Below are 55,661 nucleotides of genomic sequence, written 5' to 3' on the forward strand. Positions count from 1 at the left end.
GCGCATCCGCCTGGCCGACACCCTGGGCGTCATGACGCCCCTGCGCATCGCCGAGCTGGTGCGCTTCTTCGTCGGCGGCGTGGACATGGAAATCGCCATCCACTGCCACAACGACTTCGGCATGGCCACGGCCAACGCCGTCACGGCCCTGGAGTCCGGAGCCCACTGGGCGGATGTTTCGGTGCTGGGTATCGGCGAGCGCTCGGGCATCTCGGCCCTGGAGGAGGTGGCGGCCCACCTGCGCCTCGTGCAGCGCTACGAGATCTACGACATGAACGCCGTGCGCGGCCTGTGCGACCTGGTGGCCGAACACGCGCGCATCCCCGTGGCCCGCAACCGCCCCGTGGCCGGGAAGGACATCTTCGCGGCCGAGTCGGGGCTGCACGTGGACGGCATTTTAAAGAACCCGGACATCTTCGAGCCTTACGACCCCAGCCACACGGGCGCCAACCGCGTCCTGGACCTGGGAGCCAAGGCCGGGCGCGGGGCCGTCGGGACCATGCTCCGGCAGATGGGCCTCAATAAGCCCTTGCATTCCATCGGCGGCCTGGTGAACGCCATCCGCGAGAAGGCCGGACACGCAGGACGCCCCCTGCGGGCCGAGGAACTGCGGGCCCTGGCCGCGAGCCGGGAATGCCTGGACAGCGGGAGTTGCTGACGCGGTTCCGGCGAAGAATCCAAACAGACCTCCAAGGCTTGACCTGAAACCGTATCTTGGGCCATGATTTTGCGCATTGCTTGTCCAGACCCAATCTTTTCAGGAGGCTGCATCATGGTCCATCACAAATGGTATTTCGACCCCCGGCTCTGCTGGGCGGTTCTGTTCTCCTACTTCTTCCTCGCCCTGATCCCCACCGACGCGGCGGCCTTCCTGGCTCAGAGCCGACTATCCACGGGTCAGTCCATTGAGCAGCGGACGGCCGACATCGCGTCCATCAAGACCGCCCTGGAGCAGAAGGTCGTGGCCCAGCGCCTGGCCGACTACGGCCTGACCCCCGAAGAGGTGGGAGCCAAGCTCGGGTCCCTGAGCGACGACCAGCTCCACCAGCTGGCCAGCCTCTCGGACGACGTGGGCGGCGGCGTGATCGGAGTGGTCATCGGCGTGCTGCTGATCGTCCTTCTGGTGGTGCTCATCCTCAAGATCAGCGACAGACGCATTGTCGTCCAATAACCTTTGCCGGGCCACGTATCTGGCCCTGCTTCTGCTCTGCGCGGGATGCGGGCTCGGCTCCGCATTCCGCGCAGCCTCGTTCGCGGCACCGGAAGCCGTGCGCCTCGACGTGCCGTTCGTGCAGCAGACCGGCAGGACGGACTGCGGCCCGGCGGCCCTGGCTTCGGTCCTGGCCTTCCGCGGACGGCACATCCCCCTGGACGAAGTCACGAGGCGCGTCCACACCCCGGCCATGCAGCGCACCCTGCTGCCCGACATGGAGAACTACGCGCGCTCCCTGGGCTTCTCGACGCGCTCGGGCAGCGGCGACACGGCCGTCCTGCGGGAGGCCGTGAACGCCGGCTCCCCGGTCATCGTCCTGGCGAACATGGGCGGCCCCTTTTTCAGCCAGGGCCACTACCTCGTGGTCTACGGCCACGACGAGAGGGGTTTCCTGCTGCACGCCGGGACACGGGGCAGCCTCTACGTCCGCGACGACGAACTGTTGCAGGGCTGGAACCGCATGAACAGACTGTACCTCGTGGTGGAGTGACCCGTGAACATCGCCGTGCGCGCCATCCTTTTCCTGACCCTGCTCCTGGCCGGCTGCGCGACGCCCAGAATCGTCGTGCTCTCGGACCCCCTCGACGCCAGGGAACGCAACGACCTCGGCGCGTCCTACGAATCGGCCGGGGAACTGGACCTGGCCCTGCAGGCCTACGCCGAAGCCGCCGACAAGGACCCCTCCTGGGACCAGCCGCTCATCAACCTCGGCAACGTCCACGCGGCCCGGGGCCAGTGGCCCGAGGCCGAGGGAGCCTACCGCAAGGCCCTCCGGCGCAACAACGCCAACCCCGAGGCCATGAACAACCTGGCCTACAGCCTGGCGCGACAACGCCGAACGGCCGAGGCCCTGGAATGGTCCGGCACGGCCCTGGCCCTGGACTCCGGCAACCCCCTCTTCATGAGCACACGGGCCCTGGCCCTGCTGCAAAGCGGACGGCGCGACGAAGCCGTCGCCCTTCTCGACCAGGCCCTGTCCGCCCTGCCCTCGGGCGACCCGCTGCGGCAGGAAGCCGCCGCCCTGCGGGATCGCGCCCTGCGGGCTGCCCCCGGTCAGAACGTCGACATGTGGCCCTGAATCGATGTATCCTCCCCGAAGATTCCACACGGCAGCCTGACGCCCCCTTTCCCCGGGGCGCAGCCGCCGAGCACGGCCGTCACCGCCTTCAAACATCTACACAGAGCGTACACCCATGCGCCAGAACCTCCCCGCCCCCTTTTACGACATCCTCGGCGCGCGCGTCCTCAGGCTTCAGGACCGGCTCGCCGACCTGGCCGAGAACGACCCGCGGCGCGAGGTGCTCATCGCCATCCTGACGGAACTCGATGAACTCAAGCGCGACCTCGTCGATGCCGGCTTCGGCGACGACTGAGCGCAACCCGAGCGCGGCGTCCGGAACGTCCTTTCAGCTACCCCTCCACCACCAACGGCAGCGGCAGAAGCCAGCCCGGCCGAACAGAACGACAACCGCCAAAGTTGTCTAGACCACTCGCTCCGGAATTGTCTTTTTCCCAACACAATCCCATCACAGACGTTTCCTAGTGAAGACAAAACGCGAAGAAACGCCATGATACAGATCAAGCAGCTGACCAAGACCTTCAGGAACACCAAAGGCCTCGACAACGTGAACGCGGAGATCGGAAGCGGCGAAATGGTCGCCCTCATCGGCTCTTCCGGCTCGGGCAAGTCGACCCTCATGCGCCACATCTCGGGCCGGATGTGCTGCGACCCGGGGACTTCGAAGGCGACTATCTCCTGCCCGGCCTGGTCGAAATCCACACCGACAACATCGAAAACACTTCCTGCCCCGCTCCGGCGTGCGTTGGCCCACAAGCCTCACCGCCATCATGGCCCACGACGCGCACATGGCCGCCGCCGGCGTGACCACGGTCCTCGACGCCGTCAGCGCCGGCGAGTTCAGCGCCAAGCGCATGCGCCGCGAAATCTTCGCCGCCACGCTGGAAGCCCTCGCGCAGGCCCTGGCCACCGTCACTGCCAACCCGGCCCGCGCCCTGGGCCTGTTCGACCGCGGCGAACTCGTCCATGGCAAACGCGCCGACCTCTTGCGCGTGCGCATGGTGGACGACGTGCCCGTGGTTGTCGCAGTATGGCGTCAAGGGCGGAAGGTGATGTGACGGGGGATTGGGATGGAGAGGAGGAATGCCTCCGGGGTGCAGGGGGCACGCCCCCTGCACCCCGATCATAGGGGGGACGATGCGGCGTGATACGGGTGAGGTGAGCGTGTTCGATGCGCGGTATGGCGTGTATTTTGCGCCGGGTGCGGGGTCTGGGCTGGAGCGCGTCTGCGCTTCGGTTCTCGGGCGTTGCGCCCGGACGGGAAAGGAGTTGGCGCAGCCCGTGCTTCCGGGCGTGGAGCCGCGGCGAAGCCGTCAGTTCGGCCAACCGCCGCGGCTCCACGGCCTCCATGGCACCCTCAAGCCACCCATCTTCCTGGCCGAAGGAATGACGGAGGCCGGTCTGCTGGACGCCGTGGCCCTGCTGGCCACGGGCAGGCCCGCCTTCGAGCTTCCGCGCCTACGCCTGGAAAGCCTCGGTTCCTTCCTGGCCCTGACTCCCTCGGCCCCCTGCCCTGAACTGGACGCCCTGGCCCGGGCCTGCGTCACGGAACTGGACCCCTTCCGGCGTCCGCCTTCGGCAGAGGAACTGGCCCGCCGCCGCGCCGGGGGACTGACAGCCGGCCAGGACCGGCTGCTGGAACGCTGGGGCTACCCCCATGTGCTGGAGGAGTTCAGGTTCCACCTGACCCTGACGGACAAAATCCACGATCCCGATGAACGGCGCACGGTCCAATCAGGGTTGGGGGCCCTGCTCGAAACCGTCGTTCAAAGCCCTGTCCACGTGGATGAAATCAACGTCTTCAGACAGCCGGCCCCGAATGCCCCGTTCGCGATGCTGGCCGCCCTGCCCCTCGCGCCGCGACCCTAATCTTCCATATTCCTGCAGACCGCCCGCCGGATTTCGACCAAAAAAAAGCCCGTCAGGGACGGGCTTTCAGAGTGCTTTTTGCAGAGGCTTAGTAGCGGCTGCGGCTCTCGCGGGGCTGAGCTTCGTTGACCTTCAGGTTGCGTCCCTGAAAATCGGTGCCGTTCAGAGCCTGGATGGCCTTGCGAGCGCCGTCTTCGTCCATTTCGACGAAACCGAAACCGCGCGAACGGCCGGTATCACGATCTTCGATCACGTTCGCGGAAGTGACCTGACCATACTGGGAAAACATGGCGTTAAGATCGGAATTGGAGGTCGACCAGGACAGATTACCAACATAGATGTTCTTAGACAAAAGAATAACTCCAGAGAAAAAAAAGGAATAAAATGCTTCAATTTCGATGAAAACAGATATCATCAAAAATTCAGATTCATCTTTCAAGTCACAAAGAATGAAAACACGAAATCCTGCGAAGCCAGAGACAAATATGGGTGTGAATAGACATTGTCAATAAATAATATGAATTTATTTTTGCGATAATCTTATATTTATATTCAATCATCTTTATTTTATCATTTAAATGAATATAAATTCCTCGTAAAAAATTTCCGAATCATCATTACGTAGACACCGTCCCCTTTCACGAGTCGTTTTCATCCGTGTTTCTCCACGAACGCTTCAGCGCTCATCTCCCGAAAGTCCCGCATCGCCGCCGCCAGCCTGGCGTGTTCCCAATCCCACCAGGCCAAGACGAGGAGGTTTTCCCGCAACTCGGTCGGGAAGCGGTATTTGATGACCCTGGCCGGGACGCCGGCGACAATGGCGTAGTCCGGGACGTCCTTGGTGACCACGGCTCCCGAGGCGACCACCGCGCCCGTGCCTTCGGTCACGCCGGGCATGACGAGGGCGCCGTGGCCGATCCAGACGTCGTGGCCGAGGGTGACGGGATGTTCCCTGCGCCAGGCGAAGAAGGCGTCGTCGTCGGGCCCCAGGCCGAACGTGGCGCTTCTGTAGGTGAAGTGGTGCTGGGTGGCGCGCCGGGTCGGGTGGTTGCTCGGGTTCAGGCGGGCGTGGTTGGCAACGGAGCAGAATTTGCCGACGGCCGTGTACATGGCGTGGCAGCGGTCGCAGAAGTATGAGTAGTCCCCGATGGTCGAGGAGATGATCTCGGTCTGCTCGCCGAACTCGGTCCAGGCGCCGAGGCTGCTGTCGGTGACCACCGCCGAGGGGTGGATGGTCGGTTCCGGTGAAAGCACTGTCATTCCCTTCTGTCGTCAAGTGTTTCAAGGATGAGGTCGGCCAGGGCCCGGCCGCGCTCCGCCAGCGGGCCGGAGTTGTCGAAGCGCACGAGTCCCGGGACTTCCGGGACGATCATCCGGGCCCGGTCGAGGCGGCGCTCCATCTCCGTCCCATCCTCGCGCCCCCTGCCTCCGAGGCGCCGGCGCAACTCGTCCTCGGGCACGCTGACGAGCACGGGCAGCAGGTCCGGGTACGCCCGCAACGCCGCAGGCAGCGCTTCGCGAGAACCGTTGAGCACAACCGTCAGCCCCCTCCCCAGCCAGAGATCGATTTCCCGTCCGACACCGTAGGCGAAGCCGTGGCTTTCCCAGGAAAGGGCGAAGAGCCCCCTGGCCAGCCGCAGCCCGAACTCCGCCCGCGACAGGGCCACATGGTTCTCACCGCCCGCGTCGGCGGGCCGGGAGATGTAGCGGTGGGCGAAGCCCACTGGCGCACCGGCCGGCAACAACATGCGCGCCGCGGACATGAGGCTGTCCTTGCCGGCCCCCGAGGGGCCCATGATGTAGATCAGACGAGCCATGGATAACCTCCGTGACACAGGAAACGCTTCGCCCCCCTGCACCCCGGAGGCCTCTCTTCTCTCCCCCTCTAATACACCCTCACCCCATCCCGCCAGACCCGGCGCACGACCGGCAGGTCGCGGTCGACGTGGACGCGGACGAGGTCGGCCTTGAGTCCGGGCTCGATGCGTCCGCGGTCGGACAGGCCCAGGGCGCGGACGGGGTTGGCGGTGACGAGGGCCACGGCGTCCCAGAGGGGCAGGGAGACGTCGGCGTGCAGGATCCAGGCGGCGTGCAGGAGGCTCGCGGGCACGTAGTCCGAGGACAGACCGCCCAGGAACCCGGCGGCGGCGACCTCGCGCACGGAGACGTTGCCTGAGTGGGAGCCGCCACGCACGACGTTGGGCGAGCCCATGAGGGTCAGCAGGCCGAGTTCGCAGGCGCGGCGGGCGGCGTCCATGGTGGTCGGGAACTCGCTGATGGCCATTCCCTGGGAATGGGCCCAGACCACGTGGTCGGAGGTGGCGTCGTCGTGGCTGGCGGCGGGCACGCCGCGTTCACGGCACCTGGCCAGGATGTCCGCGGCGTGGGGTCCGGCGAAACGGGCCTGGGCATCACGCATGCGGACCATTTCGGTTTCGAACTCCTCGTCGGTCCACTGCCGGTCCTTGCTGTAGTAGGTGCGGTAGGCGCCGAGATCTGCGAACTGCCGCTGCCCGGGGGTGTGGTCCATGAGGGAGACGAGGTGGACTTCGTCCATGTCGAGGAAGGGCTCGAAGAGCCGCGGCAGATCGGGGTCGGAGATTTCGCAGCGCACGTGCCGGAGGTGGTCGGCGCGCAGGTGCCCGGCGGGCCGCAGGTCGCGCAGGGCGTCGAGGGCCAGGGTCAGCATGGTCCGGCGGTCGCTCTTTTCGTAGTACTGGCCGCAGGACAGGGCGTCGTGGACGGTGGTGATGCCGGCGGCCACGAGCTGTGCGTCGTGGGCCAGCAGGGCCGCGCGGGCCGAGGGCCAGAGGGCGCCGGGGCGCGGCAGGAGCTGCTTTTCGAGGTTGTCGGTGTGCAGTTCGACGAGGCCGGGGACGATGAAGTCCCCTTCCATGTCCAGGGTGCCTGGGCGGAGATGCGCCGGCGCATGTGCATGCCGGAGGTGTCCACGGGTTGGCTGTGGCCGAAGCGCGGCAAGGTCGTGCGGTAGGCGCGCAGGAGGAAGGCGGCCTCCACGAGGTCGCCGCGGGCCTGCTTGACGGCCAGGGCGACGCAGTCCTCGTCGTAGAGGGACCCTTCGCTCATGGCCCTGTCCACGGACAGGGAGAGCTGTTCGCGGATCTGGTCCAGGTACAGTTCTGGCACGGCCGGGTCGCCCCGCCGCTCTCGGGCCAGCAGCGAGTGGGCTTCGGCGATGGCCTTTTCTCCGCCTTTGACGGCAACGTACATGATCAACCCTCCATGGTGACGGTGCGAGGCAGGCCGACGACGGCTTCGGGTCCGACGAGGATCACGTCCACGCCGCAGGGGAAAAGTCCGGCGTTGGCCCGCCATTGCTCGGCGAAACCCTCGGGCAGCCAGTGCAGGGGCAGTTCGCCGCGGCCGTCGATGCCGGGACCCTTAATGTTAGGCTCCCGTGGGACGGAGCCGGCATGGCCGAGGTTTGCAGACCAGAGCAGCACCGTGGACGAGCGTTCCGGGAATTCGGACGTCCCGGGCGCGAAGGCGCGGAGCGCGGGCATGTCCTTCGGTTCCAGGACCACGGCGAAAGCGGCCTCATGCGGTGCGGACGCCTGCGGGCTGCCGCAATGGAAACGCACGAAGCGAAGCGCCTCGGGTCTGGCGGCCGTAGGGTCGAGTCAGATAGGCGTATCCATGTCTCACAGGGTCAGGACCAGTGTGGCCATGGTCCCGGACCATCCCTGCGGCCCTTGGGCCGCGACCGGCATGGAGACTGTCCGGCCGGGGTTGGCCATGGCCTGCAGCACAGCGCGGAAGGTGCTCTGGCTTTCGAAGACGGGCCGGGAGAAACCGGCGGGGATAGGCTGCAGCATCAGTCCTCCCCTCGCACGAGCGTGAAGAAATCGACCTTGCTGGGCCACACCTCGCCGGTCCGGCGGGCCAGATGCTCGCTGCGGTCGCGCAGCAGCGGTTCGATCAGGGTGACGCCGATCTCTTCCGAACGGTGAGGAATCTGCATGAGCGCGTCGAACAGCGCCGCCAGCTTGGCGTGTTCAGGCCTGATCCCAGCGATCCAGGCATGGCCCATGATGCCGCCGGTCAGGCCGACGGTGCACCGCGTGACCGTCATCTCTCCGAGATTGAAGCGCCGACCTGTGTTGCCCGCCCTGGCCCGGACCATGACCAGACCCGTCTCGGGCCCACGGATGACGCGGTATTCGGGCGCTGAGGCCAGCCCTTCCCAGGCTTCCCGCAGCCTGGTTCCGTCGGACAGGGCAGGGCGCCCATCCACTGCCTGCGTCGCGATTCGGTTGTTGACATGAAAGAAACTCCACAATAGGAAAATTTGTCTAGATGTCTATGTATTTTTGACAAGCACTTTATGGCATCGGATTGTGACAGCTTACATTCGGGGAGGCGGCGATGGAGTTACAGCGCAGAAGCGGCGTAGCCTTGTGGAGGCAGATTCAGGACTGGCTGGAATACCGGATCAAGGAAGGAGAACTGAAGCCCGGAAGCAGGCTTCCCACTGAGCAGGAGCTGGCCGCGCAGTTCGGGGTCAACCGCCACACGGTGCGCAGGGCCCTGTCCCTGCTCACCGAAAAGGACCTCGTGCGCACGGAACAGGGTAGCGGGAGCTTCGTGCGCGAACAGCTCATCGACTACGCCGTGGGGACGCGCACGCGCTTCCACGAGAACCTCTTGCGGCAGGAGCGCAAGCCGCGCGGCGAGCTCATCTCGTCCAGCGTCATCCCGGCCACGACCGTGGTGGCGCGGGCCCTGGAGCTGGAAAAGGGTGATCCGGTCCTGGTTCTCGAAACCCTCGGCGAAGCCGACGGAGTGCGCATCTGCCTGGCCAGCGCGCACTTTCCGCAGTCCCGCTTCCCCGGCCTCGACGACCTGTACCGCCAGACGGGCTCGGTCACGCAGGCCCTGCGCCACTTCGGCGTCAAGGACTACCGCCGCAGGCGGACGCAGATCTCCGGGCGGCTGCCCACGGCCCGAGAGGCCCGCATTCTGGCCCAGCCCCGGACCCGCCCCATCCTGGTCACGGAGAGCGTCAACGTCGACACCCGCGACTGGCCCATCGAATACTGCGAATCCCGCTTCTGCGCCGACCGGGTGCAGTTCGTCATCGAGACCTGATAGCACTGGCACGGGTCATGTCATAACCGACAGAATGCAGTGCGGTCGCTCCGTGAAGCATGGAGCGTCGCAACCCCAGCCTTACGGCCGCTTCGATACTTGAGGCTCGCCAACACCAATCCAAGATACTCAATGAACACTGTCACCAGCTGAATACACATCAAGACTGACTACAAAATGGTACACACCGATGAGCGCATTGAGACTCATTATTTATGTTGTATGACAACATAAATAATGCATTACCCTTGCACGCAGCCATTTCATATCGTATAAGCATTTGAAAAGCGTTCGGATCGCGTTACGGAATTACAACGCAATCAAATTGCATCCAACCGGAATAACGAGAGAAATGGCATGAAACGCCTCTTATTCGTCGGCCTCTGCATCCTGGCCGCGGGGTGCGCCACAACGGCTCCGCAGCGTGACGCGACCGAGGCCTTCGGTCTGGCGACGGAACGCATCGGCCGCTTGGGCGAAGACGAGTTCACCGCGGTCCGCTCCGGCATCATCCGGCTGAACACGCACCAGGCCATTCTCGACGGCAGGGTGAAATCCACGGATCTGCAGTATGACGGCCCCGCAACGGCCGCGGCCACGGCCGAGCGCATCTCGGCCTGCAAGACCCTGCGCATGTATGGCGACCTGCTCATGAGGCTGGCTTCCGACGATCGGTCCCAATTCGTCCGCAGATCCGCCATCACCTTCGCCGACAGCGCCGCCGAAACCATGGGGGCGAGCCTGAACCCACGCCAACAGGCGGCCATCGACGGCATCATCGACGGGCTTACCCGCATCTGGACCGAAAGGCGCAAGGAAAATTCCATTCGCGAGGTCGTCCTGGCCTTCGAGAACGTGGTCAACACCCTGGCCGACCGCATCCTGGCCGACTTCATCCTCGACGGCCGGCCCACGAGCTTTTTGGCTGTCTACGAAGCCGAGGCGCGCCAGCTCCAGAGCATGGCCGATTCCATGCTCGACACGGGCAGATTTGCGGACATGGGGGAGCGCAGGCGGATCGTCCTCGCTGCCTACATGGCAAGAAACATCAGAATCAGGGCTGTGGAGATCGGCCTGCGCATGCAGACCGCCATCGAGACCCTGAAGAAAGCCAACGCCGAGATCGTCTCCGGCGTGCGGAACAACACCTGCAATGCCGAGCGGATCAACGAGTACGGGCGGCTCATCCAACAACTCGGCAACCTGAAGCAGGTCCTGCCGCGATAGCCGAAGGACGCCCCCATCAACGCAAAAACGCCCTTTTACGGGCGTTTTTGCATTGATGGGCAGAAAGGTCGAAATCCGGATCAGGCACCGCCGCCAAAGGGAACGGGCACCAACAGGCTGACCCGTTCGCGGTAGACCTGGTACGCCTCGCCGAACTCGTCCTCCAGGGCCGTCTCCTCGGCGCCGACGGTGCTGAAGAAGGAATACGCCGCCAGGGCGATGCCCAGGATGCCGATGTTGGTGTTCAGGATCAGGCACAGCCCGGGCATGACGCCCAGCAGGTTGGCGGCCATGATGGGATTGCGGCTCACGGCGTAGAGGCCGGTCTCGACCAGCATGTAGCCCTCGCCCTTGCGCAGTTCGCGCAGGGCGAAAAAGAGCGCGGCCAGCCCAACCGCCATCCACAGCAGACCAATGACCGAACCGAGCTTGAACCACTGCGTGCGGATAATGAAGTTCTCCACCACGCAGCCGGCCACGATGACGCCATATCCGGGACCAAGAATCTTGGAAGAAACGCTTTTGGAACTCATCGCTCTCTCCTCGTCGGAAAATGGGAATTCACAGGAAAGAAGAAACTAGCACCGCAGGGCGGGATTGAAAAGAACCCGGCGGGAAAAAAATCCGGCCGGGTTCCATTTCGTCGTCCCTAACGCGTCAACTGACGGTAGCGGATGCGGTGCGGAACCGCGAGGGTGGAGCCCGTACGGCGCTTGTAGTCCGCCTCGTACTCCGAGTAGTTGCCCTCGAACCAGACCACCTGGCTGTCGCCCTCGAAGGCCAGGATGTGCGTGGCGATGCGGTCCAGGAACCAGCGGTCGTGGGAGATGACCACGGCGCAACCGGCGAAGTTCTCCAGGGCCTCCTCCAGGGCGCGCATGGTGTTCACGTCCAGGTCGTTGGTCGGTTCGTCGAGAAGGAGCACGTTGGCCTCTTTTTTCAGCATCAGTGCCAGGTGCAGCCTGTTGCGCTCGCCGCCCGAGAGCATGCCGACGAGCTTCTGCTGGTCGGCGCCGGTGAAGTTGAACTTGCCGACGTAGGCCCGCGAGTTGATCTCGCGGCCGCCCAGGTTGATCATGTCGTAGCCGTTCGAGACCATCTCCCACACGCTCTTCTTGGGGTCCAGCACGCCGCGGTCCTGGTCCACGTGGGCCAGCTTCACGGTCTGGCCGAGGCGGATGGAACCCGCGTCGGGCTGCTCCTGGCCGGTGATCATGCGGAATAGCGTGGTCTTGCCGGCGCCGTTGGGGCCGATGACTCCGACGATGCCGCCGGGGGGCAGGGCGAAGCTCATGTCCTCGATGAGAAGCTTGTCGCCGTAGGCCTTCTTCACGTGGTCGGCCTCGATGACCACGTCGCCCAGGCGCGGGCCCGAGGGGATGAAGAGCTCCAGCGTCTTGATCTTGTCCCTGGTCTCCTGGTTCAGCATGGTCTCGTAGGCCGAGATTCTGGCCTTGGACTTGGCGTGGCGCCCCTTGGGGGACATCCTGATCCACTCCAGCTCGTGCTTGAGAGTGCGCTGGCGGGCGCTCTCCTCCTTCTCCTCCTGGGCCAGGCGGTTCTGCTTCTGGTCCAGCCAGGAGGAGTAGTTGCCCTTCCACGGGATGCCCACGCCGCGGTCAAGCTCCAGAATCCAGCCGGCCACGTTGTCCAGAAAGTAGCGGTCGTGGGTCACGGCGATGATGGTGCCCTGGTACTGCTGCAGGTGGTGCTCCAGCCAGGCGATGGTCTCGGCGTCGAGGTGGTTGGTGGGCTCGTCCAGAAGCAGGATGTCGGGCTTCTGGAGCAGCAGGCGGCAGAGGGCCACGCGGCGCTTCTCGCCGCCCGAGAGGACGGCGACCTTCGTCTCGGGCTCGGGGCAGCGCAGGGCGTCCATGGCCATGTCGAGCTTGGAGTCCAAGTCCCAGGCGTCGGCGGCGTCGAGCTTCTCCTGCACCTCAGCCTGGCGGGCGATGAGGGCGTCCATCTCGTCGTCGCTCATGGGTTCGGCGAACTTGGCGTTGATCTCCTCGAACTGCTGCAGCAGGTCGACGGTCTCCTGCACGGCTTCCTGCACGACCTCGCGCACGGTCTTCTCGGGATCGAGACTCGGCTCCTGCTCCAGGTAGCCCACGGAATAGCCGGGCGAGATGACGATCTGGCCGTTGTACTCCTTGTCCACGCCGGCCATGATCTTCAGTAGCGAGCTCTTGCCCGAGCCGTTCAGGCCCAGGACGCCGATCTTGGCGCCGTAGAAGAAGGACAGGGAGATATCCTTGATGACCGGCTTCTTGTCGTAGAAGCGGGACACTTTCAGCATGGAATAGATGATCTTATTTGGTTCGTCGCTCATGGCATAACCTCGTGTTCTTTGGGATGATGGCCCGGCCGGACGGCCGGGGATGCGGGCGGACTGGCGAACAGGCCGGCGCGCCGCTGAAATCTAATGGCCGAAGCCCGGAATTTCCAGCCTCTTTTCCAGCCGGCGCAGACCCCAGGAGGCCACGGTGACCAGGGCCAGGTAGTACACGCCCACGACCATGAAGACCTCGCTGAAGCGGAAGGTCTCGCTGGCCACGATCTTGGCCTGGCCCGTCAGCTCGAAGCAGGTCACGACATAGGCCAGGGACGAGTACTTGATCAGGTAGACGATCTCGTTGCCGCACCCGGGCAGGGCACGCCGGAAGGCCTGGGGAATGATGATCCAGACCAGGGTCCTGAAGGTCGAGAAACCCAGGGCCTGGGCCGCCAGGACCTGGCCGCGACGAATGGAAAGCAGCCCCCCGCGGATGTACTCCGAGTGGTAGGCCGCGCTGCACATGATGAAGCCGAGCACCGCCGCCGTGTAGGGCTTGAAGTAGATGCCCACGTTCGGCAGCCCGAAATAGAGGATGAAGAGCTGGATGACCAGCGGCGTGCCCCGGAAGAGCGCGGCGTAGCCGTTGGCCAGGGGCGAGAAAAAGCGCCCGCCGTAGGCCCGCAGGCTCCCGACGACCACGCCCAAGGCCAGGCCCAGCACGGCCGAGGGGATGATGAGCTTTATGCTCATCAGCACGCCCTCGTTCAGGGCCGGGATGAGCTTCTGCAGCAGGAAGGCCAGTTCCCCGCTGATCACGGCGTGCAGCCCTCGACTTCGAGGATCTGGGAGCAGAAATCGAGCGTCCGCGTGCCCGAGCCCTCGGCCAGCAGTTCCCTGGGACTGCCCTGCTCGATGATGCACCCGTCCTGCATGAACAGAACCTCGTCGGCCAGGGCGCGGGTGAAGCCCATCTGGTGGGTGGCCATGACCATGGTCATGCCATTCTGGGCCAGGCTGCGGATGACGGTCAGGACCTCGCTGACCAGCTCCGGGTCCAGGGCCGAGGTGGGCTCGTCCAGGAGCATGACCTTGGGGTCCATGGCCAGGGCGCGGGCGATGGACACGCGCTGCTTCTGGCCGCCCGACAGCTCCGCCGGATAGAGGCGGGCCTTGTCGGACAGCCCCACTCGCGAAAGCTCGGCCATGGCCCGGTCCCGGGCCTCGGCCTTGCCCATGCCGCGCACCTTGCGCAGGGCGATGCTGACGTTGTCGATGGCGGTCAGGTGATCAAACAGGTTGAAATCCTGGAAGATCATGCCCACCTGCTGACGAAAGCCGCACAGGGCGCCGGCGTTGTGCGGGTCCACGTGGCGGCCTTCCAGCTCGATCTCGCCGCGGTCGGGCAGGATGAGGTAGTTCATGCACTGCAACAGCGTGCTCTTGCCTCCGCCCGAAGGGCCGATGAGCACCTTCATCTCCCCCTCGTACAGGTCGAGGCTCACGGACTTGAGAATCTCGCGGCCGCCCAGCCTGACGGAAAGGCCCTGCACCCGCATCAGCGGCGTCTTGTCGTTGGTCTTCATGGTCTAGTGCACATACCCTTTTATTCTGACACGTTTCTCCAGGACCCGCAGGGCGGCCACGCCGGCCCAGGTCAGGAGGAAATAGAGCACCGCCGCGCTAATGTAGAGGGGCAGGTGCTGGTAGGTCCGGGAGGCCACGAAATGCGTGCGGGCCATGATCTCGCTGGCCCCGAGCACGAAGGCCAGGGCCGAGTCCTTGAGGATGATGGAGTACTCGTTGGACCAGCCGGGGATGGACAGGCGCAGGGCCTGGGGCAGGATGATGGCCCGGATGGCCAGGGCGTCGGACATGCCCAGGGCGCGGGCGGCCTTGAGCTGCCCCTTGGGCAGGGACAGGATGGACCCGCGGAAAATTTGCGATTGGTAGGCCCCGCTGGTCATGCCGAGTACGATGGTCGCGGCGGCCACGGCGTTCAGGTTCAGGCCGATGAAGTTGAACAGGCCGAAATAGAAGAGAAAAAGGAGCACCAGAATGGGCACGCCGCGGAAAAACCAGACGTAGGTGTCGCAGACGAAGCGCACGAACCTGCCGCCGTACACCTGCCCCACGGCCAGGGGCACGCCGATGAAAAGACCCAGGAACATGGCGCCGACCACCGCGGTGACGGTGACGGCGGCGCCCTGCAGCACAAAGGGCAGGGCGTCGAGGAGGACGGTCAGGGTTTCGTTCATGTCCGGGATGGTTCCTTCAGGGTCTGGAGGCGGCAAAAAAACGGGAAGGCCGGGACGATTCCGGGCCTTCCCATGGATTCACGCGGCGAGGGGCCTACTTGTTGAGGTGCTTGGCGATGAGCTCTTCCCAGTAGGGGTCGGCCTTGAGCAGTTCGAAGCCCTTGTTCAGCTTGTCGAGCAGTTCCTTGTCTTCCTTGCGCACGGCGGCGCCGAATTCCTCGACTTCGCCGAAGATGCCGATGATCTGCACGGGCTTCTTCTTCTCGGCGTCGCGGGCCGGCGGATAGTTCATGGCAGCGGCTTCGATGCGGCCGTTGACCAGGTCTTCGATGGCCATGGGGGCGGAATCATAGTACTTGATGGTGAACTTCCAGCCCTGCTTCTCCTTTTCCTCGGCCATCCACTTGGCCTCGGAGGTGCCGGCCTGCATGCCCACGGTCACGTCCTTGCCGTAGATCTCCTCAGCTGTGAGCTTGGAATCCTTCTTGGTCACGAAGACGTTCTTCACTTCCCAGTAGGGAGTGGTGAAGTTGACCTTTTCGGCGCGTTCCGGGGTGATGGTCATGCCGGAGCAGATGAAGTCGATCTTCTTGGCCAGCAGGTTGGGGATGATGCCGTCCCAGTCCACGGGCACGTGTTTTACCTTGAAGCCCATCTTGGCCGCGATCCAGTCCACGGCGTCAACGTCGAAGCCGCTGGGCTTGCCGCTCTGGTCCACGAAGGCGAACGGCGGATAGTTGGCGTCGATGCCGTTGATGAAGACCTTTTCCTCGGCCACGGCCGGGCCGGCAACCATGCACAGCAGACAGGCGATCACGAAAGCAGCACGTTTCAGCATGTTCTCCATCCTCATGAAAAGGTTTGACAAAAAATGGGCTTCCCCCACAAGTACGTCGAAACCGGACCGGCGGCCTTAAAACCTTTCTGGTCGTCGGCACAGTTCAATCTGCGGTGCCGTGCGGGCAAAACCGAATGATTTGCAGCCTCACTCCGCAACAGAGTCGGTAACTTCATTTTTCGAAAACCGCAACTCGGACACGGCCATGGAAAAGCGGACCAACCAGAAGAAAGCCTACGCCCTCGGCCTCGCGGCGGTCTGCCTGTGGTCCACGGCAGCCACGGCTTTCAAGCTGTCCCTGCGCCACCTGGGGCCCGAGCCCATGGTCTTCTGGGCCAGCCTGACCTCCGTCGTCGTCCTGGCCATGGTGCTGGCCGTCCAGGGCCGCCTCGGTGAACTCAGGACCCTGTCCTGGACCCGGGCGCGTTTCTCCCTGGTTCTCGGCGCCCTGAACCCATTCCTCTACTACCTCGTCCTCATCCGCGCCTACGACCTGCTGCGCGCCCAGGAGGCCCAGGCCATCAACTACACCTGGGCCATCACCATGAGCCTCTTGTCCATCCCGCTCCTCGGGCAGCGCATCCGCGGCCTGCAGTTCCTGGCCATCGGCCTGAGCTACCTCGGGGCACTCGTCATTTCCACCCACGGCGACCTGCTGGGATTCCGCATGGAGAGCCCCACGGGCTTCGCCCTGGCCATGGGCAGTACCGTCATCTGGGCCCTGTTCTGGATCTTCGGCGTCCGCGACAACCTGGACCCGACCCTGCGCCTCTTCCTCAACTTCTGCTGCGGAACGATCTACACCGGCGCCTGGGCCCTGCTGGCCGGCTTCCCCCTGACGCCGAACCTCCCGGGCCTGCTGGGCGCGGCCTACATCGGCACCTTCGAAATGGGCGTGACCTTCGTGCTCTGGATCTCCGCCCTGCGCCTCTCGCGCACAACGGCCCAGGTCAGCAACCTCATCTACCTGGCCCCCTTTCTGTCCCTCTTCATCATCCACTTCCTGGTCGGCGAAGCCATCCTGCCCTCGACCCTCGTCGGTCTGGCCTTCATCCTGGCCGGCACCACCGTCCAGAAACTGGCCGACCGCCAGACCGGCCCATGACCCGCCGCCGCTTCCTGCTCCTCGCCGCCCTGACCCTGCTGCACAGCGCCCTGCTCGCCTGCACCCCACCCCCCAAACGCCGCCAGATCGTCTGCCCCCACCCTCTCTAGAAGCTGCGAAGAATGCCTCCGGCGGGCAGGGGACACGTCCCCTGCACCCCATTCATGTCTTTCTCTCTTCATACCTCCGCAACGCGACTCCCATTAAGAATGCCTCCGGCGGGCAGGGGGCTCGCCCCCTGCACCCCATTTACGTCTTTCTATCCTCACACCCCTCCGCACCGCCTCAAGCGTTGCGTCGTGGGCCGGGCAAGGGCTGTCGGCTGTCCGACCGAGCCAGGCATCGTTTGCTTCCCGGCCGTCAAACAGTCAACACGCCGCCCCCTGCCCGAAGCTCAAGGCCGGGAAGCATTACGAGGCCCGCGAGGAAGTTCCGGCAGCCCTTGCCCGGCCCGCGACGCAACGCGACTCCCGGAAAAAATACCCCCACCCTGTACATGGTCTTCGCCTTCCTCTTCTTCTCCATCTCGACACCACCGTCCCGCACGATTGACGCCGCCCGCCTCAGGACACTACAGGGCCCCGACAATCACCACCGCACCCTCAAGGAGAATCGGATGCGCCGCCGGACCAACGCAACACTCATATTGCTGACCCTGACCTTCCTGGCCCTGACCGCCTGTTCCAAAACCGCGCCCGGACCGGCGCAACCCGCGGCCCCCGCCCCGACGGCCGCCGCACAGGAAGCTCCTGTTCTTCCGCAGAACGCTACAAACCCCTCTGAACCGCAAACGGACAGCCAACCCGGCCTGCAACAGCCAGCAACGGACGGGACATGCCTGGAGTGCGAGTCCGTGACGCCGGACAAGGACCGCGCAGGTTGCTTCAAGCTGCGGCCTGGGAAGGCCGTCAAGAACAAGAAGGGCAAGACCGTCACGGGCCGCTGCGAACCCCAATGCATCCCCTACGCCCGCTGCCGCAGCGGGATCATGACCTGCCGCCTGGGCGACACGGGACCCATCGAGTGGTTCGAATGCGCACGCAAGAACAAGAACACCACGTCCATACCCAAGGCGGGCTCCATCATGGTCATCGGCTCCGAAAAAGGGCACAGCATGACCACGGGCCACCTCGGCTACGTCGAGGAGGCCTGCCCCAACCCCGACGGCACGTGGGCCCTGCGCTTCAGCCACACTAACTTCGACCGCAAATGCCACCTGGACCTGGACGCCAAGGTCCTCTTCAACCCCAAGACCATGCGCGCCGCGTTCCAGAGCGGCCCCTGGAAGCCCTGGGCCAAGGACTTGAAGATCCTGGGCTTCATCCTGAGATGAGCATGCGGCCCCTTGTCCTGCACCACCACCCCGCGCGCGAGTACTTCTTCCACGAGGGCTGCTTCATCACGGAACTGTCCAACGGCGAACACGACCCCGCCGTGTCCATGGCCCGGGCCCGCGTGGAGCCGGGCCGCACCACGGCCTGGCACGCTCTGCGAGACACGGTGGAACGCTATCTCGTCCTCGAAGGACACGGGTTGGTCGAAGTGGGCGACTTGCCGCCGCGCCCAGTGGGACCGGGCGATGTGGTTCTCATCCCGTCAGGGTGCAGGCAGCGCATCGCCAACACAGGACACGCCGACCTGATCTTCGTGGCCGTCTGCACGCCGCGCTTCACCCCCGAGGCCTACATTCCCCTGGAAGGCTGACCTCGGAGAAGGAACGCGGGACATGCCGCCTTCGCCTTGCCGCGGGCGGCGCAAGGCTGTATCGTCGCGGCATCAGCATTCCCTCAAACCCGCTCATCCGGGGGCCCGCAATGTACGATAACGACATCGCCGTCGTCGGTCTGGCCGTCATGGGCCAGAACCTGGCCCTGAACATGGCCCGGCACGGCCTGGGCGTGACAGTCTACAACCGCACCTGGGAGAAGACCGAAGCCTTCATGGCCGGCCCGGCGCAGGGCGCGTCCATCATCGCCGCCATGGACCTCAAGGCCCTGGCGGCCTCCCTGAAGAAACCGCGGGCCGTCTTCCTCATGGTCAAGGCCGGCAGCGCCGTCGACGATCTGCTGGACGAACTGCTGCCCTGGCTCGAACCCGGCGACATCGTCATGGACGGCGGCAATTCCCACTTCGAGGACACGACGGCACGCGTACTGCGAATGCGCGACAAGGGCGTGTCCTTCCTGGGGGTCGGCGTGTCCGGCGGGGAGAAAGGGGCACTGCTCGGCCCGAGCATCATGCCCGGCGGGCCGCGCCAGGCCTGGGAGCGCGTCGCGCCCATGCTCGCGGCCATCGCGGCAAAGACCGGCGACGGCCGGCCCTGCACCGGCTACATGGGGCGCGACGGGGCCGGACATTTCGTCAAGATGGTCCACAACGGCATCGAGTACGGCGTCATGCAGCTTCTGGCCGAAGCCCACGATCTGCTCCTGCGCGGGCACGGTATGGAGGCCCGAGCCCAGTCGGAGGTCTTCGACGAGTGGAACGCGGGCAGTCAGGCGTCCTTTCTGCTGGAGATCACGGCGGACATTCTCGCCCGCCGCGACGCGCTGACCGACGCCCCCATCCTCGACGTCATCACCGACACCGCCGGCAGCAAGGGCACGGGTTTGTGGACAAGCCGCAGCGCCCTGACTCTGGGCGTGCCCGTTCCGACCATCACCGCCGCCGTGGAGGCGCGCATGCTCTCAAACCTGCGGGACCTGCGCCGCATGTCAGCGCCCCTGCTGCCCGGACCGCGCGAAACCCCGCCCCCGGCCGACCGCGAATGCCTGGGCCGGGCCCTCTTTCTGGCCACCCTGGCCGCCTACGCCCAGGGCTTCGCCCTGATCCGGGCCGCCGAGGAGGCCTGGGGCTTCGGCCTCGACACCTCGGAAATCGCCCGCGTCTGGCGGGAGGGGTGCATCATCCGCGCGGCCTTCCTGGACGATCTCGTCCACGATTCCCCCGCCCGTTCCGATGCGCACAACATCCTGCTGTCAAGCGCTTTCGACGCCCACGTGGCCTCCGGACAGGCGGCCCTGCGCCGGACCGTGTCACAGGCCGCGAACTTCGGCGTCCCGGTGCCGGGCCTGGCCTCGTCCCTGGCCTATTACGACAGCCTGCGCAGCGCCCGCCTGCCGGCCAACCTGATCCAGGCCCAGCGCGACTACTTCGGGGCCCACGGCTTCGAGCGCACGGACATGCCGGGCGTCTTCCACGGCCCCTGGGAGGAATGAAAAAACGCCGGACAAGCCGGCGTTTTTCATTGATGTCGGAGTGGTGCGGCCCCGGCCGCAGAGGCGTCAGGCAGGGACGAGCAGGCTCTCGCCTGTCATCTGGGCGGGCTTGGGGATGCCCATGATGTGCAGGATGGTCGGGGCCACGTCGGCCAGCCTCCCGTCCCGAACACGGAAGCTTCCCGGCCCCACGTAGACGAAGGGCACGGGGTTGAGGCTGTGGGAAGTCTTGACGTTGCCCTGCTCGTCCAGCATGTCCTCGGCGTTGCCGTGGTCCGCCGTGACCAGGAGGGTCCCTCCGGCCTTGGCCACGGTCTCAATGACCCGGCCCAAACACGTGTCCACGGCCTCCACGGCCTTGACCGCCGCCGGAATGACCCCGGTGTGGCCGACCATGTCCAGGTTGGCGAAGTTGCAGACCACCAGGTCGTACTTCGCGGCCTCCAGGGCGGCCACCAGGGTGTCCGTAACCTTGTATACGCTCATCTCGGGCTTGAAGTCGTAGGTCGGCACGTCCTTGGGCGAAGGCAGCAGTTCGCGGTCCTCGCCGGGGAAGGGCGTTTCCTGACCGCCGTTGAAGAAGTACGTCACATGGGCGTATTTTTCGGTCTCGGCCGTGCGCAGCTGGGTCAGCCCCCGCTCGGACACCACCTCGCCCAGGATGCGGTCAAGGGTCATGGGCGGAAAGAGCGCGGGCAGATCGAAATTCTTGTCGTAGCGGGTCATGGTCGCGAAGCCCGACAGGGCCGGCTTGCGCGGCCGGTCGAACCCGGTGAAGGCCTCCTCGGTCAGGGCCCGGGTCAGCTCGCGGGCGCGATCGGCCCGGAAGTTGAAGAACAGCACCGCGTCGCCGTCCTGCACCAGGCCCGAGGGACGTCCGTCCCGCAGCACCACGCGCGGCTTGACGAACTCGTCGTTCTCGCCGCTTTCATAGGCGTCGCGCACGGCCTGGGCCGCGCTTTCCGCCGTCAGCTCACGCCCTTCGGTCAGGGCCGCGTAGGCCTGCTCGACCCGGTCCCAGCGCTGGTCGCGGTCCATGGCGTAGTAGCGGCCCGAGACGGAGACGATGCGGCCCGCACCCAGGCGCGCCAGATCGCGCTCCAGTTCCTCGACGTAGCCCAGCCCGCTGCGCGGGGGCGTGTCGCGGCCGTCCAGGAAGGCGTGCACGCAGAGGTCCGCCACGCCGTGCCCCTTCAGGGCCGAGACGAGGGCCACCAGATGGCTCTGCATGCTGTGCACGCCGCCGTCGGAGACCAGGCCCATGAGGTGCACGCGCCCCGAACCGGCCGCCGCGGCCCGGGCCAGGTTCACGAGCACGGGGTTGACGGCCAGGGAGCCGTCCTCAATGGCCAGGTTGATGCGCATGATGTCCTGATAGACGATGCGCCCGGCCCCTAGGTTCAGGTGCCCGACCTCGGAGTTGCCCATCTGGCCGTCGGGCAGGCCCACGTCGCGCCCCATGCACTTCAGTTGCCCGCCGGGGTGTCCGGCCAGGAGGCGGTCCATGTTCGGGGTCCGCGCCAGGCTCACGGCGTTGCCCGGTCCGGGCGCGGCCTTGCCCCAGCCGTCGAGGATCAGGAGCACGCAGGGCTTCTTCATCATTTTTCTCCGGCCAGGACAGCCTCGGGCAGTTCGAAGTCCGCGGCCTTGGAGTAGAGTCCTTCGACGTTATAGAGAGAGCGCGTCTCGTCCTGGAAAATATGCACGATGACGTCGTTGCAGTCGACCAGGACCCATTGTCCGGCCTGAAGGCCCTCGACGCCGAAAAATTCCCACTTCTTCTCCCCGAGGCGCTGCATGATTTCGTCAGCAAGGGCCTGGGCGTGTCTGGCCGAGCGGGCCGTGACGAAAACCATGGCCTCGGTCAGGGGTGAGATGCCGCGCACGTCCAGGGCCCTGATGGCCGTGCCCTTCTTGTCCGCGAGCCAGGTCGCGATCTGACCTATCTTATCTTCCATATTGCGTATCATTCTCCGTTCGTTGTGATGTAAGGCTCAAAGGCGCATTGTCTACGCCAAAACCCGCCACAGGGCAATGAGTCAAACCTTGACGAACATTGCCGGCCAAGGCATAGGACAGCCATGCAATCTATTGTCGATTCACCGCGTTTCCCGATATTTACCGGCCCCTTCTGGAAAGGGGCCACGGTGTAGCGCGCAGCGCGCAGACGATTTCAGCCGCCGTGAACAGCCCCATGTTCGCGGCTTTTTCATTTTTTTCACCCGGAGGTTCAGCCATGCTGTTCGACGTGTCCAACGAAACAATGCCGCGGGAAGACCTGGAAGCCCTGCAGCTGCGCCGGCTCAAGTCCCTGGTCGAGAAGGTCTACTACAACGTGCCCTTCTACCAGAACAGGTTCAACGAGATGAACCTGCGTCCCGAGCAGATCCGTTCCCTGAGCGATCTCAAGTATCTGCCCTTCACCGAGAAGCAGGACCTCCGCAACAACTACCCCTTCGGCCTCTTCGCCGTGCCCCGCGACAACGTCGTGCGCGTGCACGCCTCCTCGGGCACCACGGGCAAGGCCACGGTGGTGGGCTACACCCAGCGCGACGTGAACACCTGGGCCGAGCTCATGGCCCGCTCGCTCATGTGCGCCGGGGCCAGCCGCCGCGATATCGTGCACAACGCCTACGGCTACGGCCTCTTCACCGGCGGGCTTGGCATGCACTACGGCGTGGAGCGCCTGGGCGCGACCATCCTGCCCATCTCCGGCGGCGGCACGCGGCGCCAGGTCATGCTCATGCGCGACTTCGGCTCGACCATCCTCTGCAGCACGCCGTCCTACGCCCTCTTCCTGTACGAATCCATCATCGCCGCGGGCATGAGCATCGACGACCTGAAACTTCACACGGGCATCTTCGGGGCCGAGCCCTGGAGCGAGAATATGCGCTCGGAGATCGAATCCAAGCTGCGCATCAAGGCCCTGGACATCTACGGCCTGTCGGAGATCATGGGACCCGGCGTGGGCATGGAGTGCTGCGACGCCCAGGACGGCCTGCACATCTGGGAGGACCATTTCCTCATCGAGATCATCGACCCCGAGACGGGCGAGCAGCTGCCCCTGGGCGAGACGGGCGAACTGGTCATCACCACCCTGACCAAGGAGGCCCAGCCGCTGATCCGCTACCGCACACGCGACATCACGCGCATCGACGCCATCCCCTGCCGCTGCGGCCGCACCCACCGGCGCATCACCCGCATCCAGGGCCGCAGCGACGACATGCTCATCATCCGCGGCGTGAACGTGTTCCCGCAACAGATCGAGACCATCCTGCTCGAAACGCAGGGCGTGGCCCCGCACTACCAGCTCATCCTGACCCGCGAGGGCAGCCTCGACATGCTCGAGGTCAAGGTCGAGGTGGACGAAAAGATGTTCTCGGACGAGATCAAGCATTTACAGCGTATCGAAGCCAAGATACAAAAGAATATCAAGGAATTTCTCGGCGTCACCGCCAAGGTGACCCTCTCGGAACCGCGGAGCATCGAGCGTTCCGAGGGCAAGGCCAAGCGCATCATCGACCTGCGCAACGCGTAATCAACCGGCCGGCGCGGCCCGCCCCGCGCCCGCAGTCCCCTTTCGGGAGGTACCATGAAAGTTGAACAGATTTCCGTGTTTCTGGAAAACAGGGCCGGCCGGCTGGCCGAAGTGACCAAGACCCTGGCCGAGAACCAGATCAATATCCGCGCCCTGTCCCTGGCCGACACGTCCGACTTCGGCATCCTGCGCCTCATCGTCACGGACAACGAGAAGGCCAAGGAGGCCCTGAAGGCCAAAGGCTTCACCGTGGGCCGCACCAACGTCGTGGCCGCGGAGGTCGGCGACAAGCCCGGCGGGCTGCACGCCATCCTGGAGATGCTCAACGCCGGCGGCGTCAACGTCGAGTACATGTACGCCTTCGTCACCCAGAGCGGCCGCAACGCCATCCTCATCTTCCGCTTCGACCGCACGGACCAGGCCATCGAGGTGCTGCAGAAGAACAACGTGCGCGTCCTTTCGGGCGAGGAACTCTACTCGCTCTAGGCGCAGACGACAGAAAGCCCTCGCCGCAGCGGGGGCTTTCTGCATTTCCGGGCCGTCACGCGGCGGTACGACGCAACCCGACCGGAAGTTTCCCATTATATGGCGTCCGACATTGCCTTGGAAGCGCAGGACGGGTATGACCGAATATCACCGTTTCGACATCTCACATCCGGATACGACGCCCATGCCATGAAAGACGCACGATACCGCTCACTTTTCCTACGGTCCTTCCTGCTGCTCGCCGTCTATATCGCCGTCATCGCGGCCATGACGATGGCCTGGACCCGCTTCGAAAACGACAAGACCCTGCAGGCGACGGACCTGCGCCTGAACGCCGCCGCACGTAGCCTCAAGCTCCTCCTGGCCCCGGACTTTCACGACCGGGCGGTGGACAACAGCTCCATCGGCTTCGACGAGGAGATGGTCAACCGCGAAAGGTTCAACGCCTTCGCCAAGGCCAACGAGCTGATCTACGTCTACACCCTTGTCATGAAGGATGACGCCCTCTTCTTCTCCGCCCCGACCGTGACCGAGGAAGAGGCCAAGGAGCGCAAGGTCTGGTACTTCTGCCCGTACGAGGAGGCGCCGCCCGAGTTCTTCGCGGCCCTGCGCGACGGCACGGACGCATCAGTGTCCTACAAGGACGAGTGGGGCGCTTTCCGGACCACCTGCCTTTACGAAACCAGCCCGACAGGGAAACCGTACCTGAGCTGCGCCGACATGGAGATCCGCGACCTCTCGCGCATCAACGCCACCCACGCGCTGATCGGCTCCGTTGCCGCCCTGCTCTTTCTGAGCTTTCTGATTCCGGCCTCGGGAATCATCCGCCGTTTCTACCGCATGCACATCGACGACCTGAACGTCTCGCACAAGGAAACGCGCGTCCATCTGGACATGCTCGACACCCTGATCCAGCGGCTGCCCATGGGCCTGATGGTTATCCAGCCCGACAACAGGGTCAGCCTGGTCAACCCTGCCTTCACCGCCCTGACGGGGTACGAACTGCACGACGTCGGTACCCGCAACGGCTGGTTCCGCAGGGCCTTCCCCGAAATCCCGCTCAGGACGGAGATGCTCAGAATCTATGCCCATCGCCTCAAAGGCATCGAAGGCCCTGGAACCCTGGGGCCCGTGACGTGCAAGGACGGGTCGATGCGGCTTTTCGAAATGCAGGCCAGACGCCTCGAGGACGGCCGCGCCCTGGCCATCATGGAGGACGTGACCGAGCGCGTGCAGGCCCAGGAAAAGCTGCGGAGCGACGAAGAGCGCCTACGCCTCATCCTCGACAACCTGCAGGTCGGCATCGCCGTGGTGGACACCGAAGAACGGCGGGTGAGCTACATCAACCCCAAGCTCATGGACATGACGGGCCGCACGGCCGAGGAACTGGTCGGCTCAAGCTGCCAGAATCACATCTGTAGCGCCTGCAACGGCACGTGTCCCGTGCTGGACAAGGGCATCCGCCTCATCGGCAGCGAGGTGCATCTCAAGGACGCCTCGGGCAGGCCCTTCCACATCCTCAAATCGGCCATCCGGACCGAGATCGGCGGCAGGCCGGTGCTCATCGAGTCCTTCGTGGACATCACCAGGCAGAAGCTCGTCGAGGAGGAATTGCTCAAGGCCAAGGAGGCCGCCGAGGCGGCGAGCACGGCCAAGTCCGAGTTCCTGGCCGTCATGAGCCACGAAATCCGCACGCCGCTGAACGGCATCCTCGGCTCCCTGCAGGTCATCCGCGACGTCAAGCTCGAGGACGCAAGCGACTTCATCACCATGGCCATCGACTCCAGCCGGGGTCTGCTGACCATCCTGCAGGACGTGCTCGATCTTTCGGCCATGGATACCGGGACGCTCTGCCTCGTTTCGCATCCCTTCGTGACCGCAGAACTCATCCAGCCCATCCGCAACTCCCTCCAGGAGGAGGCGCAGCGCAAGGGCCTCACGCTGACCGTAACCACGGACCCCGACGTACCGGAGAAACTGACCGGCGACGTCCGCCGCATCCGGCAGGTCCTCTTCAACCTCGTCGGCAACTCCCTGAAGTTCACGCAGCACGGATCCGTTCGCGTGGAAATCTCCATGCTGCCCCTGCGCAACGGCGCGAGGCGCGGCATGGTGCATTTCGCGATCAGCGACACCGGCGTGGGCATCGCCGACGACAAGCTGGCCGCCATTTTCGAACCCTTCACCCAGGCCGACATGGCCGCAAACCGGGAGTTCGGCGGGACGGGCATGGGACTGGCCATCGTCAAGCGTCTGCTGCGCCTGATGGGTTCGAGCGTGTGCCTGATTTCCGAACCGGGCCAGGGCAGTGAATTCCACTTCACCCTGCCGCTCGTCCCGGCTCCGGGCGAAGAGGAGGGGCAGGGTTGACGGCACCCGGACGCCTGCAGCGCGTCTATGTGGAAATCACCAACGTCTGCAACCTGCGCTGCAGTTTCTGCCCGGGCACAAAACGCGCCGCCGCGTTCATTGCGCCAGCCTTCTTCGGGCGCGTCATGGAGCAGGTCGCCCCGCTGACCGGCCAGATCTGCCTGCACGTCCTGGGCGAACCCCTCCTGCACCCCCAGTTCCCCGAGATCATGGAACGAAGCGCCGCGGCCGGCATCGAGGTCAACCTGACCACCAACGGCCTTCTGCTGGACCGACGGGGCGAACTCCTGCTGGCGGCCCCGGCCCTGCGTCAGGTCAACTTCTCCCTGCAGGCCCTGCGGACCTCTGACGATTTCGACCGGGACGCCCTGGAGCGCATCCTTTCCTTCTGCCTGCAGGCGATGCGGCAGCGGCCCGAACTCTACATCAATCTCAGACTCTGGACCCTGGACGACCGGCATGACCCCATGCTGGGCGACTTCAACGCGCCCGTCCTGGACCGCGTCGCGCAGCGCCTGGGCATCGCCCTCCCCGCGCCTACTGCCGGACGCAAGAGCCTGCGCCTGACGGGGCGCGTCTACCTCCACGCCGACACGGTCTTCGACTGGCCGGGCGACCTGACCGGCGAGGCGCAGGCGCAGGGCTTCTGCCACGCCCTGTCAACGCATTGCGCCATCCTGGCCGACGGCACGGTCTGCCCCTGCTGCCTGGACGCCGAAGGCCGCCTGGCCCTGGGCAACCTGCACGAAGCCCCCCTGGTCGACATCCTGGCCGCGCCGCGGGCCCGCGCCATGCGCCAGGGCTTTGCGCGGGGCGAACTGACGGAGGAGGTCTGCCGCCACTGCACCTATTGCCGCAGGTTCCAAAGCAAGGCACAACGGCTGCACGCAACGCACCGCGCCCAACGCAAACACAGTGAAGAAGCCTCATGGACCATTACAGCCGCTCAGCCCGCAACGCCTTCTCGGGGCTGATCCTGAACCGCAAGCCCGCCCGCCCCGCCGCAGACACCGCCCCAAGCGGGCGCGAAGCCTTCATCATCGTCAGGGGTGACGAGATCCTCTTCGACGACCGTCTCGGTGAGCCGTTGCTCCTGTCCGCGCGCATGCTTGAAGGATGCGACGGCATCCGCCTGGAAACCATGCTCCTGGGCGACGACGGCGAGACAAGCTATTTCGCCGTGAGCATCGACCGCCTGCCCGAACGCACCGCCCGCTGCATCTCGGGCCTCGGCGTCTTCCAGCCGCTGCGACCCCGGGCGGCGACCCTTGAGCCGCATATGACGGCCCTGCTGGGCTATGCCCGCTCCGTGGCGTCCTGGCACAACCAGGCCCGCTTCTGCAGCCTGTGCGGCCACCCCACGACACCCCGCCCATTCTCCCTGGCCCAGGCCTGCACCAACCCGGCCTGCGGCATGGAGCACTACCCGCGCGTCAACCCGGCCATGATCGTGCTGGTCCACCACGAGGACGAAAACGGGGACCGATGCCTGCTCGGGCGGCAGGCCGGGTGGAAGCCGCGGGTCTATTCGGCCGTGTCCGGCTACGTGGAACCCGGCGAAAGCGCCGAAGACACCGTCGTGCGCGAGGTCCTGGAGGAAACGGGCATCCACGTCACGGACATCCGCTATTTCTGCTCCCAGCCCTGGCCGTTCTCGAACTCCCTGATGCTCGGGTTCCACGCCAGGGCGACCTCCACCCGCATCCGCCTGAACGACGAGGAACTCGAAGACGCGCGCTGGTTCGCCCGCGCCGAGATCCCAGCCCTGCTCGAATCCGGTGTGCTGGCCCTGCCCGCGTCCGAGACCATCTCCCGCCATCTCTTCGACGCCTGGTACGAGGGCCGCATCCCGGCGCCCTGAGGCGGACGGGGACCATTGCGGCCAAGTCGTTGCATCGCCCCCGAGAGTATGATTAAACATGATCAGGCGGCCTTGCCGCCTCGTCTCCAACTTCATCACGGAGCATAGACATGGGCAGACTCGTCCTGGCCGGAGGCGGCCATGCGCACATGACCATCCTGGCCCACATCCGGGACCTGGTCAGGGACGGCCATGAGGTCGTCGTCATCCAACCTTCCGATTTCCACTACTATTCCGGCATGGGACCGGGCATGCTCGGCCTGAGCTACTCGCCCGACGACATCCGCTTCGCCACCCGCTACGTGGTCGAACGCCAGGGCGGCTCCTTCGTACGCGCCAAGGTCACGAGCATCGACGCCCAGGAACGCACCGTGACGACCAACTCGGGCCAGGTCATCGCCTACGACGTGCTGTCCTGCAACGCGGGCAGCTTCATCCCCTTCGACAACATCCACGGCGACACGGCGAACGTCTTCACGGTCAAGCCCATCGAACGCCTGCAGGAGGCCCAACGCGCCGTCGTGTCCCTGTGCGCCGCCAGGACCAGGGGGCACGTGGCCGTGGTCGGTGGCGGGCCGGCCGCCCTGGAGATCGCGGGCAACGTCCGCAGGCTGGCCAGGCACCGCGGGCGTCACGCCCCGCGCATCACCCTCTTCGCCGGCCGCGGCCTGCTGGGGCGCCTGCCGGACAAGATCCGCGACATGGCCCGACAGTCCCTGAGCGCCCAGGACATCGACATCCGTGAGGACGGCTACGTGCAGGAGATCCGCGACGGCGCCGTGCTTCAGGGTGGGATGACGCACCGTCCCGACCTCGTCTTCGTGGCCACGGGCGTACGCCCTTCACGCATCTTCGCCGAATCGGGCCTGCCCACGGGACCCACGGGCGGGCTGCTGGTCAACGAACGTCTGCAGTGCGTCGAGCACCCGGAAATCTTCGGCGGCGGCGACTGCATCGACTTCGCGCCCCAACCCCTGGACAAGGTCGGCGTATACGCCGTGCGCGAAAACCCCGTCCTGTACCGCAACGTCAGGGCCAGCCTGAACGGCAAGCGGCTCATGGCCTTCGACCCGGGTGGCAGCTACCTGCTGCTCTTCAACATGGGCGACGATACGGCCATCTTCAGCAAGGGGCCCTTCGCGTTCCGCAACTCCCTGGCCTTCACGCTCAAGGACTTCATCGATCGGCGCTTCATGCGCCATTTCCAGGCCCTGGAGAAATAGCGCTCCCATGCGCCTGGCCATCTCCAACCTGGGCAAGTCCTTCCAGGGCGTCCCCGTGCTCCGCGACGTCAGCTTCGAGGCGGGGCACGGGGAACTGGTTTCCATCATCGGCCCCTCGGGCGTGGGCAAGACCACCCTGCTGCACATCATCGCCGGCCTGGAACGGGCGGACCGCGGCCACGTGGCCACGGACCCGCCCGTCACCCGCGAAAGGCCGGCCATCCTCGTCTTCCAGGACTACGTCCTGTTCCCGAACATGACCGTGTTCGAGAACGTGGCCTTCGGCCTGCGCGCCCGGCGCCTGCCCCGCGACGAAATCCGCCGGCGCGTCACGGACATGCTCGGCTACTTCCGCCTGCAGGCCCGCGCCCGGGCCTACCCGGCCCAGCTCTCGGGCGGCCAGCGGCAGCGCGTGGCCCTGGCCCGGGCCATGGTCGTGGAACCGGCGCTTCTGCTCCTGGACGAGCCCTTCGCCAACCTCGACCGCAACCTGAAGATGGAGACGGCCCTTTTCATCCGCGCCACCCAGCGGGAATTCTCGACCACGACCATCAGCGTGACCCACGACCTGGAAGAAGCCCTGGCCATGTCCGACCGCATCGGCATCATGCTGGACGGCCGCCTGCGCCAGTACGCCAGCCCCCGGGAGGTCTACCTGCGCCCAGCCGACGAGGAGACAGCGCGGTTCCTTGGGCCCGTGAACCGCCTGGAACCGGCCCAGGCCGCCCTTCTGGGCCTGCCCGCCGAAGCCGCCCTCCTGCGCCCGGAATCCCTGTGCCTGACCGTCGACGACGACGGGCCGGGACGCATCGAGGGCCTCCACTTCGCCGGACATTACATCAGCTACCAAGTCAGCCTGCGCGGCGCCGCGTTGACCGTCTACAGCCTCGCCCCGGTGGGCGAGACCGGCCAGCGCGTGCGCGTCGGCCTCTGCGCGCCGGGCGCCGACCTGCGCACATCCATCGACGACACCACATATCCGACACACGGGAGTTGACATGCCGCGACATCTGATCCTTGCCCTGCTCTGCCTTCTGTCCCTGGCCGGGGTTGCCCGCGCCGCCGAGATCGATTCCATGACCCACACCGACATGCTGGCCGCGGCCCGGGGCACCGAGGTGCGCTGGCACATGTGGGGCGGCGGCGACCAGATCAACGCCTGGGTCGACACCTACGTCGCGGCCGAGGTCGGGAAGCGCTTCGGCATCAAGCTGGTGCGCGTGCCCATGGACGCGTCGGTCTTCGTCAACAAGCTGCTGACCGAGAAGGCCGCGGGCAAAGGCACGGGAACCATGGACCTGCTCTGGATCAACGGCGAGAATTTCAAGAACGCCCGCCAGGCCGGCCTGCTTTTCGGCCCGTTCCTGGACCGCATGCCGAATTTCAAGGCATACTACGACCCCGAAGCGTCCCGCTTCGACTTCGGCTTCCCCGTGGACGGCTTCGAGGCCCCCTACGGTCGGGCCCAGTTCGTTTTCGAGTACGACAGCGCCAAGATCAAAAACCCGCCGCGCAGCTTCGCCGAACTGAAGGCCTGGATTCTGGCCAACCCAGGGCGCTTCACCTACCCCCAGCCGCCTGACTTCACGGGCTCGGCCTTTGTCCGCCAGGTCTTCTACGCGACCACGGGTGGCCACAGTCAGTACATGCAGGGCCTCGACCCGGCCGTCTACGCCGCAAACGCCCCCAAGACATGGGCCTGGCTGAACGAGGCGGCGCCGGCCCTGTGGCGCCAGGGGAAGACCTACCCCAAGGACGCCGCCGCCCTGGACACCCTTTTCGCCCGCGGCGAGATCGACATGAGCATGTCCTACCACCCGGCCCACGCCCAGATGAAGATTCTGGAGAAGACCTACCCCGACACCGTGCGCACCTTCGTCATGCAGGAGGGAACCATCTCCAACACGCACTTCACGGCCGTGCCCTTCAACGCGCCCAACAAGGCCGGGGCCATGGTCGTGGCCGATTTCCTGATGAGCCCCGAAGCCCAGCTGTCCAAATACCTGCCCGCCAACTGGGGCGACCTGCCGGCCCTGGACATGAAGCGCCTCCCGGCCGACATGGCGGCCGCGTTCGCCGCCGTGGACCTCGGCGCGGCCACCCTGCCGGCCGACGCGCTGGCGGCGGCCGCAGTGCCCGAAATCCCTTCGGAGTATCTGGAGTTGCTGGAAAAAGACTGGGAATCAAACGTCCTGGACCGGTGACATGACCCGTAGCCCGCTGACGTCGCGCTCGCTGCTGCCGCTGCTCGCGCCCTTCGCCGGCATCTTCGCCGCCGGGCTGTGCTTGACCGCGCTGCAGAGCCTCGGGCTCTTCCTGCCGACCGCGTCCGGCGGCCCCACCTTGGAGCATTACGGGACGGTCCTGGGCAGCGCGGCCATGCGGCGCTCCCTGGCCTTCACCCTCTACGTGTCCCTGGTCTCGGCCCTGGGCTCCGTCTCCCTGGGCACGACCCTGGGGTACATGGTCTGGAAGCTCCCGGCGCGCCTGCGCCAGGCGGCCGTGGTCTACAAGGTGGGACTGATCCTGCCCCACGTGGCCGCGGCCTTCCTGGTGCTCCTGTGCTTCGGGCAGACGGGCCTGGTGGCCTCCCTCGCGCACACGCTGGGCCTGGCCCCCACCCCGCAGGACTTCCCGCAGCTCCTCTACGCCGGCGACGGGCTGGGCATGATCCTGGCCTACATGTTCAAGGGCACGCCGTTCGCCATGCTCATGGTCCTGGCCGTGCTCTTCGGCTTCGACACCCGCCTGCTGCAGACCGCGGCCATGCTCGGCTCCGGGCCTCTCGAAACCTTCCGCCGCGTGACCCTGCCGCGGCTGCTGCCGGCCATGCACAGCGCCTTCATCATCCTCTTCCTCTACGCCTTCGGGGCCTTCGACATCCCCTTCCTGCTGGGCGAGTCGCGGCCGGGCATGCTGTCCATGCGCGTCTACGACATCTATTTCCAGAAGGACCTGGCCGACCGACCGCAGGCCATGGCCATCCTGGCCCTGATGTTCGCCTTCACGGCCCTCTTCACCATGCTCTACAACGCCCTGGCCCGCCGCGTGGACGACCGGGGGAGGAAGCTGTGACGGGGGGAGGAAGGCATGCCTCCGGCGGGCAGGGGACGCGTCCCCTGCACCCCTTGCGGGTGGGGTGGGACACGGCATGAGAAACGCTGCGACGTTGGTGCTGTTGGGGGTGCTTTTCGTTTTGCCCGTGGGCGTGCTCCTGCTCCAGGCCGGCGCGCCGGGGTGGCGCTATCCGGATGTGATTCCGCCGGAGCTGTCATGGGACGGGTTTGCCCAGGCGCTGCGGAACCCGGGGGCCATGCTGGCGGCCCTCGGATCGTCGGTGGCGTATTCCCTGGCCACCGTGGCCCTGACCGTGGCCATGACCCTGGGGCCGGCGCGGTTCCTGGCCCGGGCCTCCTTCCGCGGCAAGAACCTGCTGGAAGGGCTCCTGCTCACGCCGGCCCTGGTCCCGGCCATGACCTACAGCATGGGCCTGCACTTCGCGTTCATCCGCCTGGGCCTGGCCGACAGCGCGGTCGGCGTGGTCCTGGTGCTGTCCATCGCCTCCTACCCCTACATGCTGCGCTCCCTGACCACGGCCTGCACGCATCTGGGACCGGACTACCGCACCTGCGCCCTGAACCTCGGCGCCTCGCCCTGGCAGGCCTTCCGCCAAGTCGAACTGCCCCTGCTGCTCCCGGCCCTGGCCGCCGGCGGTAGCGTGGTCTTCCTGGTGGCCTTCTCGGAGTACTTCCTGGTCTTCCTCATCGGCGGCGGCACGGTACCGTCCTTCACGGGCTACCTCTTCCCGGTCATCACCTCGTCAAACCGCGGCCTCGGCGCCATGGTCACGCTCATCTTCCTGGCCGTGCCGATTGCGTTTTTCGTGATGCTGGAACTGCTGCTGGGGGGGTATTTCAGAAGGCGGGGCATGAAGTAGAATGGATTTTATGGACTGACACGGACTTTCACGGACCTGCACGGACAATGGGCATCCCCGCGCCCGGTCCGTGTTCGTCCATAACGTCCATATCGTCCATCCTTTCCTCTCCCCCCTCCTCACCCCTCCCGGCTCAAGACGCAAAACCTCTTGTCCTCCGGCGAAAACACCTCGCCCAGCACGTCCTCCACGTGGTCGCGGCGTGTGGCGAAGATGGTGTTGCAGCATGACCTGATCTTGTCCTGGGCGCGGCTGTCCACGGGGAGGTCGGGGAAGGCGGGGAGGTCGTAGGTGTCGAAGTCCAGGGGCGTGAAGGCCATATCCCTGTCCAGGGTCCAGGTCTGGCCGCCTCCGCCCGTGATGGACTCCTTCTGCACCTGCATCTGGTCCATCTTCTTGGCGAAGCCCAGGGATTCGGAGGGGCGGTTGGACTCGTTGACACCCCTTATGCGCGCGTTGATCTCCGCGCAGCGCTTGCGCAGATGGTCGTGGTTGACGGTGATCAGGACGCGGCCGGGCTGCAGGGGGTCGGCGAAGGGGGCGCCGTGCATGTAGGCCTCGATGAACCGGGCCAGGGGCTCGTAGACTTCCCAGACGGTCTTGGCGAAAAGGCCCTTGCGGGTGAAGCTGCGCGGCCTGCGGAACTGCAGACTGCAGACCTGGTGGGCATAGAGGGACGGGTCGCCCAGGGTCACGCCCAGGGCGTCGAACAGCATGCGGGAGGCGGCCTCGGAGCCGAGCAGGCAGTTCAGTCCGGCGAACCATGAACGGATCTCCACGGCGCTGGCCCGGAGCTTGGCCGTCTGCTCCTCGAACCAGGCGATCTCGTCGTCGAGGGCCTTGCGGGCCCCGAAAAAGGTGTCGGCGGCCTCCTTGAGTCCCTCCTCCACCAGGGCGTCGCCCCATTCGTCCAACAGCCCCATGGTCCCTCCCGTCTGCTCATGGTTGTAGGGCGACCCTAACCGCGCGTCCCTCTCCTGACAAGAGCGCCTCCGATCTTTCATTGACAGGCCAAAAGCCTGCCTATAGTACTTTGTGAAATTTTTTACAGGAGGTTTTCGCCTTGAATATTCTCATTTTCGGACCCAATGGCAGCGGCAAGGGCACCCAGGGCTCTCTGGCCAAGAAGAAGTACGACCTCGACCACATCGAATCCGGCGCCATCTTCCGCAAGCACATCGGCGGCGGCACCGAACTCGGCAAGAAGGCCAAGGAGTACATCGACAGGGGCGAACTCGTGCCTGACGACATCACCATCCCCATGGTCCTCGACGTGCTGAAGAACTCCAGCCCCAACGGCTGGCTGCTGGACGGCTTCCCCCGCTCCATCGTCCAGGCCCAGAAGCTGTGGGAAGCCCTGCAGGCCGACGGCGTGAAGCTGAACTTCGTCATTGAGATCCTCCTGCCCCGCGAAGTGGCCAAGAACCGCATCATGGGCCGCCGCCTCTGCAAGAACGACAACAACCACCCCAACAACATCTTCATTGACGCCATCAAGCCCAACGGCGACAAGTGCCGCGTCTGCGGCGGCGAGCTCTCCGCCCGCGCCGACGACCAGGACGAAGGCGCCATCGACAAGCGCCACGACATTTACTACGACTCCAAGACCGGCACCCTGGCCGCTTCCTACTATTACAAGAACCTGGCCAAAGAGGCCGGCTTCAAGTACATCGAACTGGACGGCGAAGGCTCCATCGACGACATCCGCGCCACCCTGATGGCCCAGCTGGATTAATCCGGCCTGAAATAGGACGAACCGGAGGCGGGGGCGACCCCGCCTTTTTTTTACGCACATGACACTTCGCATCGGCAGAATCGACTATCTGAACATCTGGCACGTCTTCCATCTGCTGGAAGGCGTCTGCCCCGAGGGCCCGGAATTCGGCTACGTCCCCGGCCACCCCAGCCGCCTGAACGCGGCCCTGGCCGCAGGCGAGCTGGACATCTCCCCGTCCTCGTCCTTCGAATATCTGCTCCACGCCGAAAAGTACGAACTCCTGCCCGGGGCGTCCATCTGCGCCCACGCCGAAGTTCAGAGCGTGCTCTTCCTCTCTCCCGTTCCCCTGGCGGAACTGCCCGCATGGCTCGAACGCAATCCCGGCCCCGTCTGCCTGACCGGCGCGTCGGCCACGTCCGTGGCGCTCTTGAAGGTTCTCTGGAGCCAGAAGTGGGGACTGCCCGCACCTCAGTGGCAGGAGGTCGAGCCCGGCGCCGGCCTGTCCACCGGACGGCCCTTCCTGGAGATCGGCAACATCGCCCTGCGTCATTTCGTGCACCCGCCCCAAGGCTGGCACATCGTCGATCTGGCCACGGAATGGGCGGCCTGGACAGGGCTGCCCTTCGTCTTCGCCGTATGGATCGTGCGCCGCGGGCTGACCGGGACCGCGCGGGAACAGCTCGGACGGCTGCAGGCGCATATCGCCGCCATCACCGCCGATCTGGAGGGCCATTTCGAGGCCCTTTCCCGCCTGCCCGACCTGCCCGACTGGCTGACCAGCCCCGCCCTGCTCCGCTATTGGCGCGCCATGAACTACGACCTCGGCCCCAGGGAGCAGGCCAGCCTGGCCCTCTTCGGCGAGTGCTGCACGCGGCAGGGGCTTCTGTCCGGCATGCCGGGCCTGCGCTGGTTTTCCTGACGCGCCGTCCCGGCCTCAAGTTTTCCGCCCGTCCGGCCGATTGTTCCAATCAGGCGTCATGTTCCCGAAACCAGGGAGGAGTCATGGACATTCAAGGCATGTCGGGGGGATACGCCCCCGTCTACGACAAGACGACCTTCGGCGCCGCCGTGGTCGGGAAGACACTCGACTACATGCACGGCGGCGGGTCCCCGAAAGCCGCGCCCTTCGACAGGGAGACCTTCGGGGCGGCCGTGGTCAGCACGACCATCGACTACATGAACAGAAACACCAACCGGCATCAGAACCAGAACTCGTACACCTTCCAGACGGATGTGCTCATGCCCGTGTACACGGGCCGGGGCACGCTCCTGGACAGCTCGGTCTGAGGGAACAGGCATGACGCTCATTGCGGGCGACGCTCCGCAAGAAGGCTCCCGGTGGGTTCACCGGGGGCCTTTTTCGTGTCGGGGGGACGGAAAAACACGGATTCAAGTTTTCCGGCGGGCGTCCGATAGAACGTACATGGGCAGGGAAGCCCTTTTCAGGCAACGACAGCGGCCACGGACGGCCAAGGAGGCGGGCATGGGCCTGCGTGTTCTCGAATCCGAATCGCAGCGGCGATGGAGGGACGGACAGCCCTCCTGGGATCTGACCCACCAGCGCAAGAAACACCGGAAGCAGTATTCCGGACAGGACCAGGGCGCCCCGGCAGGGCAGCCCGATGCTGGGCTCTACAATTCCAAGGGGGACCTGATCGCGCCGCTCTCGTCCCTGGACATCGACATCTGAACAGGGAGCCTCAGACCTCGTCCCCAAGCCGCAGCAGTTCCTGCAACTCGTCATGCACGGCGCCGTTCGTGGCCACGATCATGTGGCTGCCCAGGGCGTACTCTCCGTCCAGGGCGCTGACGCGGCCTCCAGCCTCCTCCACCAGAAGCCAACCCGCGGCCGTGTCCCAGGGCTTGAGGCCCGTTTCGTAATAGCCGTCGAGCCTGCCGCAGGCCGTATAGGCCAGGTCCACGGCCGCCGCGCCCATCCTGCGGATGCCCTGGGATGCCAGCAGCACGCGGCGCAGTCGCGCGCAAACCTCGTCGATCTCCGCGTAAAACGAATACGGGAAACCGGTTGCGATCAGGGCCGACTGCATGACCGCCTCGGCGCTGACGCGGATGCGTTCGCCGTTCAGGAACGCGCCCTCTCCCCTGACGGCCCAGAAAAGCTCGTCCATGACGGGCAGGAACACCGCGCCGAGTTCCACCCGCCCCCCGCGCCACAGGGCCACGGAAACGGCGACCATCGGAATCCGGTGCGCGTAGTTCGTGGTTCCGTCGACCGGGTCCACGATCCAGGTCAGATCGCCGGGGACCAGGGTCGTATGCGACTCCTCGGCCAGCACGGACGAGCCCGGCAGCAGTCCGGGCAGGCGTTCGGAAAGCAGGCGCTCCACGGCCAGATCGGTCTGGGTGACCAGATCGATGCGCCCCTTGAAGACAATCTCCCTGGGATCGTTCCACTGCTCGCGCACCACTCTCCCGGCCTCACGTACGCAGTCCAGAAAACCGTCCACCAGCTGTTTATCCATCATATCCCTCCGTTTACGGAATTCTGCTTGCGCTTCGCCTGCAGTCCGGTAAATATGCAACCTGAAAAAGCAACTTGCGTTTCTCCCACCCGGCGTCGCCAGACTCCGGCGCATGCGGCCAGAGGTGCTGCATGCCTGGAAAAAACTCAAGTCCGACTTCGACCCGCCCGAGCACACCGCGCCGGGCCTGCCGAAGCCGCCCGGAAGCCGCGGCGTCCGCCCCGGCCAACCGTCAGCCCCAAGGATCGGATATATGCTTATCGGAATCGATGTCGGCGGAACCCACACGGACGGCGTCTGCATCCGGGACGGCCGGGTGGAAGCCATGGCCAAGGTGCCCACGGATCACGACAACCTGCTCGCGACCATCTCCGAAGTGCTCCGTCTCATCCTCAAGGACTGCAAGGGCGCGGAAATCCGCACCCTCAACCTGAGCACGACCCTGTCCACCAATTCCATAGTCACCGGCCATACCGAAAAGGTCGGCATGTTCGTCATCCCCGGTCCCGGCATCAACCCCCAGGCCTACGCCCTGGGCGCGCAGTACCATGTGCTCTCGGGCTGCGTGGACCATCGCGGAGCCGTCTCGGCCAAGGTCCGCCCCGACCACATCAAGCCCATGACCGCGCGCTGCCGCGAAGAAGGCATCCGCGTCTACGGCGTGGTCGGCAAGTTCTGCACGCGCAACCCCGAGCAGGAGATGGCCATCGCCGAGGCCCTGGCCCCGCAGGCCGACTTCGTGACCCAGGGGCACCGCGTGTCCGAGTCCCTGAACTTCGGCCGTCGCGTCAGCACCGTCTACTACAACTCGGCAGTCTGGCGCACCTTCAACTCCTTCGCCGACGCCCTGGAACAGAGCCTTCTGGACCTGAACATCCAGGCCGACATCAACATCGTCAAGGCCGACGGCGGCACCATGCCGCTCAAGCTCGCCCGTGAGATCCCGGTGCAGTCCATCTTCTCCGGCCCGGCCGCATCGGTCATGGGCATACTCAGCACCGCCCCGCAGACCGAGGACGCCCTCATCCTCGACATCGGCGGCACCACCACGGACATGGCCGTGCTCTTGGACGGCATCCCTCTGCTGGAGCGCGACGGCATTTCCATCGGCGAGCACCCGACCCTGGTCCGGGCCCTGAAGGTCGAGTCCATCGGCATCGGCGGCGACTCGTTCATCAGTTCCCGCGGCGGGCAATTGAGCGTCGGCCCCGACCGCCACGGCCCGTGCATGGCCGCCGGCGGCCCGGCCCCGGCCCTCATGGACGCCATGAACGTCCTGGGCCACGCCGCCTTCGGGGACCGCGAACGCTCGGCCAAGGGCATCAAGGAAGTTGCCATGGCCCAGGGCCTCTCGGCCCGCGAATGCGCAGAGCAGGCCGTGCACATGGCCATGTCCATCCTCAAGCGCAAGGTCGACGCCTTCCTGAACGCCATCAACTCCCGTCCCGTCTACACCATCCAGGAAATCCTCGAGGACCGCACGGTCAAGCCGAAGCGCATCATGGTCATCGGCGGCCCGGCCGAGGCCATGGTCCCCCTGCTGGAGGAGACCTTCGGCCTGCCCGTCATCGCCCCCCGTCATGCCCAGGTGGCCAACGCCATCGGCGCCTGCCTGACCCGTCCGACCCAGTCCCTGGTCCTGACCGTGGACACCTCGCGCGGCAGCTTCACGGTGCCGGGCCTGGGCATCCACAAGCCCATCAAACGCACATACACCCTGGACGAGGCCGTGCACGACGCCACCACCATGCTGCGCGCGGAACTCGATCGACAGGGCATCCCGGCCGAGGAGGGCGACATCCAGGTCATCCAGGCCGACGCCTTCAACATGGTCGAAGGCCACTACACCATCGGCCGCAACATCCGCGTCCGCTGCCAGATGCGGCCCGGCGTCATCACCACCCTGGAGCCTTGAACGGAGAAACCATGCTCACCGCACGAAACAGCCTCGGCATCATATTCTTCCCGGCCTTCGACTGGGCCATCTCGCCGACCCACCCCGAACGCGAGGAGCGCCTCCTCTACACCCAGGACCAGTTCCGGGAGGAAGGCATCTTCGACATCGAGGGCATCCGCGAATACCGTCCTCTGGTGGCCACGCAAAAGGACATCCTGCGCCCCCACTTCTGCTTCCCCAACGTGCAGGCCGTGTGCACCGACTCCCATCTCATCTCCGCCGGCGGCGTCATCCGCGCCGCCCAGCTTGTCATGGAGAAGGAGAGGCAGCGCGCCTTCGCCGTGGTGCGCCCCCCCGGACACCACGCCATGCGCACGGTCCACGGCAGCCGCGGCTTTTGCAACATCAACATCGAAGCCGTGATGATCGAGTGGATCCGCGAGCACTACGGCAACCTGCGCGTGGCCGTTGTGGACACGGACTGCCATCACGGCGACGGGACCCAGGACATCTACTGGCACGACCCCGACGTGCTCTTCATCTCCCTGCACCAGGACGGGCGCACCCTCTACCCGGGCACGGGCTTCCCGTCGGAGTGCGGTGGCCCCAAGGCCATGGGGCGGACCATCAACGTGCCCATGCCGCCGCGCACCTCCGACGAAGGCTACCTGATGACCGTGGCGCGCATCGTCATGCCCATCCTGGAGCACTTCAAGCCCGACCTGATCATCAACTCCGCGGGCCAGGACAACCACTTCTCGGACCCCATCACGAACATGAACTTCACGGCCCAGGGCTACGCGCGGCTGACCGAAATGCTCAAGCCCGACATCGCCGTGCTCGAAGGCGGCTACGCCATCAAGGGGGCGCTGCCCTACGTCAACCTGGGCATCAGCCTGGCCCTGGCCGGCGTGGACTTCTCGGCCGTGCAGGAGCCGGAACTGGACCGCGAGAAGATTCGCGAGCAGAAGTCGACCATGGACTACCTCTCGGCCCTGTGCGACCAGCTGCCCGAGGTCTACTTCAACCCCAGACCGACGGACGCCGTGCGCGAGGGCGGGTATTTCGTGCGCCGCCGCTCCATCTACTACGACACCGACGACATCACCGAGAACCAGGTCGAGCGCCTCAAGGACTGCCCCCACTGCCCGGGCCTGCTGATCGTCGAGAGCGAGACGGCCGACACGCCACGCTGCCTCGGGCTGCACGTTCCCGTCCAGGGCTGCGACATGTGCAGCCAGGAGGCCGAGGAGCGCTTCGCCAAGGCCCGCCAGGCAGGGTTCGCCTACGCCCAGCTCTCGGACCGGGTGACCAAGCGCTACGAGTACGCCAAATAGCCATTGCGGGGCATGGGGTTTCGCACCCCATGCCCCTTCCTGCATCCCCCTGATTTACCGACACTTTCTCCTCCGTCACCAGCTTGTCACATTTTTTCACAAAATGTGACTTTTGTATGACGAGAAGCATTGCGCCAATCCGAGCGCGGCATTAAAGTCTTCGCGTTCGCGGCTGGCCCCGCCCGCCGGAACCGCCCGGAGCGCTCCATTCTCCGGGTCTCCCGAGGCTGCAATCACAACGCCGGAGTCCCTGTCCATGGCATTTTCCATTTTCCCCAGGAACATACACTTTTTCGAACTCCTCAACAGGCAGAACCGGATTCTGAACGAATCCGCCGGGCAGCTGGCCAGGATCGTCGAGGACCTCAACTGCGTGGATGCGGCCTGCAAGACCGTGACCCTCATCGAGGCGGACGCCGACGCACTCTGCCGCGAAATCGCAAAGCAGCTTTCCCAGACCTTCATCACCCCCATCGACCGCGAAGACATCTACCGCCTGAACATGACCCAGGAGGATTCGATCAACCGCATCACGGCCATCGCCTCGCGAATGCGCCTGTGCGCTTTCGACTACATCCGCTTCCCCGCCCGCAAGATGGCGCGAAACATCCTGGGCATGACCGCCCTGACCGGGGAAATGATCTGCTGCCTGGAAGGCAAGCGCGACGTGTCCGACACCATACGCAAGATCAAGGAGCTCAAGACCGAGTGCGAGATGCTCTTCTCCACTGGGCTGGCCGAGCTGCATGACGTAGAGACGGGCGACACGAAGGAGGTCATCGACATCATGCGCTGGACCCAGGTCTACGACCGCTTCGAGATGGCCATCGAGCGCATCGACGACCTGGCCGACGCCATCGAGGAAGTGGTGCTGAAAAATGCCTGAGCTGCCGATCCTGCTCGTCGTCATCGTCCTCGTGGCCCTGGTCTTCGACTTCACCAACGGGGCCCACGACTGCGCCAACGCCATCGCCACGGTGGTCTCGACCAAGGTCATGTCGCCCCGCTCGGCGGTCATGATGGCGGCCAGCCTGAACCTCTTCGGCGCCCTCCTGGGCGAGGAGGTGGCCCACACCCTGGGCTCCGGCATCGTCAACACGGACATGGTCATGGGCAGCCAGATCCTGGTCCTGGCAGCCCTCATCGGGGCCATCGTCTGGAACATCATCACCTGGTACTTCGGCATCCCGTCGTCGTCCTCCCACGCCCTCATCGGCGGGCTCATGGGCGCGGCCATCTGCCACGCCGGGTTCTCCTCCCTGAACGGCCTGTCCATTTTCAAGAAGGTCCTGCTGCCGCTGGTACTGTCGCCCCTGGCCGGCTTCGGGGTGAGCTACGCGGTCATGACGCTCATAATGCTCATCTTCTGGCGGGCCAACAGGCACAGCGTGTCGCGCTGGTTCGAAAAGCTGCAGATCCTCTCGTCGGCCTTCATGGCCACCAGTCACGGGCTCAACGACGCCCAGAAGACCATGGGCGTCATCACCCTGGCCCTCTTCCTCTTCCACAAGATCGACACCATCCACGTGCCCCTGTGGGTGAAGCTGGCCTGCGCCATGGCCATGGCCACGGGCACGGCCCTGGGCGGCTGGAAGATCGTCAAGACCATGGGGCACCGCATCTTCAAGCTGGAGCCGGTCCACGGCTTCGCGGCCGAGACGTCGGCGGCCATGGTCATCACCGGCGCGTCCCTGGTCGGCGCGCCCATCTCCACCACCCACACCATCAGCGCCTGCGTCTTCGGCGTGGGGGCCACCAAGCGCCTCTCGGCCGTTCGCTGGGGCATCGCCGGCAACCTCGTCGTGGCCTGGATCCTGACCATCCCGGCCTCGGCCCTCATCGCCGGGGCGACCTTCTACCTGTTCACGCTGATGGGTATCGCCGACTAGTTCGAAACTTTACAACGGCGGCCATACTCCGTACACGTCTTCGCACACAAGCTGGGGGAGCCTTCGGGCTGAGAGGGGATACGATCCCGACCCTTTGAACCTGACGCAGTTCATGCTGCCGGAGGGAAGCTGGTTCAGGAATCGTCCACCCATCGAACCGCGCCTCCCCGGCGCGGTTTTTCTTTCGCCTCCCCCGCTTGCGACACAGAACGCGGAGGCAGACATGCACATCACCCTCAACGGCGAAAGCCGCCACATCGCGCCGGGCCAGACTCTGCGCGACCTGATCCTGTCCATGAACCTCGACCCGGCCGTGGTCGTGGCGGAGCTCAACCGCGACATCGTACCTGGGGCGCAGTTCGCCGCAGCCGTCCTGCGCGACGGCGACCGCCTCGAACTGCTGAGCTTCGTCGGCGGCGGCTGAGCGCGAGCCGTCAACCTTCCCCCACCACTAACAGCGAGAACCGTCATGGAACATACCGATATTTTCGAACTGGGCGGCAAGCGCCTGACCAGCCGCCTCTTCACGGGCACGGGCAAGTACGGCGACGACTGCCTCATCCCGGCTGTGTGCGAGGCCTCGGGCTCCCAGGTCATCACCGTGGCCCTGCGCCGCGTGGAACTGGACGGCCGCGCGGACAACGTCATGCGCCACATCCCCGGCCACATGACCCTGCTCCCCAACACCTCGGGGGCGCGCACCGCCGACGAGGCCGTGCGCATCGCCCGCCTGGCCCGGGCCATGGGCTGCGGGGACTGGATCAAGATCGAGGTCATCTCCGACAACCGCCACCTCCTGCCCGACGGCTACGAGACGGCCAGAGCCACGGAAACTCTGGCCAAGGAGGGCTTCGTCGTCCTGCCGTACATGAACCCGGACCTCTACGTGGCCCGCTCCCTGGCCGACGCAGGGGCCGCAGCCATCATGCCCCTGGGCGCGCCCATCGGCACCAACCGCGGCCTGCGGACCGAGGAGATGATCCGCATCCTCATCGAGGAGATGGACCTGCCCATCATCGTCGACGCCGGCATCGGCACGCCCAGCCAGGCCTGCCAGGCCATGGAGATGGGCGCGGCGGCCTGCCTGGTCAACACGGCCATCGCCACGGCCTCGGACCCGGTGCTCATGGGCCGGGCCTTCGGCCGCGCCGTGGCCGCCGGCCGCGAGGCCTTCCTGGCCGGACCCGGGGCCGTTTCCTCACTGGCCCGGGCCTCGTCCCCGCTGACGGGCTTCCTGGGCGAAACGGGGGGCGCGGCATGAGCTTCCTGCCCGAGGCCCTGCGCCTGCACCGCGAACCGCTGGAGGAGCGGATGGCCGCCGCGACCGGCCACGACGCCCTGCGCGCCCTGGAGCGGGAGCGCGTCGGCGAGGACGGTTTCCTGGCCCTGCTCTCCCCGGCCGCGGGCCAACATCTGGAGGCCATGGCCGGGCGCGCCCGCGACCTGACCCTGCGCCGCTTCGGCCGCACCGTCAGCCTCTTCACGCCCCTCTACGTCTCCAACCACTGCGCCAACCACTGCCGCTACTGCGGCTTCGCGGCCCCAAACTCCATCCCCCGCTCCCGACTGACCATGGACGAGGTGCGAGCCGAGGGCGAGGCCATCGCCGCCACGGGCCTGCGGCAGCTGCTGCTCCTGACGGGCGAGTCGCCGGCCAGGGCCGGGGTGGAGTATCTGGAGGACTGCGTGCGCGTCCTGCGCCCCCTGTTCCCGTCCATCGCCGTGGAGGTCTTCCCCATGGCCACGGACGACTACAGGCGCCTGGCCGCGGCGGGCGTGGACGGGCTGACCGTTTTCCAGGAGACCTACGACCCTGACCTCTACGCCGACCTGCACCCGGCCGGCCCCAAGCGCGACTACACCTGGCGCCTGGACACCCCCATGCGCGGGGCCGAGGCGGGCCTGCGCGTGGTCAACATCGGAGCCCTGCTCGGACTGACCGGCTGGCGGCGGGAGATTTTCGTCACGGGCCTGCACGCTGCCTGGCTCATGAAACGCTACCCCGGCGTCGACGTGGCCGTGTCCCTGCCGCGCATGAGGCCCCACGCCGGGGCGTTCCAACCGGCCAGCCCCGTGTCCGACCGCGAGCTGGTCCAGGCCATGACGGCCCTGCGCATCTTCCTGCCGCGCCTGTCCATCACCATCTCCACCCGCGAGACGCCGTCCTTCCGCGACAACATCCTGCCCCTGGGCGTGACGCGCATGTCGGCGGGCGTCAGCACGGCCGTGGGCGGACACGCCAAGGCGGGCGAAACCGGCCAGTTCGAGATTTCGGACCCGCGCAGCGTGGCCGAGGTCTGCGCCATGCTGAAGAGCCGCGGCTACCAGCCGGTCTTCAAGGACTGGGAACCCCTGGAGGCGAGCGCGTGAACGCCTTCGAGCGCGGCCTGGCCCGGTATCTGGGCGAAGGCGTCCTGGCCTTTCTGCGGACCGTCAGGATCGGGGTCATCGGGGCCGGAGGGCTGGGTTCCAACTGCGCCATGCATCTGGTCCGCTCCGGCTTCGCCGACCTGGTCCTGGCCGACCCGGACACGGTGGAGCCGTCCAACCTCAACCGCCAGCAATTCACCCTGGCCCAGGTCGGGCGGCCCAAGGTCTTGGCCCTGCGCGACAACCTGCTGGCCGTGAACCCGGACGCTGCGATAGAGGCCCACATCCGTGCCGTGGACGCCGATGGCATGGCGGAGCTTTTCGGTGCCTGCCGGGCCGTGGTCGAAGCCGTGGACGACGCCCGGACCAAGAAGCTCGTCGTCGAGACGCTCGTGCCCGCGGGACGGCTGGTGGTCGGCGCGTCGGGCCTGGGCGGGGCAGGCGTCGCGGAGCGCATTCGCGTGTCGCGGCCGCTGCCGAACCTCGTCCTAGTCGGCGACCTGACCACGCCCTGCGACGCGGCCACCCCCCCCCTCTCCCCCGGCGTGGGCATGGCCGCGGCCATGCAGGCCGACGCCGTCCTCCACCATTTTCTGACCGTATATAATGAGAAGAAACCATGAATGGACGCCTGCTCGTCACGCAACTCATCCGCCAAGGCGGCATCTACGGGCTGACTGCCGAGAAATTCTCCCTCGGGCGCAGCAACACGGACGTGGTCCGGGCCATGCTCGACGCGGGCGTGCGCATCATCCAGTACCGCGAAAAGACGAAGAAGATGGGCGCCAAATACGTGGAATGCCTGGCCCTGCGCGCCATGACGCGCCAGGCCGGCGCGGCCTTCATCGTCAACGACGACATCGACCTGGCCCTGCTGGTCGACGCCGACGGCGTGCACGTCGGCCAGGAGGACCTGCCCGTGGCGGCCGTGCGCTCCCTGGTGGGCGAAGGGCGCGCCATCGGCCTCTCGACCCACTCGCCGGAGCAGGCCCGGGCGGCCGTGGCCGCAGGCGCGGACTACATCGGCGTGGGGCCGATCTACGCCACGCAGACCAAGGACGACGTCTGCGCGCCCGTGGGCCTGTCCTACCTGGACTTCGTGGTCCGGGAAATCGACCTGCCCTTCGTGGCCATCGGCGGCATCAAGGAGCGCAACCTGGCCGAGGTGGCCGGTCGCGGGGCGCGCTGTCCGGCTCTGGTGACCGAAATCGTCGGGGTTCCGGACATGCGGACGAAGGTCGCAGCGTTGCAGCGCATACTCGGCGCAGCCCGGAAATAAGGCATCCCTTGTCAGACTGCATTCCTCCTTGATCTGACATGCGTATTGGGCGTACCTAATTCCATCGTCTCACTTTCCCTTATCAATAATACGCATACGCGAGGAACACGCATGGATACCGGAGCCGTTTCCACACACCGCTGGCGTTTTTTCCGTCTGGGAGGTTTCGACCAGGTCCGCCTCGATTCCGCCGAGGATCTTCTCCATTTGAGCGAACTCGACCAGAAGCTCTGGGCGGCCCTGAGCTGCCCGGTCACGGGGCTGGAGTTCGACCGCCGCACCCTGGCCCTGCTCGACACCGACGGCGACGGCCGCGTGCGCGTCCCGGAGATCCTGGCCGCCGTGCGCTGGGTCTGCACCGTGCTGCGCGACCTCAAGCCCGTCATGGAAGGCCGGGAGGCCCTGCCCCTGGCGGCCATCAACGAGGCCGACCCCGAAGGACGCCGCCTGCTGGCCGCCGCCAGGCAGATCCTCAACTTCCTGAACAAGCCGGGGGTGGAGGAGATTTCCGTCGAGGACGTGGCCGGCACCGAAACGCTGCTCCACGACTCGCCCTTCAACGGCGACGGCGTGATCACCCCGGCCTCGGCCCGCGACGAGGACACGCACGCGCTCATCGAGGAGATCATGTCCTGCGTCGGCAGCGTCCCGGACCGGGGCGGCGCGGACGGGATCGGGGCCGAGCAGATCGAAGCGTTCTTTCAGGCCGCGGCCCTGCATGCCGCCTGGTGGGAGGAAGGCCAGGCCCCAGCGGTCATGCCCTTGGGCGACGGCACGGCGGATGCGGCGGAATGCGTGCGCACGCTGAGGACCAAGATCGACGACTATTTCACGCGCTGCGCTCTGGCGGCCTACGACCCCAAGGCCGGCGAGGCCCTGAGCCCGGCCCTGGCCACCTACGAAGGTCTTTCGCTGCGGGACCTGGCCGCCGACCCCGAACTCGAACGGCTGCCCCTGGCCCGCATCGAAGCCGGACGGCCGCTGCCGCTGGGCAGCGGGGTCAACCCGGCCTGGGCTTCCGCCCTGACGACATTCCGGACCCAGGTCGTCGCGCCTCTTCTCGGGGAAGCCGACAGCCTCGATGCCGAAGGGTGGGAGCGTCTCAAGTCCCTCATGGCCCCCTACGAGGCGTGGCAGGCGGCCAAGGCCGGCATCGAGGTCGAAGCCCTGGGGCCCGAACGGGTCCGGGCGCTCCTGGCCGGCGACGCCCGGGACCGGCTGAGCAAGGTCCTGGAGGAGGACCTGAGCCTGGCCGAGCAGGTCGAGAGCTTCGAGGGCGTCATCCGACTCGTGCACTGCACCCGCGACCTCCTGGTCCTGCTGAACAACTTCGTGTCCTTCCGCGACTTCTACGTCCAGGACCGCAAGGCCGTCTTCCAGGCCGGCACCCTGTACCTGGACGGACGGGCCTGCGAGTTGTGCATCCGCGTCGCGTCCCCCGACGCCCACGCGACCCTGGCCGCCCTGAGCCAGACCTACCTGGCCTACTGCCGCTGCACCCGGCGGGGCAGCACCGAACAGATGTTCATCGCCGCGGCCTTCACGGGGGGCGACGCGGACAACCTCATGGTCGGCCGCAACGGCATCTTCTACGACCGCGAGGGCCAGGATTGGGACGCGGCCATCGTCAAGATCGTCGAGCACCCCATTAGCGTGCGCCAGGCTTTCTGGCTGCCCTACAAACGAATGGGACGGATGGTCGGGGAGCAGATCGCCAAGTTCGCCGCGGCCAAGGACAGCGCGGTGAGCACGACCGCCGGAGCCAAGCTGGCCGACGTGGGCGCCAAGCCCGACGCGGCGGTCAAGCCCCCCTTCGACGTGGGCAAGTTCGCCGGCATCTTCGCCGCTATCGGCCTGGCCCTGGGCGCCATCGGCACGGCCATCGCAACCGTGCTGGGCGGCTTCCTGTCCCTGGCCGTCTGGCAGATGCCCCTGGTGGTGGGCGGAGTGCTACTCATGATCTCCGGTCCCTCCATGCTCATCGCCTACCTGAAACTGCGGCAGCGCAACCTCGGCCCGATCCTCGACGCGTGCGGCTGGGCCGTGAACACCCGGGCCAGCATCAACATCCCCTTTGGCGCGACCCTGACCAAGGTGGCGGAACTGCCCAAGGGCGCCCAGCGCTCCCTGCGCGACCCCTTTGCCGAGAAAAAGACCCCGTGGAAACGCTGGGCCGTCATCCTGGCCCTCTTCGTCGCCCTTGGCATGGCCTGGGACAAGGGGTACATCGGGCAACTGGCGGACGCGCTGAAGCCGCTTTTCGGTAGCAGGCAGACCAACGCCACGGAGCAGGCCGCGCCCGCGTCCAACGTCACCGGCCAGGCCCCGGCGGCGAAGGCGCCCAACGCCACGGCGGGTCCGGCCGCACCCGCCCAACCATCAAAATGATCGGCGCCGGCCCAAAGGCCGGCGCTCTTTCCTGAGGATCGCCGATGTTCAGACTCGTCACGACGGCGGACGAACTCGTCAAGGTGGCCATGATCCGGGCCATCGTGTTCATGGAGGAGCAGGGAATTTCCTGCGCCGAGGAGATGGACGGGCACGACCACGCAGCCCTGCACGTCCTGGGCGTGATCGACGGGGAGCCCGTGGCCTGCGGCCGCATCCGCTTCCTGGCCGGCGAGGCCAAGCTGCAGCGTCTGGCCGTGCGCCGGGCCTGGCGCGGCCGGGGCGTCGGCGGGAAGCTCCTGGCCTTCATGCTCGACCAGTGTCGGGAGCACGGCTTCCACCGCTTCGTCCTGAACGCCCAGACCAGGGCCCTCGGATTCTACGCCCGGCACGGCTTCTGCGTCTGCGGGGAAGAATTCATGGAAGCCGGCATCCCCCACGTCCTGATGCGCTGCGTCGAAGAGCCCCCGCCCGAAGGAGCAGTCCCCCTCTGAGCCGCACCCGCGGCGCACGACTCCGGACGGCCCCGCCTCAGGTCTGGGGCCTCTCCCATCCGCACTCCCAAGGACCTCGCTGCATGAAGCAACTCTCGCCCCTGGCCCTGCAGGCCCTGGTCTTCGCCCTGGTCTCGGCCAGCTTCACCACCATCTATCTGGTCCAGCCCGTGCTGCCCGTGCTGCAGGCTGAGTTCGGCGTCTCCATCTCCAGAGCCGCCCAGACCGTGTCCATGGTCATCCTCGGGGTGGCCCTCTCGACCCTCGTCTTCGGGCGGCTGGCGGACATGTACCCCGTCAAGCCCTTCATCGCCGTCGGGGGGACCGTGGTTGCCGCGGCGGGAATGGCCTGCGCCCTGACCGGGAGCCTCGACGCCATCATCGCCCTGCGCCTGGTGCAGGGGCTGGGCATCCCGGCCCTGACCACCTGCCTGGCGGCCTACCTGGCCCGCAACCTGCCCGTGGAGCGCCTGAACGTGGTCATGGGCTCCTACGTCTCGGCCACGGTCGTTGGCGGGCTGGGTGGGCGGCTCCTGGGCGGATGGATCCATCCGCCCCTGCACTGGCGCTACGCCTTCGTCACGGCCTCGGTCCTGGTCCTGGTCACGGCCGCGGCCGCCGTTGTTCTCCTACCCGCCGAGGAGCGGCCGGCCGGAAAAACCGACACGGGCCCGGGCTACCTTGAACTCATGCGCCGTCCCGACCTGCTGCAAAACTTCGCCGTGGGCTTCGGCTCCCTCTTCGTCTTCGGCGCGACCTTCAACTACCTGCCCTTCTACCTGAGCGCCCCGCCCTTCTCGGCGGACACAAACCGCATCACGCTCCTCTACCTGACCTACATCGTCGGCGTGATCATCGCCCCCCTCTCGGGCAGGTTCAGCAACCGCTTCGGCAACGGCCTGACCATGATCCTGGGCTCCCTGACCTTCGCCGCGGCGCTGCTCCTGAGCCACGTCCCGCATCTGGGCGTGGTCTGCCTGAGCCTGGGCCTGGCCTGCGCCGGGTTCTTCGCCATCCACGCAGCCGCCGTGGGCAGCATGAACCGCAGGCTCTCCTCCAGCCGGGGCAGGGCCAATTCGCTCTATATCCTGTGGTATTATCTGGGCGGGTCGGCGGGAATCACGGTCATGGGGTACGGCTTCAAGCACTTCGGCTGGACCGGGGTGACGGGGTCGGGGCTTGCCATGCTCGCGCTGCTTCTGGCCGCAGGCGTGCGCGAGCTGCGCGGCGGCCGGTAATCAGCTCAGGCTAACCGCGGAAAGGTATCTTCTGAACTTGAGGGCCTCTTCATGGCCCGGATTGATGCCTAGGCACGTCTCAAGCGTCCTGTCGGCGTCGCCGATGCGTCCGTCCTCAAAAAACGCCCGGGCCAGGTTGAAGTAGAGGTTCTCGTCCGTCGTGCACAGTTCGATGGCGCGGGCGTAGTATCTGCGCGCCTGTTCGAGCATCTTCTGCTTGCGCAGCTCGATGCCGAACTGGTTGAAAAGATGCTTGTGTTCGGGCGCCGCGAACCCGTCCAGGCCGATGAGCTCCTCGAAGAGCACCTTGGCCTTTTCGTGCTGATCGTACTGCAGGTAGGTCAGGCCCAGGCCGAACATGGCCCGCACGTTCTTCTCGTCCAGCCCCAGGGCGTTGGTGTACTCCATGGCCGCCGAATACGGCTCGCCCTTGGCGCGGTGCCGGTCGCCCTTGGCCACGTGCTTGGCGATCCGCTTCATGACCGGCTTGACCTTCTTCAGGAACATGTCCACTTCCGGCTGATACTGCGTGATCAGCTCGGCCAGGGTGACCTCCACGGCCGGTCCCGAGGGGGCCCAGTTGGCGTTCAGCGACTGCACAGCCAAGAGGTCGTCATCGATCTGCTTAGCGTAGTAGTAGAGGGTGCTGTCCTCCCTCTTGGCCGTGGTGCCAGTGCCGATGATGACCGAGGACCGTTTGGAGCAGACGCATTCCAGCCCCAGGTCCGTGGCCATGCAGTATTTGGACACTTCCGCGATGGAGCATCCGTCCTCAGAGATCATTCCCGAATCCATGTCGATTTTCGTCACGCTCAAAACCAGCGCACCATCTGCTCTAGGGGCCGGCGCTTCTTGCGCCTGGCGGGTTTGACCCGGTAGCCGAAGGCCAGCATGTATGCCACCCCGTATTCGTCCAGATCCACGCCGAAATCCTCGGCCAGCACCTCGTCCACCTTGTCCTGGGCGTACCCTTCGATGGGGCAGGAGTCGATGCCGATGAGGGCCGCGGCGGTCATCATGTTGGCCTGGGCGATGTAGCACTGCTTGCAGGCCCAGTCGAACATGGCCCGATCGCTATCCAGAAGGCGGAAGTCCGACTGCTGAAAGGTGGCGTAGTACTCCGTACGGGCCGTGATGCGTTCCTCGGGCAGTTCCTGGATGGTGCGCATGAACTCGGCGATGCCGACGCTGTCGAACTTGAGCAGCGGGGTCTTCATGGCCAGGCAGACCAGAAAATGGCTGGCCGTGGGAATCTGGGTCTTTCCGCCCCAGGTGTGGGGCAGGAGCTTGCGGCGGAAGTCCATGTCCTGGACCACCAGGAAGAGCCAGGGTTCGAAGCCGAAGGAACTCGGCGAGAGCCGCGCCGTCTCCAGGATGAAGAGAAAGTCCTCCTCGGAAATCTTGGCTTCGGGATCGAACTCCTTGCAGGCATGGCGGAACATGAAGGCATCGAGAATGATCTGCTTATCCATAAAGTAGTCTCCGGGGAAAGGGTCGTACGAAGGACCGGGTCATGTCCGGCCATCTCTGCAGTACGCATGGTCGCCCATGAGTTCAAGGCCGGAGGGCCCCTCAAGTCTGAATGCCTTCTTCCACGACGCCAACCAAGATAACAAAAAATACGAAATGAGCCGAGAAGTGTTATAAATTTAAATTTCGTACTACCGATGCCACGAAATCGGCCCCGCCTATATGTACGCAATATCTATATACAGATGGCCGATAGTATTCTGTTTTTCTCCTTATCCCCATTGACCTGCATCATTTCCCTATGCTATGGGAAAGAAAGGCCAAACTTCTACGCTACAGAACTGTTGCGGTTACGACTGTGCGCCTTCTCGGCGCCTGTCTTTTTATTCATACACTGATGGAGGTGTGTTATGAAGTTTGCGGTAGGTTTAGGCAAACCCGGGGCCGAGGAACGGCTGGAAAAAAGTGGGATCTCACGCCGAGATTTCATGAAGTTCTGTTCCACCATCGCCGCGGTCATGGGTATGGAGGCGTCATTTGCCAACAAAATCGCCCTGGCGATGACCTCTCCCAAGCGTCCTTCCGTGGTCTGGCTGCATAACGCAGAATGCACAGGCTGCTCCGAATCCATTCTGCGCGCGGTTCGTCCCTTTATCGACGACCTGATCCTGGACACAATCAGCCTTGACTACCACGAGACCATCATGGCCGCCGCTGGTCACAAGGCAGAAGAAGCCCTCCATCAGGCCATCAGTTCGCCCAACGGCTTCCTCTGCGTTGTCGAAGGCGGCATCCCGACCAAGGACAACGGCATCTACGGCAAGGTCGCCGGACGGACCATGCTGGAGATCTGCTCCGAAGTTGTGCCCAAAGCCATCGCGACCATCTCCTACGGCACCTGCGCCACCTACGGCGGCGTACAGGCAGCCAAGCCCAACCCGACAGGCGCCTTGGGCGTCAACGACGCCCTGAAGCACCTGGGCGTCAACGCCGTGAACATCCCCGGCTGTCCGCCCAACCCCTACAATCTGGTCGGCACCATCGTTCACCTGCTGACCCACAACCTGGCCATCCCCGAGATGGACGACATCAACCGTCCAATCATGTTCTACGGCGAGACCGTGCACGAACAGTGCGAACGCCTGCCCCATTACGAGGCCGGCGAGTTCGCCCCCTCCTTTGATTCAGAAGAAGCCCGCAAGGGATGGTGCCTGGCGAAGCTCGGCTGCAAAGGCCCCACCACCTACAACAACTGCCCCAAGGTCCTGTTCAACCAGACGAACTGGCCGGTCAAGGCCGGACACCCGTGTATCGGTTGCAGTGAACCCGATTTCTGGGATTCTTCTTCGCCCTTCTACGAAGAAGCGTAATCGGCTGTTGCGTCAGGCACAAACATCACTGAATTCAGAGGAGAGAACATATGTCCGGTTGCAAACCCAACCAAGCTCCGGGTGTCGTCGCCACCCCAATGGATAAGAACTTCAAGGGGCCCATCATCGTTGACCCCGTGACCCGCATCGAAGGTCATCTCAAGATCGAAGTCGAAGTGGACAAGGGCAAGGTCACCAACGTCTGGTCGAGCTCGCAGCTGTTCCGCGGCCTGGAACTGATCCTCAAGGGCCGCGACCCGCGCGACGCCCAGCACTTCACCCAGCGCTCCTGCGGCGTGTGCACCTACACCCACGCCCTGGCCTCGACCCGCTGCGTGGACAACGCCGTCGGCGTGGACAAAAACCTGCCCGACAACGCGCGCCTCATCCGCAACCTCGTCCTGGCCGCGCAGTTCCTGCATGACCACATCGTGCACTTCTATCATCTGCACGCCCTGGACTGGGTCGACGTGACCGCAGCCCTGACCGCGGACCCGAAGAAGGCCGCATCCATCGCCAACTCCATCTCCACCCGCCAGACCAAGGCCGAAGACCTCAAGGCCGTGCAGGACAAGGTCAAGAGCCTGGTTGACTCCGGCCAGCTCGGCATCTTCACCAACGCCTACTTCCTCGGCGGCCACGACGCCTACTACCTGCCGCCCGAAGTCAACCTCATCGCCACCGCGCACTACCTGGAAGCCCTGCACCTGCAGGTCAAGGCAGCCCGCGCCATGGCCGTGTTTGGCGCCAAGAACCCGCACACCCAGTTCACCGTGGTCGGCGGCGTGACCTGCTACGAGAGCCTGACCAACGAGCGCATGGCCGAGTTCGTGGGCCTCTTCCAGGAAACCAAGAAGTTCATCGACGAATGCTACATCCCGGACCTCCTGGCCGTGGCTTCCTACTACAAGGACTGGGCCGCCATCGGCGGAACCACCCACTTCATGAGCTTCGGCGAGTTCCCGGCCGTGGAAAACGACCTGAACAGCCGCTGGCTGCCCCCGGGCGTCATCCTCAACCGCAACATCGGCAAGGTCGATGCTTTCAACCCCAAACTGATCGAAGAGCACGTCCGCCACAGCTGGTATCAGGGCGACAAGGCCCACCACCCCTTCCAAGGCGTGACCGAGCCCAAGTACACCTCCTATGAGGACCGGGACCGCTACTCCTGGATGAAGGCCCCGCGCTACGACAAGCTGTCCGTGGAAACCGGCCCCCTGGCCACCGTCCTGGTCGCCTACGGCAAGGGCCACCCCGAAGTGAAGAAGACCGTGGACTACGTCCTCAACCATCTGGGCGTCGGCCCGGCGGCCCTCTTCTCCACCCTGGGCCGCACGGCAGCCCGCGGCATCGAGACCAAGGTCATCGCCGACAAGCTCATGGACTGGGTCAACGAGCTGGCCGAGAACGTGAAAAAGGGCGACACCAAGATCTACCAGGACTGGAAGATGCCCGACGAAGCCGAGGGCGTCGGATTCGTCAACGCCCCCCGCGGTGCCCTGAGCCACTGGATCAAGATCAAGGGCGGCAAGATCGAGAACTTCCAGCTGGTCGTCCCGTCCACCTGGAACCTCGGCCCGCGCTGCTCCGAGGGTAAACTCTCGGCCGTGGAAGAGGCCCTCATGGGCACCCCCATCGCCGACGCGGAACGCCCGGTGGAAATCCTCAGAACCGTGCACTCCTACGACCCCTGCATCGCCTGCGGCGTGCATGTCATCGACGCCAAGACCAACCAGGTCCGCAAGTTCAAGATCCTGTAATCATGTACACAAAGGGGGCCCCGCTTTCCGGGGCCCCTTTCTTTCCTTGAACCGGAACCCGTTTTTGCGTAGCACAAGCGGCGAAGCGGACATCGTCACCCATTTTCCAACACGGAACAGTTCATGGCAGACAAGCGCATTCTCGTTCTCGGCGTGGGCAACATCCTGTTCACCGACGAAGGCATCGGCGTGCGCTGCATCGAACGGATGCAGCAGGATTTCACCTTTTCTGACAACGTCAGCCTCCTGGACGGCGGCACCCTGGGCACGAAGCTCATGGGATCCATCCTCGAGTCGGATTACCTCATCGTCTGCGACGCGGTCCTGTGCGGCGACGAACCCGGCTCCGTATACCGCCTCATGG

General features: G+C 65.6%; 59 protein-coding genes, 2 pseudogenes and 1 riboswitch (2 of these 62 cut by a window edge). Of the genes and pseudogenes, 42 read left to right on the forward strand and 19 right to left on the reverse strand.

Features of this window, described 5'->3' with window-relative positions; genetic code table 11:
* From G394_RS18660 to G394_RS0109200, 7 genes are all read left to right on the forward strand, one after another.
* Positions 1-658, forward strand: partial view of a LeuA family protein gene (locus G394_RS18660; protein WP_043775274.1) — the 3' portion only. Its footprint begins 464 nt before the window's first position; the window shows 658 of its 1,122 coding nt (coding positions 465-1,122); its start codon lies off the left edge, out of view; its stop codon occupies positions 656-658.
* Positions 659-772: 114 nt separating this feature from the next.
* Positions 773-1,171 (forward strand): PA2779 family protein, encoded by a 399-nt coding sequence (locus tag G394_RS0109175; RefSeq protein ID WP_028577403.1) that lies wholly within the window; start codon positions 773-775, stop codon positions 1,169-1,171.
* Complete coding sequence (locus G394_RS0109180) at positions 1,158-1,703, forward strand: cysteine peptidase family C39 domain-containing protein (protein WP_084435502.1); 546 nt, start codon at positions 1,158-1,160, stop codon at positions 1,701-1,703. Before G394_RS0109175 ends, G394_RS0109180 begins: the two co-directional genes overlap by 14 nt.
* 3 nt (positions 1,704-1,706) lie before the next feature.
* A complete protein-coding gene (locus G394_RS18665) occupies positions 1,707-2,291 on the forward strand; it encodes a tetratricopeptide repeat protein (protein WP_043775277.1) in 585 nt (194 codons plus the stop codon).
* A gap of 115 nt (positions 2,292-2,406) precedes the next feature.
* Positions 2,407-2,586, forward strand: coding sequence for a hypothetical protein (locus G394_RS0109190; protein ID WP_028577405.1), 180 nt, complete (start codon positions 2,407-2,409; stop codon positions 2,584-2,586).
* Positions 2,587-3,031: 445 nt separating this feature from the next.
* A complete protein-coding gene (locus tag G394_RS21185) occupies positions 3,032-3,349 on the forward strand; it encodes an amidohydrolase family protein (RefSeq protein ID WP_245578302.1) in 318 nt (105 codons plus the stop codon).
* A 79-nt stretch (positions 3,350-3,428) separates the two neighbouring features.
* Positions 3,429-4,160: a DUF1045 domain-containing protein gene (locus G394_RS0109200; protein WP_169725548.1), complete on the forward strand. Its 732-nt coding sequence runs from the start codon at positions 3,429-3,431 to the stop codon at positions 4,158-4,160.
* A gap of 88 nt (positions 4,161-4,248) precedes the next feature.
* Here the strand turns inward: G394_RS0109200 and G394_RS0109205 are convergent, their stop codons facing one another.
* The 7 genes and pseudogenes from G394_RS0109205 to phnG form a co-directional block, all read right to left on the reverse strand.
* Positions 4,249-4,512 carry an RNA recognition motif domain-containing protein gene (locus G394_RS0109205; RefSeq protein WP_028577408.1) on the reverse strand — a complete coding sequence of 88 codons (264 nt, stop codon included), beginning with the start codon at positions 4,510-4,512 and terminating at the stop codon, positions 4,249-4,251.
* 299 nt (positions 4,513-4,811) lie between these two features.
* Positions 4,812-5,420 carry an LbetaH domain-containing protein gene (locus G394_RS0109210; protein ID WP_028577409.1) on the reverse strand — a complete coding sequence of 203 codons (609 nt, stop codon included), beginning with the start codon at positions 5,418-5,420 and terminating at the stop codon, positions 4,812-4,814.
* The gene (gene phnN, locus G394_RS0109215; RefSeq protein WP_028577410.1) at positions 5,417-5,977 is read right to left on the reverse strand and encodes a phosphonate metabolism protein/1,5-bisphosphokinase (PRPP-forming) PhnN; all 561 of its coding nucleotides are present in this window, start codon (positions 5,975-5,977) and stop codon (positions 5,417-5,419) included. The genes G394_RS0109210 and phnN overlap by 4 nt, the downstream gene beginning before the upstream one ends.
* 68 nt (positions 5,978-6,045) lie before the next feature.
* The gene (locus G394_RS18670) at positions 6,046-7,056 is read right to left on the reverse strand and encodes an alpha-D-ribose 1-methylphosphonate 5-triphosphate diphosphatase (protein ID WP_084435505.1); all 1,011 of its coding nucleotides are present in this window, start codon (positions 7,054-7,056) and stop codon (positions 6,046-6,048) included.
* 14 nt (positions 7,057-7,070) lie between these two features.
* Positions 7,071-7,391 (reverse strand): annotated as a pseudogene (locus tag G394_RS20755) (carbon-phosphorus lyase complex subunit PhnI); the annotation flags it as partial.
* 2 nt (positions 7,392-7,393) lie between these two features.
* Positions 7,394-7,996: pseudogene (gene phnH, locus G394_RS20180) on the reverse strand (phosphonate C-P lyase system protein PhnH).
* On the reverse strand, positions 7,996-8,415 hold the full coding sequence (phnG, locus tag G394_RS18680; protein WP_051307086.1) for a phosphonate C-P lyase system protein PhnG: 420 nt from the start codon (positions 8,413-8,415) through the stop codon (positions 7,996-7,998). The pseudogene phnH and the gene phnG overlap by 1 nt, the downstream one beginning before the upstream one ends.
* Before the next feature lie 131 nt (positions 8,416-8,546).
* On the opposite strand from phnG, the gene phnF reads away from it, so the two are divergent.
* A complete protein-coding gene (gene phnF, locus G394_RS0109240) occupies positions 8,547-9,269 on the forward strand; it encodes a phosphonate metabolism transcriptional regulator PhnF (RefSeq protein WP_028577411.1) in 723 nt (240 codons plus the stop codon).
* 357 nt (positions 9,270-9,626) lie between these two features.
* Complete coding sequence (locus G394_RS0109245; protein ID WP_028577412.1) at positions 9,627-10,496, forward strand: hypothetical protein; 870 nt, start codon at positions 9,627-9,629, stop codon at positions 10,494-10,496.
* A gap of 80 nt (positions 10,497-10,576) precedes the next feature.
* Here G394_RS0109245 and G394_RS20185 read toward each other — a convergent pair whose 3' ends face one another.
* From G394_RS20185 to G394_RS0109275, 6 genes are all read right to left on the reverse strand, one after another.
* Positions 10,577-11,029 (reverse strand): methyltransferase family protein, encoded by a 453-nt coding sequence (locus G394_RS20185; RefSeq protein WP_028577413.1) that lies wholly within the window; start codon positions 11,027-11,029, stop codon positions 10,577-10,579.
* A 116-nt stretch (positions 11,030-11,145) separates the two neighbouring features.
* Positions 11,146-12,828 (reverse strand): energy-dependent translational throttle protein EttA, encoded by a 1,683-nt coding sequence (gene ettA / locus G394_RS0109255; protein WP_028577414.1) that lies wholly within the window; start codon positions 12,826-12,828, stop codon positions 11,146-11,148.
* 90 nt (positions 12,829-12,918) lie between these two features.
* Positions 12,919-13,590 (reverse strand): amino acid ABC transporter permease, encoded by a 672-nt coding sequence (locus tag G394_RS0109260; protein ID WP_425387234.1) that lies wholly within the window; start codon positions 13,588-13,590, stop codon positions 12,919-12,921.
* Positions 13,587-14,357, reverse strand: a complete 771-nt coding sequence (locus G394_RS0109265; protein WP_028577416.1) for an amino acid ABC transporter ATP-binding protein — start codon at positions 14,355-14,357, stop codon at positions 13,587-13,589. The genes G394_RS0109260 and G394_RS0109265 overlap by 4 nt, the downstream gene beginning before the upstream one ends.
* 3 nt (positions 14,358-14,360) lie before the next feature.
* Positions 14,361-15,029, reverse strand: a complete 669-nt coding sequence (locus G394_RS0109270) for an amino acid ABC transporter permease (RefSeq protein WP_028577417.1) — start codon at positions 15,027-15,029, stop codon at positions 14,361-14,363.
* A 94-nt stretch (positions 15,030-15,123) separates the two neighbouring features.
* Positions 15,124-15,867, reverse strand: coding sequence for an ABC transporter substrate-binding protein (locus G394_RS0109275; RefSeq protein ID WP_028577418.1), 744 nt, complete (start codon positions 15,865-15,867; stop codon positions 15,124-15,126).
* A gap of 205 nt (positions 15,868-16,072) precedes the next feature.
* Here G394_RS0109275 and G394_RS0109280 point away from each other — a divergent pair, with 205 nt between their 5' ends.
* The 4 genes from G394_RS0109280 to gndA all read left to right on the forward strand — a co-directional run bounded on the left by G394_RS0109280 (position 16,073) and on the right by gndA (position 20,190).
* Positions 16,073-16,972, forward strand: coding sequence for a DMT family transporter (locus tag G394_RS0109280; protein ID WP_028577419.1), 900 nt, complete (start codon positions 16,073-16,075; stop codon positions 16,970-16,972).
* Positions 16,973-17,414: 442 nt separating this feature from the next.
* Complete coding sequence (locus G394_RS18695; RefSeq protein WP_156902556.1) at positions 17,415-18,305, forward strand: CHAP domain-containing protein; 891 nt, start codon at positions 17,415-17,417, stop codon at positions 18,303-18,305.
* A gap of 2 nt (positions 18,306-18,307) precedes the next feature.
* Positions 18,308-18,676, forward strand: coding sequence for a cupin domain-containing protein (locus tag G394_RS0109300; protein WP_028577420.1), 369 nt, complete (start codon positions 18,308-18,310; stop codon positions 18,674-18,676).
* 110 nt (positions 18,677-18,786) lie between these two features.
* On the forward strand, positions 18,787-20,190 hold the full coding sequence (gene gndA, locus G394_RS0109305; RefSeq protein WP_028577421.1) for an NADP-dependent phosphogluconate dehydrogenase: 1,404 nt from the start codon (positions 18,787-18,789) through the stop codon (positions 20,188-20,190).
* Between the two features lie 66 nt (positions 20,191-20,256).
* Here the strand turns inward: gndA and gpmI are convergent, their stop codons facing one another.
* Positions 20,257-21,792 carry a 2,3-bisphosphoglycerate-independent phosphoglycerate mutase gene (gene gpmI, locus G394_RS0109310; protein ID WP_043775284.1) on the reverse strand — a complete coding sequence of 512 codons (1,536 nt, stop codon included), beginning with the start codon at positions 21,790-21,792 and terminating at the stop codon, positions 20,257-20,259.
* Positions 21,789-22,148, reverse strand: coding sequence for a ribosome silencing factor (rsfS, locus tag G394_RS0109315; protein ID WP_028577423.1), 360 nt, complete (start codon positions 22,146-22,148; stop codon positions 21,789-21,791). The genes gpmI and rsfS overlap by 4 nt, the downstream gene beginning before the upstream one ends.
* Before the next feature lie 278 nt (positions 22,149-22,426).
* On the opposite strand from rsfS, the gene G394_RS0109320 reads away from it, so the two are divergent.
* The 10 genes from G394_RS0109320 (at position 22,427) to G394_RS0109365 (ending at position 33,605) form a co-directional block, all read left to right on the forward strand.
* On the forward strand, positions 22,427-23,728 hold the full coding sequence (locus G394_RS0109320; RefSeq protein WP_028577424.1) for a phenylacetate--CoA ligase family protein: 1,302 nt from the start codon (positions 22,427-22,429) through the stop codon (positions 23,726-23,728).
* Between the two features lie 54 nt (positions 23,729-23,782).
* Positions 23,783-24,214 carry an ACT domain-containing protein gene (locus tag G394_RS0109325; RefSeq protein WP_028577425.1) on the forward strand — a complete coding sequence of 144 codons (432 nt, stop codon included), beginning with the start codon at positions 23,783-23,785 and terminating at the stop codon, positions 24,212-24,214.
* A gap of 189 nt (positions 24,215-24,403) precedes the next feature.
* On the forward strand, positions 24,404-26,584 hold the full coding sequence (locus G394_RS0109330) for a PAS domain-containing protein (RefSeq protein WP_028577426.1): 2,181 nt from the start codon (positions 24,404-24,406) through the stop codon (positions 26,582-26,584).
* Positions 26,581-27,558 carry a radical SAM/SPASM domain-containing protein gene (locus tag G394_RS18700; protein ID WP_051307088.1) on the forward strand — a complete coding sequence of 326 codons (978 nt, stop codon included), beginning with the start codon at positions 26,581-26,583 and terminating at the stop codon, positions 27,556-27,558. The genes G394_RS0109330 and G394_RS18700 overlap by 4 nt, the downstream gene beginning before the upstream one ends.
* Entirely contained in the window at positions 27,513-28,445 is a 933-nt protein-coding gene (nudC, locus tag G394_RS0109340; RefSeq protein ID WP_028577427.1) for an NAD(+) diphosphatase, read from the forward strand. Before G394_RS18700 ends, nudC begins: the two co-directional genes overlap by 46 nt.
* 110 nt (positions 28,446-28,555) lie before the next feature.
* Positions 28,556-29,668: an NAD(P)/FAD-dependent oxidoreductase gene (locus tag G394_RS0109345; protein WP_028577428.1), complete on the forward strand. Its 1,113-nt coding sequence runs from the start codon at positions 28,556-28,558 to the stop codon at positions 29,666-29,668.
* A gap of 7 nt (positions 29,669-29,675) precedes the next feature.
* Complete coding sequence (locus G394_RS18705; protein WP_051307089.1) at positions 29,676-30,665, forward strand: ABC transporter ATP-binding protein; 990 nt, start codon at positions 29,676-29,678, stop codon at positions 30,663-30,665.
* A 1-nt stretch (position 30,666) separates the two neighbouring features.
* Positions 30,667-31,872: an ABC transporter substrate-binding protein gene (locus G394_RS0109355; protein ID WP_028577429.1), complete on the forward strand. Its 1,206-nt coding sequence runs from the start codon at positions 30,667-30,669 to the stop codon at positions 31,870-31,872.
* Between the two features lies 1 nt (position 31,873).
* Positions 31,874-32,743, forward strand: coding sequence for an ABC transporter permease (locus tag G394_RS0109360; RefSeq protein ID WP_028577430.1), 870 nt, complete (start codon positions 31,874-31,876; stop codon positions 32,741-32,743).
* A gap of 76 nt (positions 32,744-32,819) precedes the next feature.
* The gene (locus G394_RS0109365; protein ID WP_028577431.1) at positions 32,820-33,605 is read left to right on the forward strand and encodes an ABC transporter permease; all 786 of its coding nucleotides are present in this window, start codon (positions 32,820-32,822) and stop codon (positions 33,603-33,605) included.
* Positions 33,606-33,724: 119 nt separating this feature from the next.
* On the opposite strand, the gene G394_RS0109370 is transcribed toward G394_RS0109365, so the two are convergent.
* Positions 33,725-34,528 (reverse strand): hypothetical protein, encoded by an 804-nt coding sequence (locus G394_RS0109370; RefSeq protein ID WP_028577432.1) that lies wholly within the window; start codon positions 34,526-34,528, stop codon positions 33,725-33,727.
* A 140-nt stretch (positions 34,529-34,668) separates the two neighbouring features.
* Between G394_RS0109370 and G394_RS0109375 the strand changes: the two genes are divergently transcribed.
* From G394_RS0109375 to G394_RS0109390, 4 genes are all read left to right on the forward strand, one after another.
* The gene (locus tag G394_RS0109375; protein WP_028577433.1) at positions 34,669-35,340 is read left to right on the forward strand and encodes an adenylate kinase; all 672 of its coding nucleotides are present in this window, start codon (positions 34,669-34,671) and stop codon (positions 35,338-35,340) included.
* 58 nt (positions 35,341-35,398) lie between these two features.
* On the forward strand, positions 35,399-36,241 hold the full coding sequence (locus G394_RS0109380; protein ID WP_028577434.1) for a menaquinone biosynthetic enzyme MqnA/MqnD family protein: 843 nt from the start codon (positions 35,399-35,401) through the stop codon (positions 36,239-36,241).
* Positions 36,242-36,324: 83 nt separating this feature from the next.
* The gene (locus G394_RS0109385; protein WP_028577435.1) at positions 36,325-36,609 is read left to right on the forward strand and encodes a hypothetical protein; all 285 of its coding nucleotides are present in this window, start codon (positions 36,325-36,327) and stop codon (positions 36,607-36,609) included.
* A gap of 196 nt (positions 36,610-36,805) precedes the next feature.
* Entirely contained in the window at positions 36,806-37,012 is a 207-nt protein-coding gene (locus tag G394_RS0109390; RefSeq protein ID WP_028577436.1) for a hypothetical protein, read from the forward strand.
* Positions 37,013-37,022: 10 nt separating this feature from the next.
* Here G394_RS0109390 and G394_RS0109395 read toward each other — a convergent pair whose 3' ends face one another.
* Entirely contained in the window at positions 37,023-37,805 is a 783-nt protein-coding gene (locus G394_RS0109395; protein ID WP_084435517.1) for an inositol monophosphatase family protein, read from the reverse strand.
* A gap of 253 nt (positions 37,806-38,058) precedes the next feature.
* On the opposite strand from G394_RS0109395, the gene G394_RS0109400 reads away from it, so the two are divergent.
* The 12 genes from G394_RS0109400 to G394_RS0109460 all read left to right on the forward strand — a co-directional run bounded on the left by G394_RS0109400 (position 38,059) and on the right by G394_RS0109460 (position 50,697).
* Positions 38,059-39,720 (forward strand): hydantoinase/oxoprolinase family protein, encoded by a 1,662-nt coding sequence (locus tag G394_RS0109400; protein WP_028577438.1) that lies wholly within the window; start codon positions 38,059-38,061, stop codon positions 39,718-39,720.
* 11 nt (positions 39,721-39,731) lie between these two features.
* Positions 39,732-41,039 carry a histone deacetylase family protein gene (locus G394_RS0109405; protein ID WP_028577439.1) on the forward strand — a complete coding sequence of 436 codons (1,308 nt, stop codon included), beginning with the start codon at positions 39,732-39,734 and terminating at the stop codon, positions 41,037-41,039.
* A gap of 256 nt (positions 41,040-41,295) precedes the next feature.
* Positions 41,296-41,925: a DUF47 domain-containing protein gene (locus G394_RS0109415; protein WP_028577440.1), complete on the forward strand. Its 630-nt coding sequence runs from the start codon at positions 41,296-41,298 to the stop codon at positions 41,923-41,925.
* The gene (locus G394_RS0109420; RefSeq protein WP_028577441.1) at positions 41,918-42,928 is read left to right on the forward strand and encodes an inorganic phosphate transporter; all 1,011 of its coding nucleotides are present in this window, start codon (positions 41,918-41,920) and stop codon (positions 42,926-42,928) included. Before G394_RS0109415 ends, G394_RS0109420 begins: the two co-directional genes overlap by 8 nt.
* Positions 42,929-42,971: 43 nt before the next feature.
* Positions 42,972-43,072: riboswitch (TPP riboswitch) on the forward strand.
* Between the two features lie 79 nt (positions 43,073-43,151).
* Positions 43,152-43,352 carry a sulfur carrier protein ThiS gene (gene thiS, locus G394_RS0109425; protein ID WP_028577442.1) on the forward strand — a complete coding sequence of 67 codons (201 nt, stop codon included), beginning with the start codon at positions 43,152-43,154 and terminating at the stop codon, positions 43,350-43,352.
* Between the two features lie 45 nt (positions 43,353-43,397).
* Positions 43,398-44,189, forward strand: coding sequence for a thiazole synthase (locus tag G394_RS0109430; RefSeq protein WP_028577443.1), 792 nt, complete (start codon positions 43,398-43,400; stop codon positions 44,187-44,189).
* On the forward strand, positions 44,186-45,298 hold the full coding sequence (thiH, locus tag G394_RS0109435; RefSeq protein ID WP_028577444.1) for a 2-iminoacetate synthase ThiH: 1,113 nt from the start codon (positions 44,186-44,188) through the stop codon (positions 45,296-45,298). The genes G394_RS0109430 and thiH overlap by 4 nt, the downstream gene beginning before the upstream one ends.
* Positions 45,295-45,921 (forward strand): sulfur carrier protein ThiS adenylyltransferase ThiF, encoded by a 627-nt coding sequence (gene thiF / locus G394_RS0109440; protein ID WP_028577445.1) that lies wholly within the window; start codon positions 45,295-45,297, stop codon positions 45,919-45,921. The genes thiH and thiF overlap by 4 nt, the downstream gene beginning before the upstream one ends.
* Entirely contained in the window at positions 45,918-46,577 is a 660-nt protein-coding gene (thiE, locus tag G394_RS0109445) for a thiamine phosphate synthase (protein ID WP_043775289.1), read from the forward strand. Before thiF ends, thiE begins: the two co-directional genes overlap by 4 nt.
* Before the next feature lie 111 nt (positions 46,578-46,688).
* Positions 46,689-48,965 carry a hypothetical protein gene (locus G394_RS0109450; protein WP_028577447.1) on the forward strand — a complete coding sequence of 759 codons (2,277 nt, stop codon included), beginning with the start codon at positions 46,689-46,691 and terminating at the stop codon, positions 48,963-48,965.
* A gap of 44 nt (positions 48,966-49,009) precedes the next feature.
* Positions 49,010-49,459: a GNAT family N-acetyltransferase gene (locus tag G394_RS18710; RefSeq protein WP_043775291.1), complete on the forward strand. Its 450-nt coding sequence runs from the start codon at positions 49,010-49,012 to the stop codon at positions 49,457-49,459.
* An 83-nt stretch (positions 49,460-49,542) separates the two neighbouring features.
* Positions 49,543-50,697, forward strand: coding sequence for an MFS transporter (locus G394_RS0109460; protein ID WP_028577448.1), 1,155 nt, complete (start codon positions 49,543-49,545; stop codon positions 50,695-50,697).
* Here the strand turns inward: G394_RS0109460 and G394_RS18715 are convergent, their stop codons facing one another.
* Positions 50,698-51,480, reverse strand: a complete 783-nt coding sequence (locus G394_RS18715) for a tetratricopeptide repeat protein (RefSeq protein WP_051307090.1) — start codon at positions 51,478-51,480, stop codon at positions 50,698-50,700. It abuts the gene before it with no gap.
* Between the two features lie 29 nt (positions 51,481-51,509).
* On the reverse strand, positions 51,510-52,169 hold the full coding sequence (locus G394_RS0109470) for an NAD(P)H-dependent oxidoreductase (protein WP_028577449.1): 660 nt from the start codon (positions 52,167-52,169) through the stop codon (positions 51,510-51,512).
* Positions 52,170-52,577: 408 nt separating this feature from the next.
* On the opposite strand from G394_RS0109470, the gene G394_RS0109475 reads away from it, so the two are divergent.
* From G394_RS0109475 to G394_RS0109485, 3 genes are all read left to right on the forward strand, one after another.
* Positions 52,578-53,537 (forward strand): hydrogenase small subunit, encoded by a 960-nt coding sequence (locus G394_RS0109475; protein ID WP_028577450.1) that lies wholly within the window; start codon positions 52,578-52,580, stop codon positions 53,535-53,537.
* 50 nt (positions 53,538-53,587) lie between these two features.
* On the forward strand, positions 53,588-55,297 hold the full coding sequence (locus tag G394_RS0109480; RefSeq protein WP_028577451.1) for a nickel-dependent hydrogenase large subunit: 1,710 nt from the start codon (positions 53,588-53,590) through the stop codon (positions 55,295-55,297).
* 123 nt (positions 55,298-55,420) lie between these two features.
* Positions 55,421-55,661: the 5' end (the start) of a HyaD/HybD family hydrogenase maturation endopeptidase gene (locus G394_RS0109485; RefSeq protein ID WP_028577452.1), read on the forward strand. It continues 245 nt past the right edge of the window; only the first 241 of its 486 coding nucleotides appear in the window; its start codon is at positions 55,421-55,423; its stop codon lies off the right edge, out of view.

Origin of the sequence: Desulfomicrobium escambiense DSM 10707 (assembly GCF_000428825.1) — a bacterium.
GTDB lineage: Bacteria > Desulfobacterota > Desulfovibrionia > Desulfovibrionales > Desulfomicrobiaceae > Desulfomicrobium > Desulfomicrobium escambiense.

Excerpts from the sequence above, each read along its gene's own strand:
- G394_RS0109175 (WP_028577403.1), top strand. The coding sequence starts at position 773 with ATGGTCCATCACAAATGGTATTTCGACCCCCGGCTCTGCTGGGCGGTT.
- G394_RS0109190 (WP_028577405.1), top strand. The coding sequence starts at position 2,407 with ATGCGCCAGAACCTCCCCGCCCCCTTTTACGACATCCTCGGCGCGCGC.
- G394_RS0109200 (WP_169725548.1), top strand. The coding sequence starts at position 3,429 with ATGCGGCGTGATACGGGTGAGGTGAGCGTGTTCGATGCGCGGTATGGC.
- G394_RS0109210 (WP_028577409.1), bottom strand. The coding sequence starts at position 5,420 with ATGACAGTGCTTTCACCGGAACCGACCATCCACCCCTCGGCGGTGGTC.
- phnN (WP_028577410.1), bottom strand. The coding sequence starts at position 5,977 with ATGGCTCGTCTGATCTACATCATGGGCCCCTCGGGGGCCGGCAAGGAC.
- G394_RS18670 (WP_084435505.1), bottom strand. The coding sequence starts at position 7,056 with ATGGAAGGGGACTTCATCGTCCCCGGCCTCGTCGAACTGCACACCGAC.
- phnF (WP_028577411.1), top strand. The coding sequence starts at position 8,547 with ATGGAGTTACAGCGCAGAAGCGGCGTAGCCTTGTGGAGGCAGATTCAG.
- G394_RS0109245 (WP_028577412.1), top strand. The coding sequence starts at position 9,627 with ATGAAACGCCTCTTATTCGTCGGCCTCTGCATCCTGGCCGCGGGGTGC.
- G394_RS20185 (WP_028577413.1), bottom strand. The coding sequence starts at position 11,029 with ATGAGTTCCAAAAGCGTTTCTTCCAAGATTCTTGGTCCCGGATATGGC.
- ettA (WP_028577414.1), bottom strand. The coding sequence starts at position 12,828 with ATGAGCGACGAACCAAATAAGATCATCTATTCCATGCTGAAAGTGTCC.
- G394_RS0109265 (WP_028577416.1), bottom strand. The coding sequence starts at position 14,357 with ATGAAGACCAACGACAAGACGCCGCTGATGCGGGTGCAGGGCCTTTCC.
- G394_RS0109270 (WP_028577417.1), bottom strand. The coding sequence starts at position 15,029 with ATGAACGAAACCCTGACCGTCCTCCTCGACGCCCTGCCCTTTGTGCTG.
- G394_RS0109275 (WP_028577418.1), bottom strand. The coding sequence starts at position 15,867 with ATGCTGAAACGTGCTGCTTTCGTGATCGCCTGTCTGCTGTGCATGGTT.
- G394_RS0109280 (WP_028577419.1), top strand. The coding sequence starts at position 16,073 with ATGGAAAAGCGGACCAACCAGAAGAAAGCCTACGCCCTCGGCCTCGCG.
- G394_RS0109300 (WP_028577420.1), top strand. The coding sequence starts at position 18,308 with ATGCGGCCCCTTGTCCTGCACCACCACCCCGCGCGCGAGTACTTCTTC.
- gndA (WP_028577421.1), top strand. The coding sequence starts at position 18,787 with ATGTACGATAACGACATCGCCGTCGTCGGTCTGGCCGTCATGGGCCAG.
- gpmI (WP_043775284.1), bottom strand. The coding sequence starts at position 21,792 with ATGATGAAGAAGCCCTGCGTGCTCCTGATCCTCGACGGCTGGGGCAAG.
- rsfS (WP_028577423.1), bottom strand. The coding sequence starts at position 22,148 with ATGGAAGATAAGATAGGTCAGATCGCGACCTGGCTCGCGGACAAGAAG.
- G394_RS0109320 (WP_028577424.1), top strand. The coding sequence starts at position 22,427 with ATGCTGTTCGACGTGTCCAACGAAACAATGCCGCGGGAAGACCTGGAA.
- G394_RS0109325 (WP_028577425.1), top strand. The coding sequence starts at position 23,783 with ATGAAAGTTGAACAGATTTCCGTGTTTCTGGAAAACAGGGCCGGCCGG.
- G394_RS0109330 (WP_028577426.1), top strand. The coding sequence starts at position 24,404 with ATGAAAGACGCACGATACCGCTCACTTTTCCTACGGTCCTTCCTGCTG.
- nudC (WP_028577427.1), top strand. The coding sequence starts at position 27,513 with ATGGACCATTACAGCCGCTCAGCCCGCAACGCCTTCTCGGGGCTGATC.
- G394_RS0109345 (WP_028577428.1), top strand. The coding sequence starts at position 28,556 with ATGGGCAGACTCGTCCTGGCCGGAGGCGGCCATGCGCACATGACCATC.
- G394_RS18705 (WP_051307089.1), top strand. The coding sequence starts at position 29,676 with ATGCGCCTGGCCATCTCCAACCTGGGCAAGTCCTTCCAGGGCGTCCCC.
- G394_RS0109355 (WP_028577429.1), top strand. The coding sequence starts at position 30,667 with ATGCCGCGACATCTGATCCTTGCCCTGCTCTGCCTTCTGTCCCTGGCC.
- G394_RS0109360 (WP_028577430.1), top strand. The coding sequence starts at position 31,874 with ATGACCCGTAGCCCGCTGACGTCGCGCTCGCTGCTGCCGCTGCTCGCG.
- G394_RS0109365 (WP_028577431.1), top strand. The coding sequence starts at position 32,820 with ATGAGAAACGCTGCGACGTTGGTGCTGTTGGGGGTGCTTTTCGTTTTG.
- G394_RS0109370 (WP_028577432.1), bottom strand. The coding sequence starts at position 34,528 with ATGGGGCTGTTGGACGAATGGGGCGACGCCCTGGTGGAGGAGGGACTC.
- G394_RS0109380 (WP_028577434.1), top strand. The coding sequence starts at position 35,399 with ATGACACTTCGCATCGGCAGAATCGACTATCTGAACATCTGGCACGTC.
- G394_RS0109385 (WP_028577435.1), top strand. The coding sequence starts at position 36,325 with ATGGACATTCAAGGCATGTCGGGGGGATACGCCCCCGTCTACGACAAG.
- G394_RS0109390 (WP_028577436.1), top strand. The coding sequence starts at position 36,806 with ATGGGCCTGCGTGTTCTCGAATCCGAATCGCAGCGGCGATGGAGGGAC.
- G394_RS0109395 (WP_084435517.1), bottom strand. The coding sequence starts at position 37,805 with ATGGATAAACAGCTGGTGGACGGTTTTCTGGACTGCGTACGTGAGGCC.
- G394_RS0109400 (WP_028577438.1), top strand. The coding sequence starts at position 38,059 with ATGCTTATCGGAATCGATGTCGGCGGAACCCACACGGACGGCGTCTGC.
- G394_RS0109405 (WP_028577439.1), top strand. The coding sequence starts at position 39,732 with ATGCTCACCGCACGAAACAGCCTCGGCATCATATTCTTCCCGGCCTTC.
- G394_RS0109415 (WP_028577440.1), top strand. The coding sequence starts at position 41,296 with ATGGCATTTTCCATTTTCCCCAGGAACATACACTTTTTCGAACTCCTC.
- G394_RS0109420 (WP_028577441.1), top strand. The coding sequence starts at position 41,918 with ATGCCTGAGCTGCCGATCCTGCTCGTCGTCATCGTCCTCGTGGCCCTG.
- thiS (WP_028577442.1), top strand. The coding sequence starts at position 43,152 with ATGCACATCACCCTCAACGGCGAAAGCCGCCACATCGCGCCGGGCCAG.
- G394_RS0109430 (WP_028577443.1), top strand. The coding sequence starts at position 43,398 with ATGGAACATACCGATATTTTCGAACTGGGCGGCAAGCGCCTGACCAGC.
- thiH (WP_028577444.1), top strand. The coding sequence starts at position 44,186 with ATGAGCTTCCTGCCCGAGGCCCTGCGCCTGCACCGCGAACCGCTGGAG.
- thiE (WP_043775289.1), top strand. The coding sequence starts at position 45,918 with ATGAATGGACGCCTGCTCGTCACGCAACTCATCCGCCAAGGCGGCATC.
- G394_RS0109450 (WP_028577447.1), top strand. The coding sequence starts at position 46,689 with ATGGATACCGGAGCCGTTTCCACACACCGCTGGCGTTTTTTCCGTCTG.
- G394_RS18710 (WP_043775291.1), top strand. The coding sequence starts at position 49,010 with ATGTTCAGACTCGTCACGACGGCGGACGAACTCGTCAAGGTGGCCATG.
- G394_RS0109460 (WP_028577448.1), top strand. The coding sequence starts at position 49,543 with ATGAAGCAACTCTCGCCCCTGGCCCTGCAGGCCCTGGTCTTCGCCCTG.
- G394_RS18715 (WP_051307090.1), bottom strand. The coding sequence starts at position 51,480 with ATGATCTCTGAGGACGGATGCTCCATCGCGGAAGTGTCCAAATACTGC.
- G394_RS0109470 (WP_028577449.1), bottom strand. The coding sequence starts at position 52,169 with ATGGATAAGCAGATCATTCTCGATGCCTTCATGTTCCGCCATGCCTGC.
- G394_RS0109475 (WP_028577450.1), top strand. The coding sequence starts at position 52,578 with ATGAAGTTTGCGGTAGGTTTAGGCAAACCCGGGGCCGAGGAACGGCTG.
- G394_RS0109480 (WP_028577451.1), top strand. The coding sequence starts at position 53,588 with ATGTCCGGTTGCAAACCCAACCAAGCTCCGGGTGTCGTCGCCACCCCA.